Origin of the sequence: Brevundimonas sp. SPF441, from assembly GCF_009661015.1 — a bacterium.
Classification (GTDB): domain Bacteria; phylum Pseudomonadota; class Alphaproteobacteria; order Caulobacterales; family Caulobacteraceae; genus Brevundimonas; species Brevundimonas vesicularis.
This window is the reverse complement of sequence record NZ_WJWX01000001.1, coordinates 222643-280313: the sequence shown is the minus strand read 5'-3', so window position 1 is coordinate 280313 and position 57671 is coordinate 222643. Positions and strand designations below refer to the sequence as shown.

Annotated in this window: 51 protein-coding genes and 1 tRNA gene (2 of these 52 only partly in view); 35 read left to right on the top strand and 17 right to left on the bottom strand. The window is 66.2% G+C overall.

What is annotated here, in order from left to right; all coding sequences use genetic code 11:
• Positions 1–856, bottom strand: partial view of a pyridoxal phosphate-dependent aminotransferase gene (locus GGC30_RS01360; protein WP_153922129.1) — the 5' portion only. 350 nt of this gene lie to the left of the window's left edge; 856 of the gene's 1206 nt are visible here — the first part of the coding sequence; its start codon is at positions 854–856; its stop codon lies beyond the left edge, outside the window.
• A gap of 122 nt (positions 857–978) precedes the next feature.
• On the opposite strand from GGC30_RS01360, the gene GGC30_RS01355 reads away from it, so the two are divergent.
• From GGC30_RS01355 to GGC30_RS01310, 10 genes are all read left to right on the top strand, one after another.
• Positions 979–1692 carry a TVP38/TMEM64 family protein gene (locus tag GGC30_RS01355; protein WP_153922126.1) on the top strand — a complete coding sequence of 238 codons (714 nt, stop codon included), beginning with the start codon at positions 979–981 and terminating at the stop codon, positions 1690–1692.
• Between the two features lie 73 nt (positions 1693–1765).
• Positions 1766–2221 (top strand): hemerythrin domain-containing protein, encoded by a 456-nt coding sequence (locus GGC30_RS01350; protein ID WP_153922123.1) that lies wholly within the window; start codon positions 1766–1768, stop codon positions 2219–2221.
• A gap of 220 nt (positions 2222–2441) precedes the next feature.
• Positions 2442–3482: a rod shape-determining protein gene (locus GGC30_RS01345; RefSeq protein WP_017504801.1), complete on the top strand. Its 1041-nt coding sequence runs from the start codon at positions 2442–2444 to the stop codon at positions 3480–3482.
• A 151-nt stretch (positions 3483–3633) separates the two neighbouring features.
• Positions 3634–4779 (top strand): rod shape-determining protein MreC, encoded by a 1146-nt coding sequence (gene mreC, locus GGC30_RS01340; RefSeq protein WP_370451821.1) that lies wholly within the window; start codon positions 3634–3636, stop codon positions 4777–4779.
• Positions 4776–5294: a hypothetical protein gene (locus GGC30_RS01335; RefSeq protein WP_066551390.1), complete on the top strand. Its 519-nt coding sequence runs from the start codon at positions 4776–4778 to the stop codon at positions 5292–5294. The genes mreC and GGC30_RS01335 overlap by 4 nt, the downstream gene beginning before the upstream one ends.
• Positions 5291–7321, top strand: a complete 2031-nt coding sequence (gene mrdA / locus GGC30_RS01330; RefSeq protein WP_153922118.1) for a penicillin-binding protein 2 — start codon at positions 5291–5293, stop codon at positions 7319–7321. Before GGC30_RS01335 ends, mrdA begins: the two co-directional genes overlap by 4 nt.
• Positions 7318–8472: a rod shape-determining protein RodA gene (rodA, locus tag GGC30_RS01325; protein WP_153922114.1), complete on the top strand. Its 1155-nt coding sequence runs from the start codon at positions 7318–7320 to the stop codon at positions 8470–8472. Before mrdA ends, rodA begins: the two co-directional genes overlap by 4 nt.
• Positions 8473–8729: 257 nt before the next feature.
• Complete coding sequence (locus GGC30_RS01320; RefSeq protein WP_153922111.1) at positions 8730–9911, top strand: acyl-CoA dehydrogenase family protein; 1182 nt, start codon at positions 8730–8732, stop codon at positions 9909–9911.
• A 26-nt stretch (positions 9912–9937) separates the two neighbouring features.
• Positions 9938–10216, top strand: a complete 279-nt coding sequence (locus GGC30_RS01315; RefSeq protein WP_153922108.1) for a hypothetical protein — start codon at positions 9938–9940, stop codon at positions 10214–10216.
• A 4-nt stretch (positions 10217–10220) separates the two neighbouring features.
• A complete protein-coding gene (locus GGC30_RS01310; RefSeq protein WP_153922105.1) occupies positions 10221–11339 on the top strand; it encodes an acyl-CoA dehydrogenase family protein in 1119 nt (372 codons plus the stop codon).
• 202 nt (positions 11340–11541) lie between these two features.
• Here GGC30_RS01310 and GGC30_RS01305 read toward each other — a convergent pair whose 3' ends face one another.
• The 4 genes from GGC30_RS01305 to GGC30_RS01290 form a co-directional block, all read right to left on the bottom strand.
• A complete protein-coding gene (locus GGC30_RS01305) occupies positions 11542–12861 on the bottom strand; it encodes an Hsp70 family protein (RefSeq protein ID WP_153922102.1) in 1320 nt (439 codons plus the stop codon).
• 364 nt (positions 12862–13225) lie between these two features.
• Positions 13226–15313 carry a TonB-dependent receptor gene (locus GGC30_RS01300; protein ID WP_153922099.1) on the bottom strand — a complete coding sequence of 696 codons (2088 nt, stop codon included), beginning with the start codon at positions 15311–15313 and terminating at the stop codon, positions 13226–13228.
• Positions 15314–15443: 130 nt separating this feature from the next.
• Positions 15444–15923 carry a hypothetical protein gene (locus tag GGC30_RS01295; protein WP_153922096.1) on the bottom strand — a complete coding sequence of 160 codons (480 nt, stop codon included), beginning with the start codon at positions 15921–15923 and terminating at the stop codon, positions 15444–15446.
• A gap of 215 nt (positions 15924–16138) precedes the next feature.
• Positions 16139–19114 carry a TonB-dependent receptor gene (locus GGC30_RS01290; protein WP_194943498.1) on the bottom strand — a complete coding sequence of 992 codons (2976 nt, stop codon included), beginning with the start codon at positions 19112–19114 and terminating at the stop codon, positions 16139–16141.
• A gap of 216 nt (positions 19115–19330) precedes the next feature.
• On the opposite strand from GGC30_RS01290, the gene GGC30_RS01285 reads away from it, so the two are divergent.
• Positions 19331–20998 carry an FAD-binding dehydrogenase gene (locus tag GGC30_RS01285; RefSeq protein WP_153922093.1) on the top strand — a complete coding sequence of 556 codons (1668 nt, stop codon included), beginning with the start codon at positions 19331–19333 and terminating at the stop codon, positions 20996–20998.
• A 10-nt stretch (positions 20999–21008) separates the two neighbouring features.
• On the opposite strand, the gene GGC30_RS01280 is transcribed toward GGC30_RS01285, so the two are convergent.
• On the bottom strand, positions 21009–21437 hold the full coding sequence (locus GGC30_RS01280; RefSeq protein ID WP_153922090.1) for a DUF2147 domain-containing protein: 429 nt from the start codon (positions 21435–21437) through the stop codon (positions 21009–21011).
• Positions 21437–22234: a Coq4 family protein gene (locus GGC30_RS01275; RefSeq protein WP_370451820.1), complete on the bottom strand. Its 798-nt coding sequence runs from the start codon at positions 22232–22234 to the stop codon at positions 21437–21439. Before GGC30_RS01275 ends, GGC30_RS01280 begins: the two co-directional genes overlap by 1 nt.
• Positions 22235–22355: 121 nt before the next feature.
• On the opposite strand from GGC30_RS01275, the gene GGC30_RS01270 reads away from it, so the two are divergent.
• The 4 genes from GGC30_RS01270 (at position 22356) to GGC30_RS16715 (ending at position 24103) form a co-directional block, all read left to right on the top strand.
• Positions 22356–22904 (top strand): TetR/AcrR family transcriptional regulator, encoded by a 549-nt coding sequence (locus GGC30_RS01270; protein WP_370451819.1) that lies wholly within the window; start codon positions 22356–22358, stop codon positions 22902–22904.
• Between the two features lie 425 nt (positions 22905–23329).
• Complete coding sequence (locus GGC30_RS01265) at positions 23330–23668, top strand: hypothetical protein (RefSeq protein WP_153922085.1); 339 nt, start codon at positions 23330–23332, stop codon at positions 23666–23668.
• Complete coding sequence (locus GGC30_RS16720; protein ID WP_370451818.1) at positions 23628–23792, top strand: DUF1810 family protein; 165 nt, start codon at positions 23628–23630, stop codon at positions 23790–23792. Before GGC30_RS01265 ends, GGC30_RS16720 begins: the two co-directional genes overlap by 41 nt.
• A 62-nt stretch (positions 23793–23854) precedes the next feature.
• On the top strand, positions 23855–24103 hold the full coding sequence (locus GGC30_RS16715) for a DUF1810 family protein (RefSeq protein WP_370451817.1): 249 nt from the start codon (positions 23855–23857) through the stop codon (positions 24101–24103).
• A 624-nt stretch (positions 24104–24727) separates the two neighbouring features.
• On the opposite strand, the gene GGC30_RS16415 is transcribed toward GGC30_RS16715, so the two are convergent.
• Together GGC30_RS16415 and GGC30_RS16410 are read right to left on the bottom strand one after the other, a co-directional pair.
• On the bottom strand, positions 24728–24976 hold the full coding sequence (locus GGC30_RS16415; RefSeq protein ID WP_255488771.1) for a 2'-5' RNA ligase family protein: 249 nt from the start codon (positions 24974–24976) through the stop codon (positions 24728–24730).
• A 3-nt stretch (positions 24977–24979) separates the two neighbouring features.
• Positions 24980–25216: a 2'-5' RNA ligase family protein gene (locus GGC30_RS16410; protein WP_228763515.1), complete on the bottom strand. Its 237-nt coding sequence runs from the start codon at positions 25214–25216 to the stop codon at positions 24980–24982.
• A 311-nt stretch (positions 25217–25527) separates the two neighbouring features.
• On the opposite strand from GGC30_RS16410, the gene GGC30_RS01250 reads away from it, so the two are divergent.
• The 11 genes from GGC30_RS01250 to GGC30_RS01200 all read left to right on the top strand — a co-directional run bounded on the left by GGC30_RS01250 (position 25528) and on the right by GGC30_RS01200 (position 39059).
• Entirely contained in the window at positions 25528–26634 is a 1107-nt protein-coding gene (locus tag GGC30_RS01250) for a glycosyltransferase (protein WP_153922083.1), read from the top strand.
• Positions 26631–27584, top strand: coding sequence for a glycosyltransferase (locus GGC30_RS01245; protein ID WP_153922080.1), 954 nt, complete (start codon positions 26631–26633; stop codon positions 27582–27584). Before GGC30_RS01250 ends, GGC30_RS01245 begins: the two co-directional genes overlap by 4 nt.
• Before the next feature lie 302 nt (positions 27585–27886).
• Entirely contained in the window at positions 27887–28612 is a 726-nt protein-coding gene (locus GGC30_RS01240) for a glycosyltransferase (RefSeq protein ID WP_228763514.1), read from the top strand.
• 53 nt (positions 28613–28665) lie between these two features.
• Positions 28666–29709 carry an acyl-CoA dehydrogenase family protein gene (locus tag GGC30_RS01235; protein WP_228763513.1) on the top strand — a complete coding sequence of 348 codons (1044 nt, stop codon included), beginning with the start codon at positions 28666–28668 and terminating at the stop codon, positions 29707–29709.
• Positions 29703–30410 (top strand): PIG-L deacetylase family protein, encoded by a 708-nt coding sequence (locus tag GGC30_RS01230; RefSeq protein WP_153922074.1) that lies wholly within the window; start codon positions 29703–29705, stop codon positions 30408–30410. Before GGC30_RS01235 ends, GGC30_RS01230 begins: the two co-directional genes overlap by 7 nt.
• Complete coding sequence (locus tag GGC30_RS01225) at positions 30403–30984, top strand: SAM-dependent methyltransferase (RefSeq protein ID WP_153922071.1); 582 nt, start codon at positions 30403–30405, stop codon at positions 30982–30984. The genes GGC30_RS01230 and GGC30_RS01225 overlap by 8 nt, the downstream gene beginning before the upstream one ends.
• On the top strand, positions 30981–31835 hold the full coding sequence (locus GGC30_RS01220) for a glycosyltransferase family 2 protein (RefSeq protein ID WP_153922068.1): 855 nt from the start codon (positions 30981–30983) through the stop codon (positions 31833–31835). Before GGC30_RS01225 ends, GGC30_RS01220 begins: the two co-directional genes overlap by 4 nt.
• 84 nt (positions 31836–31919) lie before the next feature.
• On the top strand, positions 31920–35219 hold the full coding sequence (locus GGC30_RS01215; protein ID WP_153922065.1) for a helicase-related protein: 3300 nt from the start codon (positions 31920–31922) through the stop codon (positions 35217–35219).
• Between the two features lie 137 nt (positions 35220–35356).
• The gene (locus GGC30_RS01210; RefSeq protein WP_153922062.1) at positions 35357–36715 is read left to right on the top strand and encodes an alpha/beta hydrolase; all 1359 of its coding nucleotides are present in this window, start codon (positions 35357–35359) and stop codon (positions 36713–36715) included.
• Positions 36712–38256: a GMC family oxidoreductase gene (locus GGC30_RS01205; RefSeq protein ID WP_153922059.1), complete on the top strand. Its 1545-nt coding sequence runs from the start codon at positions 36712–36714 to the stop codon at positions 38254–38256. The genes GGC30_RS01210 and GGC30_RS01205 overlap by 4 nt, the downstream gene beginning before the upstream one ends.
• Positions 38256–39059: an SDR family NAD(P)-dependent oxidoreductase gene (locus GGC30_RS01200; RefSeq protein ID WP_153922054.1), complete on the top strand. Its 804-nt coding sequence runs from the start codon at positions 38256–38258 to the stop codon at positions 39057–39059. The genes GGC30_RS01205 and GGC30_RS01200 overlap by 1 nt, the downstream gene beginning before the upstream one ends.
• A gap of 56 nt (positions 39060–39115) precedes the next feature.
• On the opposite strand, the gene GGC30_RS01195 is transcribed toward GGC30_RS01200, so the two are convergent.
• The 4 genes from GGC30_RS01195 to GGC30_RS01180 all read right to left on the bottom strand — a co-directional run bounded on the left by GGC30_RS01195 (position 39116) and on the right by GGC30_RS01180 (position 44191).
• A complete protein-coding gene (locus GGC30_RS01195; RefSeq protein WP_153922051.1) occupies positions 39116–40009 on the bottom strand; it encodes an SDR family oxidoreductase in 894 nt (297 codons plus the stop codon).
• Positions 40002–41849 (bottom strand): glycoside hydrolase family 15 protein, encoded by a 1848-nt coding sequence (locus GGC30_RS01190; RefSeq protein WP_153922048.1) that lies wholly within the window; start codon positions 41847–41849, stop codon positions 40002–40004. The genes GGC30_RS01195 and GGC30_RS01190 overlap by 8 nt, the downstream gene beginning before the upstream one ends.
• Positions 41846–42835, bottom strand: coding sequence for an SDR family oxidoreductase (locus GGC30_RS01185; protein ID WP_153922045.1), 990 nt, complete (start codon positions 42833–42835; stop codon positions 41846–41848). Before GGC30_RS01185 ends, GGC30_RS01190 begins: the two co-directional genes overlap by 4 nt.
• A 1266-nt stretch (positions 42836–44101) precedes the next feature.
• Positions 44102–44191: transfer RNA gene (locus GGC30_RS01180), tRNA-Ser, on the bottom strand.
• 105 nt (positions 44192–44296) lie between these two features.
• On the opposite strand from GGC30_RS01180, the gene GGC30_RS01175 reads away from it, so the two are divergent.
• The 5 genes from GGC30_RS01175 to GGC30_RS01155 are packed head-to-tail and all read left to right on the top strand — an operon-like array spanning position 44297 to position 48389.
• Complete coding sequence (locus tag GGC30_RS01175) at positions 44297–45145, top strand: septal ring lytic transglycosylase RlpA family protein (RefSeq protein ID WP_194943497.1); 849 nt, start codon at positions 44297–44299, stop codon at positions 45143–45145.
• Between the two features lie 49 nt (positions 45146–45194).
• Positions 45195–45827, top strand: coding sequence for a dTMP kinase (gene tmk, locus GGC30_RS01170; protein WP_370451816.1), 633 nt, complete (start codon positions 45195–45197; stop codon positions 45825–45827).
• Positions 45824–46816, top strand: coding sequence for a DNA polymerase III subunit delta' (locus tag GGC30_RS01165; protein ID WP_370451815.1), 993 nt, complete (start codon positions 45824–45826; stop codon positions 46814–46816). Before tmk ends, GGC30_RS01165 begins: the two co-directional genes overlap by 4 nt.
• The gene (locus tag GGC30_RS01160; protein WP_153922040.1) at positions 46816–47598 is read left to right on the top strand and encodes a TatD family hydrolase; all 783 of its coding nucleotides are present in this window, start codon (positions 46816–46818) and stop codon (positions 47596–47598) included. Before GGC30_RS01165 ends, GGC30_RS01160 begins: the two co-directional genes overlap by 1 nt.
• A complete protein-coding gene (locus GGC30_RS01155; protein WP_153922037.1) occupies positions 47595–48389 on the top strand; it encodes an MBL fold metallo-hydrolase in 795 nt (264 codons plus the stop codon). Before GGC30_RS01160 ends, GGC30_RS01155 begins: the two co-directional genes overlap by 4 nt.
• Here GGC30_RS01155 and recG read toward each other — a convergent pair.
• Positions 48386–50473, bottom strand: a complete 2088-nt coding sequence (gene recG / locus GGC30_RS01150) for an ATP-dependent DNA helicase RecG (RefSeq protein ID WP_153922034.1) — start codon at positions 50471–50473, stop codon at positions 48386–48388. The genes GGC30_RS01155 and recG overlap by 4 nt on opposite strands.
• Positions 50474–50619: 146 nt before the next feature.
• On the opposite strand from recG, the gene GGC30_RS01145 reads away from it, so the two are divergent.
• A complete protein-coding gene (locus tag GGC30_RS01145; RefSeq protein WP_370451814.1) occupies positions 50620–50961 on the top strand; it encodes a succinate dehydrogenase assembly factor 2 in 342 nt (113 codons plus the stop codon).
• Entirely contained in the window at positions 50961–54410 is a 3450-nt protein-coding gene (gene mfd, locus GGC30_RS01140; protein ID WP_153922031.1) for a transcription-repair coupling factor, read from the top strand. The genes GGC30_RS01145 and mfd overlap by 1 nt, the downstream gene beginning before the upstream one ends.
• A gap of 6 nt (positions 54411–54416) precedes the next feature.
• On the opposite strand, the gene GGC30_RS01135 is transcribed toward mfd, so the two are convergent.
• Positions 54417–55724, bottom strand: a complete 1308-nt coding sequence (locus GGC30_RS01135; RefSeq protein WP_174085031.1) for a diguanylate cyclase domain-containing protein — start codon at positions 55722–55724, stop codon at positions 54417–54419.
• A 296-nt stretch (positions 55725–56020) separates the two neighbouring features.
• On the opposite strand from GGC30_RS01135, the gene GGC30_RS01130 reads away from it, so the two are divergent.
• Positions 56021–56869, top strand: coding sequence for a YihY/virulence factor BrkB family protein (locus GGC30_RS01130; protein ID WP_370451826.1), 849 nt, complete (start codon positions 56021–56023; stop codon positions 56867–56869).
• On the opposite strand, the gene GGC30_RS01125 is transcribed toward GGC30_RS01130, so the two are convergent.
• Entirely contained in the window at positions 56826–57077 is a 252-nt protein-coding gene (locus tag GGC30_RS01125) for a sulfurtransferase TusA family protein (protein ID WP_370451813.1), read from the bottom strand. The two genes, GGC30_RS01130 and GGC30_RS01125, sit on opposite strands and share 44 nt — an antisense overlap.
• Positions 57074–57562: a CinA family protein gene (locus tag GGC30_RS01120; RefSeq protein WP_194943496.1), complete on the bottom strand. Its 489-nt coding sequence runs from the start codon at positions 57560–57562 to the stop codon at positions 57074–57076. Before GGC30_RS01120 ends, GGC30_RS01125 begins: the two co-directional genes overlap by 4 nt.
• A gap of 40 nt (positions 57563–57602) precedes the next feature.
• Here GGC30_RS01120 and GGC30_RS01115 point away from each other — a divergent pair, with 40 nt between their 5' ends.
• Positions 57603–57671, top strand: the start of a protein-coding gene (locus GGC30_RS01115; RefSeq protein ID WP_153922020.1) for a spermidine synthase. It continues 2220 nt past the right edge of the window; the window shows 69 of its 2289 coding nt (coding positions 1–69); it begins with the start codon at positions 57603–57605; its stop codon lies off the right edge, out of view.

Genomic DNA, 57671 nt, shown 5'->3' with positions numbered 1-57671 from the left:
TCAGCGCCTCGACAGCCGCCCACTGGCTGATGCTGGACGGGTTGGACGTGGTCTGGCTGGCCACCTTGCGCATCAAATCGATCAGCGGCTTGGGGCCGCCGGCGTAGCCGATGCGCCAGCCGGTCATGGCATAGGCCTTGGACACGCCGTTGACCGTCAGGGTGCGGTCGATCAGGTCCGGCGCCACCTGGGCGATGGTGGTGTATTCGAAGTCGCCATAGACGAGGTGCTCGTACATGTCGTCGGTCAGCACCCACACGTGGGGATGGCGACGCAGGACCTCGGCCAAGGCTTCAAGCTCGGCGCGGGTGTAGGCGGCGCCGGTGGGGTTGGACGGGCTGTTCAGGATCAGCCACTTGGTGCGGGGCGTGATCGCGGCTTCCAGCACAGCGGGCAGCAACTTGAAGCCGTCCTTCTCCTCGCCAACCACCGTCACGGGCTCGCCGCCGGCCAGCAGCACCATATCGGGATAGCTGACCCAGTAGGGGGCGGGCACGATGACTTCGTCGCCGGGGTTCAGCGTGGCGACCAGGGCGTTGAAGATGACGGGCTTGCCGCCCGGCGCGACGTGAATGTTGGCGGCCGTATAGTCGAGATCGTTCTCGCGCTTGAACTTGGCGACGATGGCCGCCTTCAGCTCGGGCATGCCGTCGGCGTCGGTGTATTTTGTCTCGCCGCGGTTGATCGCGTCGATCGCCGCCTGTTTGATGTTTTCGGGCGTATCGAAGTCCGGCTCGCCGGCGCCCAGGCCGATCACGTCGCGGCCTTCGGCTTTAAGCTTCCGGGCCTGCGCGGTGACGGCGATGGTGGCCGAGGGCTTGACGCGGGCGAGGGCGGAAGATTGCAGGCTGGACATGAACTATCCCGTGGTTTTGGAAGTTTTTGCCGGGGAGGCGGGGTTGTTTACGCGGCGTCGCCCCTCGGGACAATGCGCTGATGCTCGCTAATGCATAGATGGGATGATAAGCGGCGGCTCTGATGCGCTGGATCATCGATTTTCTGTCGAACATGGAGGCGCGTCGCTGGCGCGCCGTGCTGGCGACGGCCCTGCTGCTGGGCGCGATGATCGCCCTGTTCGCTGTGGGCAAGAGCCAACTGGGGCTGGAGGCCGAGGGGCGGCTGGAAGACTGGCTGGGCGGGTTCCGTCAGGGGCCCTGGGGGCTGGTCGCCGCCATCGTGGTGTTCACGGTCTCGGCCTTTTTCGGCGCGCCGCAGTTCATCCTGATCGCCGCCTGCGTCGTGGCGTTCGGGCCATGGTTCGGCTTTCTATACAGCTGGATCGCGACGGTCGTGTCGGCGGGCGTGACCTACTGGCTGGGACGCGGACCCACGGCGCGGCTGCTGGCGCGGCACGGCGGCAAGACGGTCGGACGGCTGACGCGGTTCGTCGGCAAGAACGCCTTCTACGCCAGCTTCATGATCCGCAACGTGCCGTCGGCGCCGTTCATCGTCGTCAACATGGCGTTCGGGGCGGCGAGGGCGTCGTTCCCGGGCTTTCTGGCGGGGTGCGCGCTGGGCGTATTGCCGAAGACCGCGCTGGTCGCCTTCTTCGGCGGATCCTTCATGACGGCGGTCAGCGGCGACGGGATCTGGACCTCGGCCATACTGGCTGGCGTGGCGCTGGCTTGGCTGGCGCTGATGCTGGTGGTGCGTGAACTGGTGAAGCGGCGCGAGATCGCGCGCGGCGAATGAGGGGATTTGCTTAGCCTGCTATTTAGATTCCGTTCATCCAGAGGTTGCATGGTGTTGCTTTGGAGGCGTCGCCATGGATGTCCGTATTCTGAAGACGCAGCACGGCCGGATCATTCGACTGGCCAGCGCCCTGGGCGGGACCGCCGCCATTATGAAAACGTCGGACGATGCGATCTGCGCCCGTGAGCTGATGCGTGCGCTGAATACGGCTCTGACCGAGCATCTCGCGATCGAGGACGGCGAACTTTATCCCGTACTGATGCGGTCCCAAGATCATTCGGTTCGCGACCTCGCGCAGCACTATGTTGAGGACATGGGGGCTCTGAGCGGCGTTTGGGCGCACTATTTCGAAGAGTGGTCACAGGCCCGCATTCTGAGGGATCGGGAGCGTTTCGCCTCTGTAACCAAGGGGTTGATCGGCGCCTTGGCGCATCGGGTCGCCCGCGAGGAGGACACGCTGTATCCCACGATGGAGGCGGCGGACGCCCTGGCCGTCGTTCCGAAGCGCGACGGCAGGCCGACATCCTGAAGCCGGTGTCCACAGGCGTCGTGCCTCGATAGCCCTCTCCATATGACGACACTGTCATCGGGGCTTGTATTCCCGGTTTCATACGGGCAAACCCGCCGCTAGTAGGCGTGGCGAAGACGATCAGGAACTGTCCGGCGTGGGGATGTCAGGGCAGTTGGGGCGTCGCCAGGTCGACTGAGACATCTAGACGCCCTGCCAGCTAACAACGGTATCGATTCCCATGAGCTTCTCCCTTTTCGGCGCGATCTCCAACGACATCGCGATGGACCTGGGCACCGCCAACACCCTGATCTACATGAAGGGCAAGGGCATCGTCCTGAACGAGCCGTCGGTCGTGGCGCTGAGAAACGTCGGGGGGCGCAAGGTCGTTCACGCCGTGGGGATCGAGGCCAAGCAGATGCTGGGCCGCACGCCGGGCCACATGGAGGCGATCCGCCCCATGCGCGACGGCGTCATCGCCGACTTCGAAGTCGCCGAAGAGATGATCAAGCACTTCATCCGCAAGGTTCATAATCGCAAGGGCTTCGTGAACCCCAAGATCATCGTCTGCGTGCCCTCGGGCGCCACGGCGGTCGAGCGTCGCGCGATCAACGACAGCTGCCTGAACGCCTCGGCGCGCCGCGTGGGCCTGATCGACGAGCCCATGGCCGCCGCGATCGGCGCCGGCCTGCCGATCCACGAGCCGACCGGCTCGATGGTCGTCGACATCGGCGGCGGCACGACGGAAGTCGCCGTCCTGTCGCTGTCGGGCATTGTCTATTCGCGTTCGGTCCGCGTCGGCGGCGACAAGATGGACGACAGCATCATCAGCTACATGCGCCGCAACCATAACCTGCTGATCGGCGAAACGACCGCCGAACGCATCAAGAAGGACATCGGCACCGCCCGCATCCCGGCCGACGGCGAAGGCCTGTCGATCGAGGTCAAGGGCCGCGACCTGATGCAGGGCGTGCCGCGCGAGGTGCGCATTTCGGAGCGTCAGGCGGCGGAAGCCCTGGCCGAGCCGGTCACCCAGATCATCGAGGCCGTGAAGGTCGCGCTGGAAGCCACGCCGCCGGAACTGGCCGCCGACATCGCCGACAAGGGCATCATGCTTACGGGCGGCGGCGCGCTGCTGCGCGGCCTGGACGTCGAGATCCGCGATCACACCGGCCTGCCGGTCTCGGTCGCCGATGATCCGCTGTCGTGCGTAGCCATCGGCTGCGGCCGCGTGCTGGAGCACCCGCGCTGGATGAAGGGCGTTCTCGACTCCGCGCTCTGATCCGTCCGTTGCGGCCAAGTGAAAGCTTGGCTGCAAATCCTTGTCAGGCCTGCGTGATCACGGTTCCATTCCGGCCTTGATTTTGCGATAGGCAGGCTCAGCGGCAGGGGGCGTCCTGCCGATTCCAACCCCTTTGAGTGGAAGGTCGCCCGTGGCGTTTCGCGACGGCCCTTTTGAAAACATCAAGGTGCCGCTGGCGTGGACCGCCGCGGTCGTCGTCGTCGTGGCCGTCATCGGCGCGGTCGTCCTGTTGCTGGGCGATCGGACCACGTCCGAGGGCGGCTCGACCATGGGCGCGGCGCGCGGCGGTTTCGAAGCGGCGGCCGGGCCGGTGGGCGGGGTCTTCGCCGCGCCGGTGCGCTGGGCCGGGGCCGCGCGCGACTACGTCGGCGGCTATTTCTTCGCCATCGGCGAGAACCGCCGCCTGAAAGCCGAGATCGCTGAACTACGCGGCTGGCGTGACGAAGCGATCGCTCAAAAGAACATCAACGGCCGCTATGAGGCCCTGCTGGGTCTGCGCACCGAGCCGCCGGTGCCCATGGCCACGGGACGGGCGATTTCGGAATCGCGCGGTCCCTTCTCCAACGCCAAGCTGATCGACGTCGGCTCGGCCAAGGGCGTGCGGATCGGCAATCCGGTCGTGACGGAACATGGACTGGTTGGTCGGGTGACGGGCGTGACGGGCGGCGTCAGCCGCGTCGTGCTGCTGACGGATGTGGCGTCGCGCACCCCTGTTATGATCGAGCGCACCGATGCGCGCGCCATGCTGACCGGCGACGGCGGCGACAGCCCGCGTCTGGAGTTCATTCGCGGATCGGGTTCCATCAAGGCGGGTGACCGTATTCTGAGTTCGGGGGACGGCGGCGGTCTGCCGCGTGGTCTGCCGATCGGGGTCGCCGCCAAGGGTGTGGACGGCGCCTGGCGGGTCAAGCTGTTCAGCGATCACGGCGCGATCGACTATGTTCGCGTGCTGTTGTTCCAGAGCTTTGGACAACTGGTCAGCCCGAACGCCTTGAATGCGCCGCCGCTCGCAGGCCTGACGACGGCGCCGGAGCCGAGCGCGGCCGAGGTCGGAGCGATCCGTGACGCCGCCGCTCGTCGTGCGGCGGCGCAGCAGGCTCAGGCCGAACGAGCGCGTGCTGCGGCGGCGACGCCAGCGCCAACGCCCGCGCCCGCCGCTGCGCCGACTGCGGCCCGTCCGGCCGTGACGTCTCCGAGGCCTGCGGCTTCGACCCCGTCGCCTGCACCGGTTGCGCCGAGCCCTGCGCCGGCGCCCGCTCCGGGAGGCGCGGCGTGAGACGGCCCGTCGCGGTTCGCGTTGTCGGACCTCTTCAGTGGATCGTCTATCCGGCCCTACTCGTCCTCGCCGCGACGGTCGTTCTGGGAACGCCGCTCCAGCTGTTCGGTCTGCATCTGCCCGAGCCGGTCATTCCGATGATCCTGGCCTTCGCCTGGCCCTTGATCCGGCCGTCGATGCTTGCGCCGGCCGTCTTGTTTCTGATCGGCCTGTTCCTGGATCTCTTCTGGAATACGCCGCTGGGTCTGTGGGCGCTGTGTCTGATGGGCGTTTATGGAACGGTGCTGCTGTCGCGCAATCTGCTGGCGGGGCATGAGGGGATGATCCGCTTCGGGGCCTATGCCGCCTGTACGCTGGGCGCCTTCTTTCTGGCCTATCTGGTGGTGACCATGCGGGCGACGAACGCGCCGGCGATCCTGCCGCTGGTCGGACAGGTCGTGCCGACGCTGCTCCTGTTTCCGATCGCCAACTGGATGCTTGAGCGATTCGACGACGGAGATATTCGGTTCCGATGAGCGGCGAGCCCTCCATCTTCTTTGCCGATGTGAATGAGCGTCAGGGGTCCTTCCTGCGGCGCACCTTCGTGCTGGGCGGGGCGACAGCGCTGGGGATTACCGCGCTGATCGGACGGCTGGGCCAGTTGCAGGTCGTGCAGGCTCAGGAGTATGCGACCCTGTCGTCGCAGAACCAGTTCAACTTTCGCATGGTCCCGCCGCCGCGCGGCCTGATCAAAGACCGCAACGGCGTCGTCATCGCCGGCAATCGCCCCAGCTTCCGTGTGCTGGTGGTGCGCGACGAGACCAAGGATCTGGACCAAACGCTGGACCTTTTGGGACGGCTGCTGCCCGACACGCTGGAGCGCCGTCGCGCGATCATCCGCGACGTCAATGCGGCGTCCAAGTTCAACCCGGTGCCGGTCAAGAGCGACCTGACCTGGGAGGAGTTCGCCAAGGTCAATCAGTACGCCAACGAACTGCCCGGCGTGATGGTCGATATGAACGAGGCGCGGTACTATCCGTTCGGCGGATCGTTCGCTCACGTCATCGGCTATGTGGCCAAGGTGTCGGATCGGGACGTCAAGGCGATCCGGGACAAGGGCGAGCAGCCGCCGGCCCTGCTGTTCAATCCCAGCTTCCGCATCGGCCGCCAGGGCGTGGAAAAGGCTCTGGATACGTCGCTGCGCGGAGAGCCGGGCGGCAATAGGGTCGAGGTCGATGCACGAGGCCGCGTCGTCGCCGAGGACATCGGCGGGTCGCGGCCCGCCGTGCCGGGCAAGGAAGTCATCCTGACGCTGGACGCCGATGTTCAGAACCGGGCTCTGGAAGTGTTTGGCGACGAGTCGGGCGCCTGTGTGGTCATGGATGTGCGAAACGGCGACATCCTGTGCATGATGTCTGCGCCATCGTTCGATCCCAATCTGTTCGTCGGCGGCGTGCCGAGCAAGACCTATCGCGCCCTGGCCGACTATGAGCGCAAACCGCTGCTGGACAAGACGCTGAACGGCACCTTCCCGCCGGGATCGACCTTCAAGCCGACCACGGCGCTGGCTCTGTTGGAAGCCGGCGTCGATCCGAAGCTGACGGTGTTCTGCTCGGGTTCGTATCGGACGGGCAACCGAACGCAGCGATGCTGGGGGCGGCATGGCACCCAGAACATGCACGACGCGATCAAGAACTCTTGCGACGTCTATTTCTACGCCATGTGCAACCGCGCGGGCGTGGACAACATCCGCAAGGCGGGGCTGGCGCTGGGCTTCGAGCACGAGTTCGACATCGGCGTCGGCAACCAGCGCAAAGGCCTGTTGCCGTCCACGGAATGGAAGGCGCGAACCTTCCCGCGCGATCCGGTCTGGCATCCGGGGGAGACGACCTCCGTGGCTATCGGGCAGGGGGCGATCACGGTGAACGCCCTGCAGCTGGCCGTCATGACCTCGCGCCTCGCGAACGGGAAAAAGCAGCTTCAGCCACGCCTGATCAAGTCCATCGGCGGCGTCGAACAGCCCAGCGGAGCCGAGGCCCCGGACCTGCCGTTCGATCCGGCCCACGTGGAATATGTGCGCCAGGGCATGATCGCCGTGGCCAACGATCGATCCGGCACCGCCTACCGCCAGAGCCAGTTGGGCCTGGGCGACATCCAGATGGCCGGCAAGACCGGCACGGCCCAGGTCCGGAATTACGGCTCCGGCTCGCGCAAGAGCAATATCTGGGCGCTGAAGGACCACAACCTGTTCGTGGCGTTCGCGCCGGTGGATGCGCCGCGATATGCGGTCGCCATCATCGTCGAACACGGGGGCAAGGGCGGAGCGACCGCCGGTGCGCCGCGTGCGCGTGAGGTGATGCGCACCGTGCTGCTCAAGGATCCGGACATGCGAGCCCGGATCGAACGGCCGCTGCCGCCCGAACCGACTGGCGACGCCATCGTCGAGGACGGGGTGGTCGGCGCCGCGCCCGAGCCCGATGTGGTGGCCCCGCCGCAACCGAGCCGCCCTGCGCCGTCTGCGACCAGCGGTCCGCGACCCTATCTGTCCGAGCCCGGCCGTTGACCGCCTCGGCCCTGTCACGTCCCGGCGAGCGCGAACGCGTCTCGACCAAGCTGGGCCAGATCGACTGGCGGCTGACGGCCTTGCTGTGCGTGGTGTCCGGCACCGGCGCCCTGATGCTGTATTCGGTCGCCGGCGGATCCTGGTCGCCGTGGGCGATGAAGCACCTGATCCGGTTCGGCATGTGTCTGGCGCTGATGCTGATGCTGTCGCTGATCAGCATCCGCTACTGGTTTGCTCTGGCCTATCCCATCTACGGGATGGCGCTATTCATGCTGGCGCTGGTGGAGACGCCGCTGGGCTATACAGCCTTGGGCGCCACCCGATGGCTGGACCTGGGCTTCACCCGCATCCAGCCGTCCGAGATCATGAAGATCGGCGTCGTGCTGGCCTTGGCGCGCTGGTATCACGGGGCCTCGGCCACGGAGGCGAGTTTCCATTGGAAGCTGATCTTCCCGGTCGGGATCATCGGCTTGCCGTTCCTGCTGGTCGCGCACCAGCCGGACCTGGGATCGGCCATGCTGATCGGTTTGACGGGGGCGGCGATCATGTTCGTCGCCGGGCTGAGCTGGCGGATCATCCTGCCGCTGATCATCGCCGCCGCCGTGCTGGTGCCGCCCTATGTGATGTTCGGCATGCACGACTATCAGCGTCACCGGGTGCTGACCTTCCTGAACCCCGAGGCCGACATGTCGGACAAGGGCTATCAGATCGTGCAGTCCAAGATCGCCATGGGGTCGGGCGGGCCTTTGGGGCGCGGGTTCGGCCTGGGCAGCCAAAGCCAGCTGGAGTTCCTTCCCGAGCGCCAGACCGACTTCATCTTCGCCGCCTTCGCCGAGGAGTTCGGCTTTGTGGGCACCTTCACGCTTCTGGCCTCCTATGCCGCCATCATTCTGATCTCGCTGAGGATCGCGTCGCTGTCGCACAGTCACTTCGGGCGATTGGCGGCCTCGGGCGTGACGGCGACATTCGCGCTCTATGTACTGATCAACGGGGCGATGGTGATGGGGCTGGCGCCGGTCGTGGGCGTGCCGATGCCGCTCTTGTCCTACGGCGGCACCGTCATGCTGACCGTCATGATCGGCTTCGGTCTGGTGATGGCGACGCGGGTTCACCGCTATGCCGAACTGCCCAAGGGTCACGGCCTGATCTGACGCTACGTCAGCTAGAGCGAAATCGGTTGAGTTGGATGCAGTCCAACTCGGTTCAGATTTCGCTCCAGCATCAATCTGGAGCCTGATTCACGGCATCAGCGGAATCGCGAAGCGATTCCACCTCAGCCGATCAGGCTCTAGGTGATCGGCATTCAGGTTTCGCTTTCTAAGGCGGGGATTTCCTGGATAAGGTCAGTCCCAACGATGTCTCGCATCGGTTTCGGCCGGTCAGCGACGCACGCTATGGGAGACGAGGAATGACCGATCTGGAGCAATTCCGCGCCGAGACGCGCGCCTGGCTGGAGGCGAACTGCCCGGCCGAGTGTCGCGGTCCGATGGCCGACGACGAGATGATCTGGGGCGGGCGAAACCCCACCTTCAAGACCCCGGCGCATAAGCTGTGGCTGGAGCGGATGGGGGCACGGGGCTGGACAGCGCCGGAATGGCCCAAGGAATACGGCGGAGGCGGCCTCAGCCGCGAGGAGGCCAAGGTGCTGGCCTCCGAACTGCGCCGCATCAAGGCCCAGCCGGCCCTGGCCAGTTTCGGCGTCTGGATGCTGGGCCCGGCGCTGCTGGCCTTTGGGACCGAAGAGCAGAAAAAGCGCTTCCTGCCAGAGATCGTGCGCGGCGAGATCCGCTGGTGCCAGGGCTATTCCGAGCCGGGCGCTGGGTCCGATCTGGCGTCCATCCAGACGCGGGCGGAAGATCGGGGCGACCATTGGATCGTCAACGGCCAGAAGATCTGGACCTCCTACGCCGACAAGGCCGACTGGATCTTCTGCCTGGTGCGCACGGACCCCGAGGCGCCCAAACATCTGGGCATCAGCTTCGTGCTGTTCGACATGAAGACGCCGGGCGTGACGACGCGGCCGATCACCCTGATTTCGGGCAAGTCGCCCTTCTGCGAGACCTTCTTCGACGACGTGCGGGTGGAGAAGGAAAACCTGGTCGGGACGCTGAACCGGGGCTGGGACGTGGCCAAATATCTGTTGGCGCACGAGCGGACCATGATCGGCGCGATGGGCGAGGTCGGCGGCGGGCGGCCTGTGGGGCAGGTGGCGCTGGACGCCATCGGCGCCGACGACGCGGGGCGGCTGGACGAGCCGATGCTGCGCGCGCGGATCGCGGACCTGGAGATCGACGCCGCCGCCTTCAACCTGGCGATGGAGCGGGTGGGCGATCAGGTGAAGGCTAAACAGGCGCACCCGGCCATCGCCTCCATGCTGAAATACTACGGCTCCGAGCTGAACAAGCGGCGGCACGAACTGCTGATGGCGGCAGGCGGGGCCGAGGCGCTGGAGTGGGAGGGCGAGCGGTCGCATGACGGCAAGTCGGCCCGCGATTGGCTGCGGACCAAGGCCAACTCCATCGAGGGCGGCACCAGCGAGGTTCAGTTGAACATCATCGCCAAACACCTGCTGCAACTGCCGGGAGCGTGAAGGTGACAGGCGTAATAGAACGGCCTTTGCTTTTCGGTATCGCGGTAGTCGGCGTCGTTCTCAGCGGGCTGCTGAGCTTCGTCATGCTGACGCCTATGGGATGGGGCATGTCTTGGAGCGAACTTACACCGACTTGGAGCGCCAAGTTCTTCTTTCTTGCGCCCGGGGTGGCTTTAATCGTCGCCGGGCTGGCAAAATTCTCGCCACGACCGTCACCATCGCAGGAAGTCGCTCTCCTGGCGGCGCCCGCTTATCAGGCGATCTATCTGGCCTTCTCATACTTCGCTGCGCTGTCAGGGGACTGAACCCATGCCTTTGATCCTGACCGAAGAACAGACGATGTTGCAGGATGCCGCCGACGGCTTCCTGAGCGAACGGGCGCCGATCGCCCATCTGAGGAAGCTGCGGGACGAACGCGACGCCGACGGCGTGTCGCGCGACCTGTGGCGGGCCTTTGGCGAGATGGGCTTCGCCGGCGTCATCATTCCCGAGGCGCTGGGCGGCATGGGGCTGGGCGCGGTCGAGGCCGGGGTGATCGCAGAGAGCCTGGGGCGCACCCTGACGCCGTCGCCGTATCTGGGTTCGTCGATCCTGTCGGCCAAGGTGCTGATCGACGGCGGATCGCAGGCGCAGCAGACCTGGCTGCCCAGGATCGCGGCGGGCGAGGCGATATTGGCGCTGGCGGTGGACGAGGGCGCGAAACACGCACCGTCGCGGATCACCACGCGGGCCGAGCGCGCGGGCAACGGTTTCAAGCTGAACGGCGCCAAAGCCTTCGTGCTGGACGGCCATGTGGCGGACGCCCTGATCGTCGTCGCGACGGCTGAGGAGGGGACGACGCTGTTCCTGGTCGATCCGGCGACGGCGGGCGTCGCCGTCGAGCGCACGGTGATGGTGGACGCGCACAATGCGGCGCGGATCACTCTGACGGATGTGGCGGTCGACGCCGATGCGGTGATCGGCGCGGTCGGGGGCGGGGACGCGCTGCTGGACGGCGCGCTGAACCTGGGGCGGGCCTGTGCGGCCTCAAGCCTGACAGGCGCGGGCGATCAGGCGTTCAAGACGACGATGGAGTATCTGCGGACCCGCAAACAGTTCGGCAAGCTGATCGGTGAGTTCCAGGCGCTGCAACACAGGGCCGCACATCTGTTCTCAGAGCTGGAACTGGCGCGCGCGGCGACGATCGGCGCGCAGATCGCCATCGACGAGGGGCGCGAGGGGGCGTCCCTGGCGGCCTCCATTGCCAAGGCCAAGGCGGGCCGCGTCGCCGAACTGGCGGTGCAGGAGGCGGTCCAGATGCACGGCGGCGTCGGCATGACCGACGAATACGACGTCGGCCTGTTCATGAAGCGGGTGCGGGTGCTGAACGAACTGCTGGGCGACGCCGGTTTTCACGCCGAACGGGTGGCGCGGGCGCAGGGGTTCTAGGTCGATGAACTTATAATCCGTCACCCTCGGGCTTGTCCCGAGGGCCTACGGTGGGTTCGAATGCGGTCGTGGACATGCCAGGCGTTTGTTTGAAAACACCTCGCGGTCGAGATCGTTTAACCGTGGGCCCTCGGGACAAGCCCGAGGGTGACGAGCTTTAGAAGTTGGCGGCGATTTTATCCTAGGCGTCTGGTGTTCCGACCTAACCCGCCTTCTCGCTCCACAGGTCCAGATCCGGCTCGCGCCCGATCAGGGCCAGGCCGGCCGCGATGGATTCGAACTCGCCGCCCGTCTCGATCCGATCGGCGCCGAAGCGGTTCTGGAAGAGGGCGCGCACGGCCGGCACGAAGGAGGTGCCGCCGGTCAGGAAGACGCGGTCGATGGCGTCGGGCGCAAGGCCGCTGCGGGCCATCGCCTGATCCACCGCGCCCTCGATGGCGCCCAGTTCCGGCGCGATCCAGCGTTCGAAATCGGCGCGGGCGACCGGCTTTTCGATATGGACGCCGCCGGCCTGGAACAGGAAGGTCGCCTGGTCGTCGGCCGACAGGGCCATCTTCAGCGTGGAGACGGCGCGGTACAGGTCATGGCCGTGATTGTCGTCCAGCACCTCGATCAGACGCTCGATCTTCTCGGGCTCCAGCGCGGTGCGGGCCAGCGCGCGGATGTCGCGCATGTCGCGCGAGGCCCGTAGCAGAGCCAGCTGATCCCAGCGCGCGAAGGCGGAATAATACCGCTGGGGAATAGGCAGTTGTTTGCCGACGGAGCTGTACAGACCGCCCTTGCCCAGTTCGGGCGAGACCAGTTGGTCGATGATCCGGTAGTCGAAGGCGTCGCCCGCCACGCCGACGCCCGAGCGGGCCAGCGGCGTCGAACGCAGGCCGTCGGGCGTATGTTCGAACCGGATGATGGAGAAATCGCTGGTGCCGCCGCCGAAGTCGGCGACCAGGACCGTCGCGTCCGCCTTCAGCTGGCGCGCGAAATAGAAGGCGGCGCCGACCGGCTCGTGCGCATAGCGGATGTCGGTGAAGCCCAGCCGCTCGAACGCCGTCTGATAGCGCGACAGGGCCAGGGTCTCGTCCGGATTGCCGCCCGCAAAGGTGACGGGACGGCCGACGATGACGGCGGGCTGGGTGTTCGCGAGTTCGTCGCCCGCATGGTGCCGCAGGCGCAAGAGGAAGGCGGCCAGCAGATCCTCGAAGGCGTAGCGTTTGTTGTCGATCCGGGTCTCGGTAAAGGCGGCGCTGGCGGCGAAGGTCTTGAACGACTGGATGAAGCGGGTCTCCAGCGGATCCTCGACATAGGCGGCGATGGCCCAGGGGCCGGCCTCGACCACGCGCTCTGGCGGCTGGCCGTCCACGCCCGGATGGGTCTGGAAACTGAGCGCCGAGCGGAAGGTGGTCGTCTGGCCCTCGACCGCGTCGAAGGTCACGAGATGGGCGAGGCCGTCCGCATCGGTCAGGGCCACGACCGTATTGGTCGTGCCGAAATCGATCCCGATCGTCATCGGTTTCGTCGCCGTCATGGCAGGGCTCCAGGCAGGGGAGCCGGGTTCCTAACGTCAGTCGGGGCAATAGCAAGGACTAAGCGAGGGATTGTGGCGGAAGCGGTATCCGATACACTACGTTTCAGCCCGGTCCAGGCCGGTCCAGGCCTGTTCAGAAGCGCCGCGTAGAGACGCTTGTCGGCGGGACCGCGATCGCATGGATGACGTCAGATAGAATCCTGCGGAAAAACGCGTGCGGGTCCTTAGAGGCAGCCCAACCGGACGTGATCATCTCCGTCGGAATACGATCGGCGTTGCCTGATTGCACGATCAGGACATCGCCCTAGGATCCGTTTTGGGGCGAGACCTCAGCCGTTGCTTCGCTTCCGCCGAGCCTCCTACCCTAAAAGTGCCGACTGAGGGTCAGACGAAGGGTGCGACCCAAGGGATCCTGTGCATTGCGGCCGTAGCCAGGCGCAGGCCGGCCGTCCCCGAGCCGCGCTTCAGGTCTGCTGTCGAACAGGTTTTCGACCTCGAACTCCAGACGGAGGCCGTCATGGCGACGACGCGCCCCCTCTTCCGTCGCCTCCGGCGCATCGATCATCGTGCTGATCCGCAGACCGGCCGTGAGAAGGCTCGATAGTCGGAGGTCGTCGGGACCATCGCTTCCAAAGTCACGGCGTATGCGCGCGGGACCTCTCCAGTTCAGGACGGCGTTGACGCCCCATCGCGCATACCGGCCGTCCAGCCGGACGGTCAGCTGGTGAAGGGGAAGGCCGCCGCCGTCGCCCGCCAAAAGGTCGAGGCGGGGGAGAGTGTCGCGGATCGTGAGACTGTCTTCCAGGCGCCAGATGTGGGTGATCCCGACCAGCATCGACCCGCTCCGCAGCGATTCTCCAGGGCTGCCGAGCGGGAGGGTGGCGGAAAAGCCGGAGGACAGGGTCTCGGTGGACAGCCGCGCCAGATTGATGGGGCGCTGATCGAGGCCGATCAGCCGCCCTTCAGCGTCTCTGAAAACATGATCCGGAAAGGCGGCTTCGACCGCCGGCGTCAGCATCGGCAGGGCTCCGATCGCGTTTTCGGTGCGGACCGTCTGAAGATCAAGATTGCCCTGCAGTCCCCAGGCGCCGAACGGACCGGTGGACGCGGACAGCGACACGGTTTGTGCGGTCTGCGTCGCCAGGTCCGGATTGCCGCCCAGCAGGGGCGTGATCTCGACCGCTTGGCCGGAGGTGAAATCATAGACGAGCCGAGGCGCCCCGTACTGCGGCGGGGCTGACCTCTGCTCGCGCGTCGGCGCGTCGGTCGCCTGCGACCACTGGGCCGACAATCTCAATTTGCTGAGCGGGGACCAGGCGAGGCCGGCGTTCAGACCGCCGTTCGCGCCCGCATCGCCCTGACGGTTCAATCGGCCGCCCACATTGACGGCCAAGTCTCCCCAAGGCCCGCTCCGCTCCGATGACCGGGACAGGATCGGCAGGTTCAGATTGGATCCGAGAGCAAGCGTCTGGAGTGTCTGGGCCGGCGTCTCCGGCGCATGCAAGGTCTCGGATGTCGATGCGGTGTAGCGGGCGTCCGCCGTAACCAGGACGGGGCCGGCCGGCAGGTCCATAATACGACGATCCGCAAAGACGGACGCCGAGAACACCCGGGTGCGCGTGGCGAATGTCGTCAATCCCGACTGTCGGGTCTTGGCGACCAGGCCGTCCACGCCCGCGCGCACAGACCAGTCAAGAAGACGACCGCTGACCCCGCCCGCGGCGGTCAGGCTGTTTGCGATCTGGCGGGTCTCGCGCGCCTGGCCCGCGAGGCTCGAGGTGAAGGCGTCGCTCTGTCGCTGGGCCGTGCTGCTGAACGACGTCGCCCAGTCGCCGATGGCGCCGGTCGCGGACACCGAGACCGAAGCGACCTGGACTTCGGGACGCAGGGTGTCGGTCTCGTCGGCCGATGCGCTTCGGCCGGTCGCGGATCGCTCGCTCGCGCGCAGGGCGGTCGTGCGCGAAATCTGGGCGCCGATCTGGAAGGTCTCATTGTCCTCGATACGCGACTGACGCCCCTCTGCGGCGACGGACGAGGTCCCGCCCGCGCTCGGACGGGCCAGCTTCGCCTGAGCGTCGCGACTTTCGAACGCGGGCTGCAGCACGATGTTGACAACGCGACGCGATGGATCGCCGTAGAGGGCGCCGGCCTGGGGCGGAAGGGTCTCCACCCGAACCAGCGCGTCCGGCGGGAAGCCCGTAAAGTTTCGGGCGTCCACGACCGGGCGGCCGTTGACGATGACGACAGGGGACTGCTGCAGGCCGAGACGTTCGCTCAACCGCGCGATCACTTCGCCGATATCATAGGCCCCGAGCGCGTCGATCTCGTCCGGTCCCAGCACCTGCTCCGGCGCGACCCTGGCCGCGCCCCGTCGGCCGAAGACTTCCACCGCGTCCAGCTGTACGGGCGGGGGGAGGGGCGACGGTTCGGCCTGGACGATGATCGGCATCATAGCGGTCAGCCTCGATCCCTGGCGCCGGCGCTGCGAGGACGGGCGCGCCAGGCGAGCGAGACGCGAAAAAGGCCGGGCGTCGCAGACGCCCGGCGAGGCTTTTCAGGGTGAGGGGGCAGGCTTGCCAGGCTTACAGAATCTGCAGACCGGGGATGCGGATCGAACCGCTGCGGATTGTGCAGCTGCGACCGCCGGCGTTGACGGGGGGCAGCACATTGTTGCTGAAGGTCGCGGTGCTGGTGGCGTTGTTCCAGGCGACGACGACCGTGCCGTAGCACGGGTCGTTGGCGACGGTGTTGGCGCCGATCGTCAGGGCGATCGAGGTCGTCGAACCCGGCACCACGGCGGCGCTCCACGACCCGCTGGGAGCGACGGCGAAGCACAGAGCGCTGCCCGGGGAAATGCTGCGGGTCGGGATCGGCGCGCTGGTCGCGCTGAGCGGGCTGGCGGTGATGGAGACGTTGCAGGTCACGACCGTCGTCTGAGACAGGGTGACAGAACCCGATCCCGATACGCTGCCCGAGCTGGGCGAGAAGGATTGAGCGAAGCTGGGGGAAGCGACGGCGACGGAAGCGAGCGCCGCAGCGGCGATGGAAAGCGTCTTGATCATGGTAGTCCTCCCTTGAGCGGGCCTTGATCGGCCCCTTGCGAACCGTGGACTGTCCGACGGTCCGGACGTGCTATTTACAACGCCGTCAACAGTGTTGAGTCAAGACAAAAAACATTATTTTTCAACATGGTAAACGATGAATGGCAGGGCAAACCCGACCGCTCGCGCGATCAGGTTTGCAGGGCTCTTACCGCTCCGAACCGGCCGCGAAGCGGTCAGAAACTCTTGGTGAGACGCACGGCGAAGAGCCGCGGGTCCAGGGTGAAGACGTTGGTGGTCAGGCCGGTGTCGTCGGAATTGGTGAAGGCGTCGACGATGGGCGCGTCGTCGAAGAGATTCTTGACATAGGCCTGCACGGTCAGGCCGCGCTGGCTGTCCTTCAGGGAGACGGAGAGGTTGAGATTGTCCCAGCCCTTCAGCCGGTCATACTCGGTGTTGTAGACCCGGAAATAGCTCTCGGCCTGACGATAGTAATCGCCGCGCACCGTCAGGTCCCAATCGCCCAGGAACCAGGTGTATTGGGCCCCGATATTGGCCGTCCAGTTGGGCGAATTGGGCAGTTCGTTGCCGCCCAGGTCGGCATTGAAGCCCCGGCCGCCGTTCGGCGCCTCGGTCAGAGGGTCATAGGTAAAGCCGTAGAACTGCCAGAAGGGCAGGCTGGAGGCGAGGTCGGGGTTGAAGGTTCCGAACCGCGACGAACCCGCACACAGAGCGCTGAGAGAGAAGACCGCGATTTCCGTCCCGAAGGGGCTGTTCAGAATCTGCTCGGCCAGATCACGCGGCGCGATGCAGTTGGACGGCACCTGAATCCACGGCCGCAGGGTGATCCAGTCGGGATTGCCCTGGGTGCGGTTCATCACATCGATGGAGCCCTCGCCGTCGGCGACCCGCGTCTTCAAGTATCCCAAGTTGGCGTCGATCTGGAAGTTGGCCGTGGGCTTGTAGACGGTCTCGAACTCAAGCCCCCAGATCTTGGCGTCGAAGTTCTCATTCAAGGAGATGCGGTCGACGATCTGCGAAACCTGGTAGTCCTTGTAGTCGTAGTAGAAGGCGGTGGCGTTCAGCCGCAGCTTGCCGTCCAGCAACGTGTTCTTGGTGCCGATCTCGAGGGCGTTGACGTATTCAGGCTCGAAGGTGCTGGCCAGCGGCTGATACTGCACGACCGTCGGGTTCAGATCGAGACGGGGAGGATTGGTGCCGCCGCCCTTGTAGCCGCGCGACAGGGATGCATAGACCAAGGTATCGTTCGTGAATGACAGGTCGGGTGTCCAGTCGAGAACGATGCGTCCGGTCAGCGCCTCCCATTTCTGCTCGATATCCGGCAGCGCATAGTAGCCTCGACGAACATAGCCCCCTGTGGCCAGACCGGGATTGCCTTTCAGGTTGGCCCCGAGCAGAAGTTGGCTGGGATAGGGCGTCGTATCCTTGCGATCCACGGTATAGCGCAGCCCGGTCGTCAGCCGCAGCTCAGGCGTCAGGTCCCAATAGCCCTCGCCGAAGACGGCCCAGGATCGGGTGTGGATGACGTTCTTGCTGCGGAAATAGTTATGCCCCTCCCCATTAATTTCGCTGAGCGGATTGGGGTCCACATAGACGCATTCGAACGGTTGGCTGTCGTCGCACGGTTGGGTGCCAATGCCGCCGTTGGGCAAGAAATCCGTGTTGTAGAAATATTCTGCGATCAGCGAAAAGGTGTTGTTGAAGACGTAGTAATCGTCCTGAGACTTGAAATCGAGATAGTTGGCGCCCAGGCTGAAGTTGAACGATCCCTGGCCCTTCGACTGAAGCCGGATCTCCTGATACCATTGGCGATTATCCGATTGGCTGATGTCCACCGCCAAGATGCGGTCTGAGGGCCCCAGCTGCGGGTCGGTGTAGATCCCGCCCGGCGTCGCCGTGGACGGCGCGGGATTGCCTAGAAAGTCGAAAACGTTGTTGCTGTCGACGAAGGCGGGGTTCGAGACGTAGCGAGCATAGTCTTGGGACGCATAGTAGTCGTCCTTGGCATAGGCGGTCTGAGAGTACAGCGTCAGGGAGTCGCTGAGATCGAACTCCAGATTAACCTGGACCACATCGTTCTCGGCGCGGAACACCGGATCGTAGCTGGTGGCGATCTCGCGCAGGTCGCGGGACTGGACCACGCCTTCATACGGGTCGAAACCCAGCGGGATCAGGTTGATCAGCTCGAAATTGGGGCCGAAGCCGAGGTTCGGTCCGGTGCCGAGCAGCCGAACGGGCCCGAATGATCCGCCGTTCGGCGCGCCGTAGGCGGCATCGCTGTAGAGGGAGCCGGGCAGGCAGCCCTGGCTGAGCTGATCCTGGGTGTAGGGCGTCGTAATCGTCGCCGACCCGAGCTGTGTGGGGCCGGGATCGGTCGTGCACAACTGCTTGCCGGTGCGGGACCGGTTGTCGTCCTCCTCGAAATGCTCCCAGATCGCATTGGCCCGGAACCGCGCCGTGGGTTCCCAGCGCGCCGACAGTCGGGTCGTGAACAGATCACGATCGTTCACATGGGTGTCGTTGAAGCTGTTGAAGTCGAAGCCGTCGCGCTTGGTGAAGGCGAAGGCTCCGCGCATGGCGAAGGTCTCGCCCCACGGAATGTTGACCATGGCCTGGGCGCGTTTGCTGTCGTAGTTGCCGAGCTCTCCGGTCACGAACCCCTCGGACGCGAAGCGCGGCAGTTGGGGGAACATATTCACCACCCCGCCCGTGGCGTTGCGGCCGTACAGGGTGCCCTGCGGCCCGCGCAGCACCTCGACGCGGTCGACGTCCAGATACTCCTGTTCGAACAGCCGGTTTCGGATCAGGGGCGTGTTGTTGAAGCTGACGGCGACCGCCGGGTCGCTGGAAGCCGAAACCGCCTTGGTCCCGATCCCGCGGATCGAGAAGTTGTACATGCTGAAGTTGGCCTTGGAGAAGGTGACGTTCGGCACGGCGCGCAGGAGCTCGGATCCGCCTTCGATCTGACGGGCCTCAAGGGCTTCCGACGAGAGGGCGGTGACGGCGATCGGCACGTCCTGAACCGACTGTTCGCGCTTCTGGGCCGTGACGATGATGTCGTCCACGACCGCGGGGGTGGGATCGGCCTGGGATGTCGGGCTTTGCGCCAGGGCAGGCGCGCCGGCCATGAACAGCGCTGTCGCCGATACGGAGAGCGCGAGGCGCGCGCGAATACAGACCGCTGAAGCCATGAAATCCTCCCGGGGCGCGGCGCCTTGCCGACGCCGTGCGATGTGCGTTTCCTCCCGCCTGATATGTCCGCTCGACGGGGCGGGGCCACCGGCGGTTGTCGTCAGCTTCGCACTACTCACCAGCATGTCAATAGCTATTGACAATGATGTTGGTTGAAGAGCACCCGAGGAGAGGCGTCGTATCGCTGTCGGTCGGGGCCGCGTCAGGGGGACGGGATGGACTATGACGCCGTAATCGTCGGAGCGGGCCTGGCCGGCCTCGTCGCCGCGAATGAACTGGTTCAGGCCGGCCGCCGGGTGGCGCTTCTGGATCAGGAGAACGCCTCGAACCTGGGCGGCCAGGCCTATTGGTCCTTCGGCGGGCTTTTTCTGGTCGACAGCCCCGAACAGCGTCGACTGGGCGTTCGCGACAGCGTCGATCTGGCCTGGTCGGATTGGCAGGCCAGCGCCGGTTGGGACCGGCTCGACGGCGACCTAGGGGCGGATGTCTGGGCGCGTCGTTGGGGGCGGGCCTATGTGGAGTTTGCGGCCGGAGAGAAGCGCGACTGGCTGCGGCGTCACGGCGTGCGCCTGACGCCGATGGTGGGGTGGGCCGAGCGCGGCGACGGCCGCGCCGACGGCCATGGCAACTCCGTGCCCCGATTTCATGTGGCGTGGGGAACGGGAACCGGCGTCAGCGGTCCGTTCGCTCAGCGGGCGTTGACGGCCGAACGGCGCGGCGCGCTCGCCTATTTTCCGCGCTGTCGGGTCGACGCGCTGATCGTCGAGGCGGGACGCGTGACGGGCGTTTCGGGCGCCAGGCTGGCGCTGGACGCGGCGCCGCGCGGGGCGCCGTCCAATCGTGACGCCGTGGGAGCCTTCACTCTGCGCGCGCCTTGCGTTTTGATCGCGACCGGGGGGATTGGAGGCGATCACGACAGGGTGCGGCGCCAGTGGCCCGCGCGACTGGGCGCAGCGCCGCGCCGAATGATCGCCGGCGTCCCGACCTGTGTCGACGGGCGCGGTCTGGACATCGCCGAGCGCGCCGGCGCGCGCCTGGTGAACCAGGATCGCATGTGGCACTACGTCGAGGGCGTCCAGAATTGGGACCCGATCTGGCCCCGGCACGGCATTCGGATCCTGCCGGGCCCGTCATCGCTGTGGCTGGATGCTCTGGGACGGCGTCTGCCGTTTCCCGCCTTGCCTGGCTACGACACCTTGTCGACCCTTCGTCATCTGCGGACGACCTCCGACCTGGCGGCGCACGACCACTCCTGGTTCATCCTGACCCAGGCGATCATCGAAAAGGAGTTTGCGCTCTCGGGATCGGAACAGAACGGCGACATCACGTCGGGCGACTGGCTGCGCGTGCTCCGGACGCGATTGGGCAAGGGCGCGTCGCCCGAGGTCGAAGCCTTCAAGCGCAATGGGGCGGATTTCGTGGTCGCCGGCGATCTCGACGTTCTGGTCGCGGGCATGAATGCGCTGACGCCGACGCCTCTGCTCGATGCGCGCAAGATCCGCCGTGAGGTCGAGATTCGCGACGCCCAGATCGACAATCCCTTCGCCAAGGACCTGCAGATCCAAGGCCTTCACAATGCGCGTCGCTATCTGGGTGATCGATTGGCGCGGGTCGCCAAACCGCACAAGCTTCTAGACCCGAAGGCCGGCCCGCTGATCGCGGTCAAGCTGCACGTTCTCACGCGCAAGAGCCTGGGCGGGATCCAGACCGATCTTGAGAGCCGGGTTTTGAAGGCCGATGGCTCCGTCATGGAAGGGTTGTTCGCGGCCGGCGAAGTCGCCGGGTTCGGCGGGGGTGGCACCCATGGCTACAACGCCCTGGAAGGCAGTTTTCTCGGCGGCTGCATCTTCACCGGCCGAGCCGCGGGTCGCGCCATGGCGTGACGCGCGCGTCCTAGGGCGACCGCGTCCAGATCTGGGTGCGGCACAGCAAGGGCGCGATGCAGCCGCGCACGGAGAGCCGTCCGCCTTCGAGAAGCGTCAGGACGCCCCGTCCCGCGCCTTGCCCGCTCTGCGGGTCATACAGGGGTCCGCCCGTCCAGGTCGTGGGGCCGCCCGTGAACCCCTCTAGGACGCTCAGCCCGCGCAGCGGACGCGTCCTCAGGGCGGGGTTGGGATTGCGGACATCCGTTTGATTTGGATCGCGCCGTAACGGCGCCGCATCGACGATCCGGCCGCAGAGACCGGCGCCGCATCTTTGGATTTCGACGATTCCGTCCTGGGCGGCGGTGCGCCATCGGCCCAGCAGGGGGCTGTCCTGCGCCGACGCAGGGCCGGCGACCGCCATCAGGACCGCGATCACGGCGACGCCGCGGCGGGGCATCAGGCTGCGACCAGAAGCGTATTGCGAACCTCGACCGGAATTCGATCGTAGAGCGTTGGGCTGGCGAGACCGAGCCGCGCACGCGCCTCGTACAGAGGTTCGGCCATCAAGGCCTCATAGTCCAAGGCCGGCAACCATGCGGCCCGGCGGCCCCGCCTCCAGGCCTCTAGAATGGCGCGGGCGCAGGGATGGCCGGTGCGGGCTCGGGCGGCCTCCACGGCGACCCCTGCTGCGATCAATCCAAATCCGGCGCTGCGCGTCTGGGGCAGGGAGAAGGCGACCACGCAGGCTTCGCCCAAGGCGTCGGTGCGATAGCCGGTCAGGATGTGCCACAGATCATGCACGTCGCGCAGCCGACGCGCGTACCAGGCGTACGGATGGGCGACTTCGATGTCCGTGTCGGCGACCTTCTGGCTCTCGCCCGCCAGGCCGTAGGCCGACAGATTGCGTTCATCGATGAAGTCCAGGTACGCCCGCCCCACAGAGCCTGACGGCAGGGATTCCAGCCAGTCGCGGTCGTGGAGCCGATCCGCGAACTCCGTCATCAGAAAGGCCTGGCGAGCGCCCTCGGCCTCTTCCAATAGGCGATGGTAACCCCGCCTGACTGAGCCTCCGGCAAGGGCGTTCATGATCTCGAACACCTGGGCGGTGTCTTCCTTATCGGCGATCAGACGGCGCAGCGCGCGCAGCGCCCTAAGCGGCTGGATGCGACGAGCCTGAAGACGTCCGGCCGTCCGCCCCGGCTTTGACGGGCGCGTCGTCGCCAGACCGTGGTCGATCATTAGTTCCGCAGTCACTTGCTCTCTCCCCACGGTGCGCTTAACCAATCGACTATCTACATGGATGTAACTAACACTGATGTCAATAGAGCGCGTTCGTCGGCGCCGACGCACCCCTGATGAGGCCCGGCTTGAAGCCTTGGCGGCCGCGCGCGTAAGGCTTCTGCACGGAGGGCCGGATTCGGTCACCCTCAAGGCTGTCGCGGACGATCTCGGCGTGACCCACGCCAATCTCATCCATCATTTCGGATCGGCCGAGGGGCTTCAGTCGGCGCTGATGGGCTCGATGGTGGCCGACCTGTCGAACGCGCTCGACACCGCGATCGCGCGCCTGCGGACAGACGACGGCGCGCCGCTCGAGTTGATCAACGCCGTCTTCGACGCGTTCGCGGACGGGGGAGCCGGAAAACTGGCGGCCTGGATCGTACTCAAGGGCGATCTCACCCACCTCGAGCCGGTAAGAGCCGCGGTCAACGGGCTCGTTCGCGCCATTGCGGAAAAGTTGGGCGATCCCTCCAAGCCTTCGCGCGATCAACTCTCGTCCGCTGTGCTTTTCATTGCGATGAGCGCCTTCGGCGACGCTCTGATCGGCGGGCCCCTTCGAGACATGCTCGGTCAGGAGGACAATGCGAGCCGAAAAGTCGTCGCGAGTCTGCTGCCCTATTTTGTGCTGAAAACTGACCTCTGAACGCGTCGGGCGCTGATCGGACTCCGAAAGAAGGGGGATTACCTGAGGCGGCGCGTTTCGATCGGCTGCTGCGGGATTCCAATGCTTAGGGCCGATGCTGGCGGACCACTCCGTCCACGGCCCGATAGTCGGCCACGTCATGCAGCGCGCGAAGGGCCAAACGCCGGCGAATTGCCGACGGTCGAGGACGTCCAAGCCGAACGGCAGAATGCCGTGGGGCGAACGCCGGAAGGCTTCAATGCGGGCGAGCTCGGAACGCAGGGTCTCTAAAACGTACGGGGGGACATAATCTCCTGAGCGGGGCGGAGGAGTTGATGGTCCGCATTTGTTCCATATCGAAGGTGTTTGAAGTCAACGCGCCACAATGTGGACCTGCAGATCGGCCTATAGGCGGCGCCATCTCGCCGGTCGGGCGTTGTCCGTCCATGCCTGCGCCGCCTCCTTATCCCACCACGCCCGACGGCCGATATTTCGTCGTGCGCGGGCGGCTGTGGCGTTGCCCCAATCCCGGTTTGGGGGCCACAACGCGAGATCGGCTCGTCCACGACCTGATGACGGCGCGGCGTTCTGTCCGTTCAGCCCTGGCTGTAGCAGATCAGCACGCGCTGGCGACGGCGCGTCAGGACGTCGACAAGGCCAAGATAGCCCTGGGTGAGCGCGGTCCGGTCTGGTGGGACGACGGCGCGCCGGATCTCAATCGACGCATGGCGCGCAATACACCCTATGCGGACTGGCTCGCCGCGCTGGATGGCGAAGGCGCATGACCGCCGACCTCAACGGTTCGTGACGGCGCAGGACGGGATGTTCGACGGCGCCATGGCCGAGCTCGCTGCCGGCCGCAAGACGAGTCACTGGATATGTTCGTTTTTCCTCAGGCGCGATCTCTGAGCCGGTCGTCCATGGCGTGCTTCTAAGGGATCGTCTCTCTGGCCGAGGCTTTAGCTTATCTCGTGCATCCCATCCTAGGCAATCGGCTCCGGCGCGCCGCCCGAGCGGCAACCACCGCGCCCGGGACGTTGCTGCATGAGGTCTTCGGATCGCCGGACGACCTTAAATTTGTATCATCTATGACGCTGTTCGCGGCCGTCGCCGAAGATTCGGCCCTCTTTGAGGTCGTCCTCGCAAGCTGGCGTCTGATGCCGGACCCCTTGAAGCTGCGTCTCGTAGCGTGCGCCCGGACCGGCGCTGCTCGCCTTTGAGGCTGTCAGCACCGTAAGCCATTTCGACAGGCACTTGAACCGAAACAGCCGTCTAGCTGGTTGGAAGGGACGATTGATTGTGCCGTATCACCCGTCGGCCCTGTTGCTCCAGACGGCGGTAGGTCGTTGTGCAGACCGTGGCGTAATGTCCCTGGGCGTTCGAGACCAACACGCCATAGGCGACGATCCATCCCTCCTGCGGACGTTGGACCTATTGGTCCCTTGAAGACGACGTCTGTCTATTGGAGTGTCGGCTGATTGCTGCGACAGCAGCGTAGTCGAATAACACGTAGGGGGCGTCCGACAGAACCATCAGCGCTTCGAGCGCGATGATCTCGCGGTTATGGTCAGGCTCGTGGTCCACAAACCCTGTTCCGACCCCACAGGCGTGCGTTATCCATGATAGCTCTTCGTGGTCAACGTGGTTGCGGCCCGGACGTCGGGGGAGAGGAGACGGTCACTGTTCTTTCGACGCCGAAAGGATCGGCTAGTTTTATGGCGTAGGTCTTGACCCCTCTTTGAATCAACCACGAGCGCCGGTCGGTTGGTCCTGCCCAATCGCACTCACCGCCCGCTGGGGGATCCACGTCAGCCGCCGTCGAAGCCGAAGTCTTCGACGGCTTCCTACGGCCCGCCGTGGTAACGCCAGAACTGCAAACCCTCGGCCAGGATGTCGAAGGGCTCGAACCCCGGCATCAGTTGGTCCAGCAGCGCCTTCGCATGCACCAAATCAACCTTGTTCTGGACAGTGATGTGCGGCCGGAAGCCGGCCTGATCCTGGCGCGTCAGCCAGGGCGAGAAGGCCAGCGCCAACTCGGCTCTCAAAGCGTCGAGCCCCCCAGCCTCGAGCCGATAGGCGACGCCGCGTCCCAGACATCATGGTGCGCGCACGCCGAGGATCAAGGGGCGTCGGCCGGCGCAGGCGGCCCATAGCTTCTGCCGGATGAGCGGCTCCTGATCGCCGGGAAGGGCGTGGAACAGAGTCAGATGGGCGGGGATCTGGTTGAGATGAGGCGGAAAATGTCTCCGGCGCAGGGCCTCGAAGTACGCAAAGGCCCTTGCGTCAAGCGCAGCGGTGACGATGAGCGGCAGGAAGGACGATATGGCGTCCATCCTGGCGCCATGCGCTCCCGCTCGCTAGCGCGCCGAAGCGAAGACGACGAAGCGTTCGCCGTGCGGGTGTCTCGCAACGAAGATCATCGGGCATAGGTGATCCGGCTATGGACGATTCGGTCTCGCTGCGAGGCGTCTCTTTCGGCTCTGGCCCACGCTCACGGCTTAGGAGTGATTCAGCTCAGCGCCGATGTGGCCAGAAGCGCGAAACCGCACATAGGAACGAATGGCCTCGGGGTAGCTTTGATCTACAGGCGTTATGCCATGGACCGATCCGAGGGGGGTCGGGTTGTCGATCTTGGCGGTATTGGATGCGCATCGGCGTCATCGCACATCTCAAATATCCGATCGCAGAACCCTTCGCCGGCGGGCTGGAGATGCATACCCATCTGCTCTGTCGCCAACTGCGGCTGAACGGTCATGACGTCACTCTGTTTGCAGCGACCCTGTCCGACCCGGAGTTAGGCTTGGAGGCGATCTGCGACCAGACGGAAATCGCCAAGGTCGGGACGGCGGAGGCGGGCGACGTCGCCTTCTTCCGAGAGCATCACGCCTATCTGTCGTTGATGAGTCGGCTTCGACGCAGTGCGTTCGACGTCATCCACAACAACAGCCTGCACTATCTGCCGGTCTCGATGGCCGAGACCTTGCCGATGCCGATGGTCACCACGCTCCACACGCCGCCATTTTGCTGGTTGGAAAGCGGTATCCGCGAAGCGAGCGCGCCCTTCGCGCGGTTTGTCGGCGTTTCCGAGGCGATGCGGGGACAATGGAGCGCAGTGCGGCCGATCGATCAGGTCATTCTGAACGGGATCGACCTGGAGCGCTTTCCGTGGCGTGCGCGTCACGACGACCCTGGGCATTTGATCTGGTATGGGCGGATCGTGCCCGAGAAGGGTCTGCATCTGGCGCTGGACGCGGCGGCATTGGCGGGTGTCGCCCTGCGGTTCGCGGGCCCGATCCTGGATCAAGCCTATTTCGATGCCGAGATCGCTCCGAGGTTGACGCGCGAAACCACCTATCTCGGCCACCTCGATCACGAAACGCTGTCGAAGGAGATCGGGCAGGCGGCCGCCTTCGTCTGCACGCCGCGCTGGGACGAACCCTACGGGTTGGTGGTGGCCGAAGCGCTGGCGTGCGGCACGCCCGTCGCCGCCTTCGCGCGGGGCGCCATTCCCGAGATTCTGACACCCGACTGCGGCGCACTGGCGCGCCCGGACGATGTGCAGGATCTGGCGCGCGCAATCGCTCGGGCGGTCGGCTTGTCTCGGTCGGCCTGCCGCGCGCGCGCCGAGGCGGCCTGCGATGTGCGCCGGATGATCACCGCCTACGAAGGGCTCTACGGCGAGATGATTCAGGCGGCTGCGGCAGGGCAGATGCAGGCCAATGACGCGCTGGAAGATCGGTTGATCGCATGATGGGCGAACCTGCCTTCTGCGTTTGCGTGCCCGTGCGGAATGAGGAACGGCGTCTTCCTGTGCTTCTGGCCGCCCTGGCCGCACAGAATCTTCCAGGTAGGATTTCGATCGCGCTCTGCATCAATAACTCCACGGACGGTTCGCTCCCTCAGGCGCAGGCAGCGGCCGATCGGTGGAAGGATCGACTGGACATCGTCGTCGATCTGCAGACCTTCCCAGAGCATCGCGCGCATGCCGGCGCGGCGCGGCGCGCGGCCATGTCCGTCGGTCTCGAGCGTCTCGCAGATCAACCCAATGGCGTTCTGATCTCGACGGACGCCGACACGCGGCCACCGCCGAACTGGCTGTCCGCCAATCTCGCAGCCATCGCGGATGGAGCCGATCTGGTGGGCGGACGGCTGGTGCTGGATGAAGCGGAACCGATCTCGGCGGATGTCGCGGCTCTGCGGCGACTATGGGACGCCTACTGGCGTGAAGTTCGCATGATTGAGGACGAGATCGACCCTTCGCCGCACGATCCGGCGCCTCGGCATGGCGATCACACTGGAGCCAGCCTCGCCATCACGGCGGCGGCCTATCAGTCAGCAGGCGGGGTGCCGGAACAGCCGACGGGCGAGGATCGGGCGCTTGTGATCGCCGCTCAAGCGCAGGGGGCCAGGCTTGTGCATCCCTTGGCGGTGTGGACCCGAGTGTCGGCACGAACTACGGGCCGCGCCGCCGGGGGGATGGCGGAGGACATGAGCCGCTTGTTCGATCATGCGCGGAACGGCGGTCCGATCATGGCGCCGGACCTTTCGCATTGGCGGCAGCGGGCGAGGTGGCGCCGGGGTCAGCGTCACGACGCGGCGAGCGCCAGGCGGCTGTCGGCATTGGAAACCCAGTTGCCCGCCATGCCGCTCGATATGGATTTACGAGAATGGGCCGACGGCGTTGAGAGAGCCGCAGCGTGAGGGCTTCGATCGGCTACTATGTCCATCATCAGGGCGACGGCCACCGGCAGCGCGCTCTGGAAATCGGCGCCGCTGCGCCCGAGAGATTTGTCCTGCTCGGAACGGGACTGAGAGGGCGAACCGAAGACATCGCCTGCGTGGATCTGGAGGATGACAGGCCCCACGAGGGAGACCGCTTCTCCGGCCGTGACGAGGCGCCTATCCGGCCCGAGGCGCTGCATTACGCCCCCTATCACCATGCGGGCGTCCGGGCGCGGACCGCCCGGTTCGCCCAGTGGATCAGCGACGCCAGGCCGGCCTTGATGGTGATCGATGTGTCGGTCGAAATGGCGATGCTGGCCCGGCTGTGTGCGACGCCTGTGGTCTATGTCCGCCTCGTGGGCGATCGATCGGATCCGGCGCATCTGGACGCCTTCCGCGGCGCAGAAGCCTTGCTTGCGCCCTTCCATAAGCGGCTGGATGGGGCGAGGACTAAAGAGGTACGGGACAAGACGCACTACTTCGCCCCCCGGCGCAAATCAGGATTGAAGCGTGGATCAGGCGTCCTGGTCGTTCATGGGCGAGGTGGCGATCCGCTGGATGGCGCCAAGCTGGCGGCGGCTGCGGAGGCAACGCCCGGGAAGATGTGGACCGGTGTCGGGCCGATCGAGCCTCCGCCGGTCATGCCGCCGAACCTGAAGCTGGCAGGCTGGATCGACGCCATCGGCGATGAGATCGACAAGGCGGAGATCGTCGTCGGAGGCGCGGGAGACGGCTTGCTGAACGCGGTGATTTCGGCCGACAAGCCCTTTGTCTGTCTTCCCGAGCCTCGCGCCTACAACGAGCAGATCGCGAAGGCCGAACGGTTAGCGGTGCTTGGCGCCTCGATCGTCCTGGCGCAGTGGCCGCAGGCGCAGCAATGGCCGAGCATCCTTAGGTCAGCACTCTCACTGTCGCCCGCTGATCGGCAGCAGATCAGCGGGCAGGGACTCGGCGCCGCCGGACCCTGGCTTGTCGATCTCGCATCAGAGCTTGAGGCACGCCGATGACAGCTCTGGAAAGAACGCCGACCGCGTCATCGCCTCTTGAACTTGAGGTCAGGTTGGCGGCGCTGGGTGCGCGCTACGACGCTGCGCCGCGATATCCCGCCGACAGTCTGACGCTGCTCGCCTCGGAGGGTTGGGGGCGGCGGTTCGCTCCGGTCCAAAGCGGCGGAACGGCCTATGACGAACCAATCCATCAGGCCTTGGCCTTGATGGACGCCCTACGCAGTGTGGGACGGTCGGATCTCAGCGTCGGCCGATTGTTCGAAGGACACGTCAACGCCCTGGCGCTGTTCGACTGGTACGCGGACCCGGGCCAGAAGGCTTGGCTCGGTAAGGTCCTTGCGCAGGGCGGCTGGTTCGGCGTCTGGGCGACGGAGCCGCCGCCCGGCGTTCGTCTGGTCGGCGACCGGCTGCAGGGCGCCAAGATGTTCGCGACCGGCGCAGGCGGTCTGGAATATGCGATCATCACCGCCCAGCCGGAACAGGGCGAACGCCAGCTGATCGTCGTGCCGGCGAACGACCCGAAGAGAGCTGATCTGAGCGGGTGGCGCGTCCGCGGCATGCGCGCGACGACCAGCGGGCGCTATGAGGTGACCGGGTTGACGGTCGATATCGATCAGCGGCTCGGACGTCCCGGAGACTATGATCGCGAACCGCGTTTCACGGCCGGGGCGTGGCGGTTCACGGCGGTGCAGCTGGGCGGCGTCGAAGGCCTGGTCATGGCGATGCGCGACGCGCTGTCCGACGCCGCCCGCGCCGATCCCATCCAGCGCGCGCGCTTCGCCGATGCGGTCGTTGCGATGCGGACGGCCTGGCTCTGGGTCCGCGAAGCCGCGATCCGCGCGGCGTCCGAAGCGCCGGACGCCGGGGATTTCGCCCGCGCCACGCGCGGCGTCGTCGAACGTAGCGCCCTGGATGTCATGGAAGTGGCGGCGCGGTCGGTCGGGACGCGCAGCGCCTTCGACGGCGAGCGCATCGACAAGATCACCCGCGATCTCAGCCTCTATCTTCGGCAGGCCGGGCCTGACTATGCGAAGGACCAAGCGGCCAAGACCTGGCTGGATCGCGATCTCTGGGGCGAGGGCGACGCCCTATGGTGAGCGAGAAAACCGGCCGGCTAGCGAGCCTGGCGCTGGAGCGTTCGCCTTGGCGATCCGCGCGGTGGCTGGTCATTGCTCCGCATGCCGACGACGAGACGCTGGGCGCCGGCGCCTTGATCCGTCAGGCGGCCGAGGCTGGGCGGTTGGCGGGCATCGTGATCCTCACCGACGGCGCGGGTTCGCACGATCATTCGGACGCGGCCGCCCGTGCGAGGCTTATCCGGACCCGACGCCTGGAGGCGGGACGCGCCGTTCGACGGTTGGCGGGGGATGCGGCTGCGCCGCCGGTGTTTCTGGATTGGCCCGATGCCCAGCCCGCTTCTCCTGGCAGCATGGCGTTCGATGCGACCGCGCGTCGTCTTGCGGCTTTGTGTCGCGAGCGGCGCGTCGACGCGATCGCCGTGACGGGTCCCGACGATCCCCATTGCGATCACCAGGCGGCGGCACAGCTTGCCAACCACGCAGCCAGTATGGCCCGCCGGCCTCTCGCCGTTTTCGATTATGTCGTGTGGGGGGCGGCTCCGTCCGGGGCGAAGCTGCGGATTACGACGCGACCTCTAAGGGCCGGCCTGAGGGCCTACGCCTTGTCGGCCCATCAGAGCCAATTGACACCGATGTTCGGACCGGGGTTTCGGCTCGAGACGCAGAGGGGGCTGCGGGCCGCCTCGGACACCCTGTATCGGCGCGACGCCTATGGCTGAACGCTCGCTTCCCGCCGCCTATTTCGAAGGCATCTTCGCCGAGGACGCCGATCCGTGGGATCTGGCCTCCAGCCCCTATGAGGCCGCCAAATTCGATCGCACCATCGCCGCCCTGTCGGAGCGGCGAGCGGCTTTTGCGCTCGAGGTCGGTTGTGCGGGCGGCGTCCTGACCGAGCGGCTGAGCGCAGTCTGCGATCGTCTGTTGGCGATCGAGGTCAGCCCGACCGCCCTGGAGCGGGCGCGTCAGCGTCTGTCGGGGCGGCGGAAAGTCCGGTTCGCGGCCGCGGCCTTCCCTCGGGACTGTCCGGTTCTGGACGGGCTGGATCTCGTCGTCCTGTCCGAAGTCGCCTACTACTGGAGCGACGTCGATCTGGACCTGGCGGCGCAACGCATCGCTGATGGCTTGGTCGATGGCGGACGCGTTCTTCTGGTGCACTGGACCGGCGAGACCGACTATCCCCAGACCGCCGACGACGCCGTCGAGCGCCTCTGGCTCGGATTATCGAACCTCATGCAAGTGGAGCTCGCCGAACGGCATCCGAACTATCGGCTGGATTTGTGGAGCCGGCGATGACGAGGCTGTCCGCTCTGACGCTGGTTCGCAACCGGCAGGCGCATCTGGACCGATTGGTCGAGGGATTGATGCTCAGCGCCTCGCCGCCCGACGAACTGATCGTCGTCGACATGAGCGATGCGCCCGTAAGGCTGCCGCCGGTGGGTTTTCCGGTCCGCGTCGAACGTCTGGCGGGCGACGCCCTGCCTCTGGCCGCCGCCCGAAATCTGGCGGCCGTTTCGGCCTCAAGTGATAACCTGCTATTTCTCGACGTGGACTGCATCGTGTCGTCGTCAGTTTGCGGCCGGATGCAGGCCCTGCTCGCCGAGCATGACGCCGTCGTCTGTCCAGAGGTGCTCTATCTACCCGCCGGAGCCGTTCGGCCGGGCCCCCTGTCAGAAACCGATCTGAGAGCGGCCGGCCGGCCCCATCCCGTGCGCCCCTTTCCGCAGGAAGGCGAAAGCCTGGAGCGCAATCCCGGCCTGTTCTGGTCCTTGGCTTTCGCGCTCCGTCGCTCGACCTTCCGTCGCATCGGCGGGTTCGACGAGACCTATGTCGGCTACGGCGCCGAAGACACGGACCTGGGTTTTCGCATCACGCGAGAGGGCCTGCCGCTCATCTTCGCCGGCGGCGCACCGGTCTTCCACCAGCACCATGAGGGCTATGATCCGCCCCTGCAGCATTTTCGCGCGCTGATCGCCAACGCCAAACGCTTTCACGCCGCTTGGTCGGTCTGGCCGATGGACGGTTGGCTGAGGGAGATGGTGGATATCGGGCTGATCGACTGGTCGTCGGACGGATTGACCATTCGGCGCGACCCCACGCTGGCCGAAATCGCCGCCGCACGAAAAGATCCTGCAAATCCCTTCTAGGGCGGTTCCGTCGCGCTGGCGGCTGAAATGACTGGGGGTACGAAAGCGGGCGCAACCCCCGGCCGGCCTTGGGGTTGAGCCAGGATGAAATCGTTACCCGCCGAGACCGATCTTTCCGCCACGGGCCAACAGGTCCTCGTTGGAGGGCCAGCGCCCGAGCAGGACGACGGCAAGCGTTGGAAAATGCCGGCGGCGGCCGTCGCGGCCGGACTTGCCGAGATGAAGACAAAGCGCTCGCAGGTCGTGGTGTTCATCGCCACCAGCGAACGTCGCGCCGATGAGATTGCGGCGGCGCTCTCGCCGATGGTGAAGGACGCCGAAGTGTTGGTCTTGCCGCCTTGGGACTGCCTGCCCTACGACCGCGCCGCGCCTTCGCGAGAAAGCATGGGGCGGCGGATGGCCGTCTTGGGCGCCTTGGACGAAGCCGGCGCAAGGCCCGTGTTCCTGGTCGCCTCGCCCGATGCGATCGTGCAGCGGACGCCGTCGCGCGAACGGATCAAGGCCCGCTTGTCGCTAGCGGCGGGCGAAGCGCTGGATCGCGAAGCCTTGGAGTCGTTTCTGAAAGATACGGGCTATGCGGCGGATGAGCGGGTCGATGAACCTGGCGAGTACGCTCTGCTTGGCGCGGTGGTCGACGTCTTCCCGCCCGCGCCTGCCACGCCTTATCGCATCGCCCTGGACGAGGCGGACCGGATCACTGAGATCCACGCCTTCGATCCAGTATCGCAACGCCGGGGCGCCGAGATCCAGACGATCTGTCTGACCCCTGCGGCTGAGTGGAGCGACCGGTCACCCGAGGATGACGATCGTCAGGAGACCGGACCGTCGATCAATGCTGAGACCTCGACGACCCTGTTTGATTTCCTCGACAAGCCGATGATCCTGACCGACGTGGGCGTGGAAGATCGGTTCGAACGCATTCGCGCGCATGTGGCCGAAGCCTATGACACCCGCCTGCGGTTCAGCGAGGGCGCGCGTCCTTCGAAACCCGACAGCCTCTATTTGACGGAAAAGGACGTTCGGCAGGCGTTGAAAGGCGCCAAACCCCTGAGCGTCGAGGGTTGGGCGCCGACCCCGGCCTTCGCATTCGAGAAATCGCCAGGGCGGGCCCTTAAACAATTTGTCGCCGAGCGGCGCGAGGCGGGCGATCGCATCGTCCTGACGGGATTGCCCCATGAGCACAGGATCATCCTGCGCCTGCTGCGTCGCCACGATGTCGATGCGCCCGTGGCGCTCGAGAGCTGGAGCGCCATCGCGCCACTGCAGCCCGGGCAGATCGCCGTCGTAACCGCCGATCTGGATACAGGTTTCCGGCAATCGGCGACCGGTCTTATCGTCCTGACGCCTTCGGACATCTTCGGCGGCCGGATCGCGCGAGCATCCGGCGACACGAACAATGCGTTCGGAGAGACAGAACTGCGGTTGGACGATGTGGTCATCCATGAAGACCACGGACTGGGCGTCCTGAAGGCTTTGGAGCGGGTCGCTGCCGATGGCGTGGAGCGCGACGTTCTGCGCATCGAGTATCATGGCGGAGGAACCATTCTCGCGCCGATCGAGGAGTTCGGCAAAATCTGGCGCTACGGCTCGGAGCCGGACGCGGTGTCGCTGGATCGGCTGAATACGCAGGGATGGCTGAAGCGTCGCGCCAAGGTCAGCGCGCAGATCGATGAGGCCGCAGCCGCACTGTCCGCCCGGGCCGAAGCGCGTGCAGCGCTGAGGACCGAGCCGATCACAGCCCCGCGTCAGGCGCTCGCCCGGTTCGCCGCCGGGTTCGCCTTTCCCGAAACAGCCGATCAGGCGCGCGCCATTGAGGCGGTCCTGTCCGACCTGGGATCCGGCAAGCCCATGAACCGGCTCGTCTGCGGTGATGTCGGTTTCGGCAAGACCGAGGTCGCCCTGCGCGCTGCGGCGGCCGTGGCCCTTGCGGGTAAACAGGTCATCGTCGTCGCCCCGACCACCGTCCTGGCGCGCCAGCATTTCGAGGTCTTCACGAGACGGTTCAAGGACACGGACATTCAAATCGGCCACCTGTCGCGCGCCGCAGACAGCGCGGAGGCGCGGGCGGTCAAGGCAGGTCTGGCGGACGGCTCCATGCGCGTCGTGGTGGGTACGCAGGCACTGGCGTCTGAGGGGTTGGCGTTTTCCGACCTCGGGCTTGTCATCATCGATGAGGAGCACCGCTTCGGCGCGCAGATGAAATCTGCCTTGGCAGAGAAGGCGCCGCATCTGCTGTCGATGTCGGCCACGCCCATTCCAAGAACCTTGCAAAGCGCCATGGTCGGCATTCAGGACGTCAGCCTGATCGCCAGTCCGCCTGCGCGACGTCGGCCAATCCGAACCTTCATGACCCCGTTCGACGCTGGGGCGGTTCGCCTGTCGCTGATGCGCGAGAAGGCGCGGGGCGGGCAGAGTTTCGTGGTCGTACCGCGTATCGAGGATATGGAACCCTTGGCGGAACGCCTGAAGACCCTGACGCCTGAGCTGTCGGTGGTCTCGGCGCACGGCGACATGTCCCCGTCCGCGATCGACGAGGTCATGAGCCGGTTCTCCGAAGGCGAGGGGGACGTGCTTTTGGCCACGAACATCATCGAGACCGGCCTGGATGTGCCGCGCGCCAATACGATGTTGATCTGGCGGCCGGACCGGTTCGGCCTGGCGCAGTTGCATCAGCTGCGCGGGCGTGTCGGCCGGGGGCGGCGACAGGGCTTCACCTATCTGCTTTCCGATCCCGAAGCGCCGATGGCGGCGGCCACGGAAGCGCGCTTGCAGACGCTGGAGGCTCTGGACCGACTGGGGGCGGGTTTCGCGATCAGCGGGCGCGATCTGGACCTGCGCGGCGGCGGCGATCTGGTGGGCGAGGAACAGGCCGGACATGTCAGGCTGATCGGCTCGGCCCTTTATCAGGCCGTCCTGGCTCGGGCGCTCGCGGCTGCAAAAGGCGATCCCGATCCAGACCAAGCCTCTCCCAGTCTGAACGTCGGCGCGACAGGGCATCTGCCGGCGGACTACATCCCCGACGAAACCGTGCGCATCAATCTTTATGCCCGGTTGGCGCGCGCCACGACGGCGGAAGATGTCGACGTCTTGCGAGACGAAGCCGAAGATCGGTTCGGCTCTTTGCCAGACCCCGCAGAGGACCTGTTCACCGGCCGTCGCCTTGCGGCGCTCGCCCGTGATGCCGGCGTCACGGAAATCGTGTCGGGACCGAAGGCGACGGCGTTGCGGATCGCGGCGGCGCGTCGGCCCGGCATGGAAGCGTCCTTTCCGTTGCGCGATGATCGACGCTGGTCCGAGGATCGCATGATCGTCGACGCCGCCAACGATCAACCGCACGACACGGCCTTCATCGAGAAGCTTCTGACCGAATTGGCGGCGGCCTGAGGGCAGGGCGGGTTTGCGCCGGTTTCAACGTCTGGAGTCTGTTTTGTTGGGAGCAATTCCGCCGCTGGCGCGCTGATCGACGACCGCCGACCCATCACGGCGGAGCCTCGCGTCTTCGCTTTCTAAAAAGCCCCTGCATGCTCACAGACACCCGCCTTACTGTCGTCTTCCTTCATTCCCTGGGCTCGAGCCGCCACGATTGGGACGCGGTGATCGACCGGCTTGCCGATGAGGTGGTGACCGTCGCGATCGATCTTCCAGGGTTCGGGGACAGGGCGGGGGAAGGCTATGGCGATGTCCAAGCCGTGCTCGACGACCTGAGCCGCCGCCTTACCGATCTTCATCTCCCCCGCTGGATCCTTGTCGGCCACAGCATGGGCGGCAAGTTTGCGACCTTGATCGCTGCGCGGGCGCGTGACGGGGCGGCGGGCCTGAGCGGGTTGCTGGGCGTGGTGCTGGTCGCCGGATCGCCACCCTCGCCGGAGCCGATGGACGAGAGCAGGCGTGCGGATATGCTGACCTGGTTCGACGATCCGACCAGGATCGAGGATCGGGGGCGCCAGTTCATCGACGCCAATACCGCCGCCGGTCTGCCGCAAGCCGCCTTCGATCAGGCGCTGGCCGATTTCACCCGAACCAGCCCCCAAGCCTGGCGCGGATGGCTGGCCGAAGGATCGCGCGAGGACTGGTCCGATCAAGTCGGCGTCCTGCCTTTCCCTGCCCTGATCATCGCCGGCGCAGAGGATGGCGATTTGGACGACGCGGCGCAGCGGCGTGTCAACGCCCCCCGCTATCGCGCGTCTGACGTGGTGGTCGTGCCGGATGCGGCGCATCTGATCCCTCAGGAACAGCCGGACCGTCTCGTCGGCCTGCTTCTGGAATTCATCGAGAAGGTCGGTTCATCCGCTCTGCCTCCACCCTTTGTGGATCTGATGGCGTCCGAGCGCGTGTCGGATCGCACCCGACGCGCGATGCTGGATCGTCATTTCGGTCCGGCGCCAGCCGAAGGCGGCGTCCTGAACCCGACCCAGCGCGCCGTCCTGTCGGCGATGATCGCGCGCATTCTGTCTGATGCAGGCGATCCGGATGATCTGACGCGGCGTCTGGATGTGGGGCTCGCCAGCGGACAGGGCGACGGGTGGCGGTTCGCCGACCTTCCCTCTGATGCCGAGGCTTGGCGACGCGGGCTGGATGAGATCGCCGCCATGGCGCCGGAGTTCGCAACTCTGACGCCTAAGCGCCAGGACGACATCCTGCGCACCATCTCACAGGGCGAATGGCCCGAACCGCGTCGGCTTTCGGCAGACGCCATGAGGCTCTGGTTCGAGGACGTAGTATCCGAAGCTGCGCGCCTGTGGATGTCGCTGCCGGCCACCTGGGCTCAGATCGGTTACGACGGCTTCGCCACGGGCGGCGAAGGCCGGTTTCAGGGCTACGATCAGACGGCGGCGGACCACACCGAACCTTGGCGTCTGCCGATGGAGGGCGTGGGTTGAGCGCGCCTGCAAGGACGGCCGGCGAAACCGATGTCGTCATCATCGGCAGCGGGGCCGGCGGGGCTCCGATCGCGGCCAGGCTGGCGAAGGCCGGGCTGTCGGTCACGGTGTTGGAGGCGGGGCGGGCCTTCGATCCGGCGGAGCATACGCCCGACGAAACGACGGCAGACCTTTATTGGATGGAGGAGCGCCTGAGTGGAGGGCGCGACCCGACCGCCTTTGGGGCCAACAACTCCGGCCAGGGCGTCGGCGGCTCGCTGCTGCACTGGGGCGCCTTCTGCCCACGACCCGATCCCCGTGATCTGACGCTGGCCTCGGAGACGGGACGCGGGCGGGACTGGCCGTTCGGCTGGAACGAACTGAAATCCTATGTCGAGACCGTAGAGACGGTGATCGGGGTCTCAGGCCCGGCCGACTATCCGTGGGGCGGGCGAAAGTTCGCCTATCCGCCTGTCCCGCGCAACGCCCCGGCGGATGCGATGGCCCGCGGCGCAAGGGCGATCGGGCTGACCGTTACGGATGCGCCGGCAGCCGTGCTGTCCCGCGATCGCGAGGCGGGGACAACGCCCTACCGCATGGCCTGCGTCAACTGCGGCGCCTGCCACCAGGGATGTAGAACCGGCGCCAAGGGCGGCGCGGACAACAGCTTTCTGCCGATGGCCGCAGCCAATGGCGCCACAATCATCGCCAACGCTCGGGCCATAGGCGTGGAGCGTGACGCCAGCGGGCGGATCAAGTCGGTGATCTATCGTCGCGACGGGCAGGATCATCGACTGAACTGTCGAGCGCTGTTCCTCTGCGCGGGCGGTGTCGAGACGCCGCGGCTGCTACTGAACTGGGGATTAGGCAACGCCGGCGGTGAGGTCGGCCGCAACTTCATGACCCATGTGGCGACCCAGGTCTGGGGCCGGTTCGACGCCGACATGTCGATGAACCGCGGCTATCCGTCTTCCCTGATCAGCGAAGACATGGTGCGTCCGTCGGACGCGAACTTCGCCGGCGGCTATCTAATCCAAAGCCTTGGCGTCATGCCGGTCACCCTGGCGGGCGGGTTCGCGCGCGGCGCCGGCCTCTATGGCGCGCCGCTGGTCGATACGCTGCGCAACTATCGCCGGCTCGCCGGGATCGGCATCAATGGAGAGTGTCTGCCGGACGACGACAACCGCCTGACCCTGTCCGATGAGGTCGACGCCGTCGGGCTGCGCAAGGCGCGGATCGACTTCAGCTATGGCGAGAACGAGCGGCGTCTGGACGCCCATGCCCGGCGCATCATGGCGGAGATTTGGACCGCCGCCGGCGCCGAGGACATCTTCGCGGTGGCCCGGTCGGCGCACACCATCGGCGGCTGCCGGATGGGAGACAAGGCGGACGGGGCGGTCGTCGATGGCGACGGGTGCAGCGTCGAAATCGACAATCTGTACGTCTGCGACAACTCCGTCTTCCCCAGCGCGCTTTCGGCCAACCCGGCCTTGACCCTCATGGCCGTCGCTCTGCGCACGGCCGATCGCTTCCTCGAACGTCAACGAACAGGAGATTTGTGATGGACCTCGGGATCAAGGGGCGGATCGCCCTCATTTCCGGCGCCGATTCCGGCATGGGCAAGGAGACGGCGCGGCTGCTGCTGGAAGCCGGCGTACGGGTCGCCTTGACCGACAAGCCGGACGGCACGCTGGATGAAGCCGTCCAGGAGCTTTCCGCCTTGGGCGAATGCATCGGCGTGACCGGCGACGTGACCAAGGCCGACGATGTCGAAGGCCTGTGGTCGGAGGTCCGAGACCGCATGGGCGATCCGGATATCTATGTGAACGCAGCAGGCGTGACCGGCGCGACCGGCGATTTCCTGGATGTCGATGACGCCGGTTGGCTGGAGACGCTTGACATCAATCTGATGGGCGCGGTGCGGATGTGCCGCCAGGCCATCCCGGCCATGCGCCGCTCGGGCTGGGGCCGTATCGTCCTGTTCGCGTCGGAAGATGCGGTCCAGCCCTATGTCGATGAACTGGCCTATTGCACCTCGAAGGCCGGTATTCTCAGTCTGGCGAAGGGTCTGTCCAAGGCCTACGGCTGCGACAATGTGCTGGTGAACACGGTCTCGCCCGCCTTCATCGCCACCCCGATGACCGACGCCATGATGAAGAAGCGCGCCGAGGAACGCGGCGAAACCTTCGAGGAGACGATCAAGAGCTTCCTGAAGGAAGAGCGGCCCGGCATGACGCTGGATCGCAGGGGCAAGCCGGAGGAGGTGGCGGCGGCCGTCGCCTTCCTGTGTTCGGAGCGCGCCAGCTTCATCAATGGCGCGGGCATCCGGGTGGATTCCGGCTCGGTCGCCACCATCGCCGGCTAGTCGTCCGGGCGAAAGAGAGACCGGCGGCGGGACGATCCCGCCGCCGGTGTTTCTTGTCAGGCGACGCCCATGCCGCCGGTGACGCCGATGACTTCGCCCGTGATGTAGCTGCCTTCTTGAGAGGCCAGCAGCACATAGACCGGGGCGATCTCGACAGGCTGGCCCGGACGACCCAGCGGCACCTGCTCGCCGAACTTCATCACGGCTTCCTGCGGCTGTCCGCCAGACGACTGCAGCGGCGTCCAGAAGGGGCCGGGCGCCACGACATTGGCGCGTATGCCCTTTTCGATCAGCTGCTTGGACAGGGCCTTCGTATAGGCGACGATCCCGGCCTTGGTGGTGGCGTAGTCCAGCAGGATGGCCGAAGGCTCATAGGCCTGGATCGAGGCGGTGGTGATGACCGAGGCGCCCGCCGGCATATGCGGGACGGCCGCCTGGGCGATCCAGTGCATGGCATAGAGGTTGGTCTTCAAGGTCTTGTCGAAGTCTTCCGACGTCACCTGAGAGATGTCCTCGCGATACTGTTGGCGGCCGGCGTTGATGACCAGGATGTCCAGTCCGCCCAGCGCGGACACGGCCTGTTCGACCATCTGCCGGCACCAGTTTTCATCGGTGATGTCGCCGGCCAGATCGATGGCCTTTCGCCCTTCAGCCTCGATCAGCGCGATGACTTCGGCGGCGTCCTTGCGCTCGGACGGCAGATAGGAGAGGGCCACATCGGCGCCTTCCCGGGCATAGGCGATGGCGGCCGCGCGGCCGATGCCGCTGTCCGCGCCGGTGATCAGGGCCTTACGTCCTTTCAGCTTGCCGGAACCCTGATAGCTGTCCTCGCCATGATCGGGTTTGGGGTCCATCTCGCGCGCTTCGCCGGGCACAGGCTGCGGTTGGCGCGGGAACGGCGGCTTTGGATATTGCTCGCGCGGATCCTGAAGGGTCAGTCGATCAGTCATGGAACGTCTCCGTTTCGGGCTGGGGGGAAGTGGTCTGCGCCTTGCCGACTGCGGTCAGGGCGGTCAGATGCGCGAGGTGGCTGAGCCCCTGCGGCATGTTGCCGAGGTAGGCGCCGGTGTCCGGGTCGATCATCTCGGTCAGCATGCCCCAGCGGCCGCTGAGGGCTTCGCGTAGGCCGTCGATGCGGGCGCGCGCCTTGTCCGATTCGCCTAGCGTCGCCCAGGCTTCGGCGATCCAGAAGGAACAGGCGATGAAGCACCCTTCCTCGGCTTGCATGCCGGAATAGCGATAGTGGAAAACGCCAGCGCCGAGATGGCGATCCAGCGCCTCAAGGGTTGCGCGCAGTCGATCCTCGCCATCGAACCGGAACCGCACGGCCAGGGCCAGGGCGGCGTCCAGCTTGTCGCTGCCTGGATACATGACGAAGGCCTGAAGGCTTTCGGACCAACAATGCGTCTCGACCCAGTCGAAAATCCGGTCGCGTTCCCGCCGCCAGCGATCCCGGCACGTCGTCGGCAGTTGTCCGGCGTCCGCCAGTTCGACGGCGCGGGCCAGGGCCTGCCAGCAGCTGATCTTGGACATGGTGTAGTGCTGCTCGTCTTCCAGCTCCCACATGCCCGCGTCCGGCTGTCGCCAAGCGTCGGCGCACTGATCCGCCAGTTCGGACAACTGCTGGGCGCTGGCGCTGTCGAGGATGTTGCCGCAGCCGACGAAACGTGAGGCGGTCTCAAAGATGTCGCCGAACACGCCGTGCTGCGCCTGGTCGGCGGCACGGTTTCCGGTGACCACAGGACGCGAGCCTTTATAGCCCGGCATGTCCCAGTGCGTTTCCGGCGGCACGAGTGCGCCGTCCAGGCTGTAGCAGACCTTGGCGCCATGGCGCTTCAGCTGCATCAGCAGCCAGCTGAAAGCGGCCTTGGCCTCCGCCTGCGCGCCGGCCGCCAAAAAGGCTTCGATCGTATAGCCGGCGTCGCGCAGCCAGGCGTAGCGATAGTCCCAGTTTTTGTCGCCGCCCAGACGCTCGGGCAGGGACGTCGTGGCCGCCGCGGCGATGGCGCCCGACGGGGAGTACAGCAGCAACTTCAACGCCAGGGCGCTGCGGATGAAGTCGTCGCGATACAGGCCGGGGCAGTTCAGGCGCGCCGCCCAATCCCGCCATTCCTGATCCGACAGGTCGATGCGGGCGTCGATCTCTTCAATGGAGGGTACGACCAGCGGTTCGTCGCGTCCGGCGACGATGGCCACCGTGCGCCGCTCGCCTGCGCCGACAACAATGGTTCCGACAATGCCCTCATCGGACCATTCGCATGAGATGCGCGGATCGTGGACGAACAGGCCGAGCACCCGCTCGACATGGAAGACCGTGTGTTCGCCGATCTTCGAATGATACGGATTTGCCGTATCGCCCCGACGCCCGAGACGCATGTGCAGTGCGAAGGTCACTTCGCCCTCCAGGCCATCGATACGGCGGGCCAGTTCGCACCAAGGCAAACGACCGGCCGTGCCGCTGTTCAGGCTCTCGGTCAGGCGCGCGCGCCCGGTGGCGGTCGTGAAATCCGTCTCCAGCACATTGCTGTCGGGACGATAGCGGCGGGTCGCCGTGAAGGCCTCGGTCGGCGTGATCGAAAACCGGCCGCCCTCCGGATCCAGCAGGCGGTCGAAAAGCGGTGGCGCATCGATCGCCGGCACGCACCACCAGTCAATGCCGCCATCCAGCGCTGAAAGCGCCACCGTCCGGCCCTCGCCCAGAACGCCATAGTCTTCGAGGGCGACGTAGCCATCCGGACGGAGCGCTTGCGACGAGCGCGCCGGATGGGGCGTGAAGGTCGTCTCTGTCATCGTTTGGACGATCCGATCGCATAGCCGGCCGTCACTGCAAGGCCCGCAAGGACGCCGACCGCAGCGACCTTGAGCGCCGCGATCTGGCCGCTGGACACGAAACCGATCAACGGTCTGATCACCCGTTCGGTGTCCGGGCCGTCGATCGCCGCCGGGCCTTCCTCAGGGCGGTCGAGATTGCCGAGACGCGGCAGTTGCGGGTCGCCCTGCTGCGCTGTGATCATCCTGGCGGCCTGCCGATCCGCCAGCGCTGGCATGAACTGTTGCGCCAGCCCCATCAGCCATGTCGTGCGACCCACGAAGACCTTGCGGCTGGGCCGCTGCACGGCCGACCAGACGGCGTCTGCACACAGGCGGGGATCGAACAGGGGATCTGGAATGACCTGCGCCCGGTCTGTCCGGTTGCGTGACCACAAAGGCTGGGGCGTGTTGACGGCCGGCAGATAGACGGTGGTCAGGGTGACGTTGGAGGCTGCGGCGATCAGCTCGGCCCGAATGGCCTCGGTGAACCCGTCGACGGCCGCCTTGGCGCCGCAGTAGGCGGCCTGCAGCGGGGCAGGGCGCAGCGCCAATCCCGAGGAAATCTGGATCACCGCCCCTTTGTCCGCCGGTCGCATGGCCCGAAGCGCCGTTCGCGTTCCGTAGACCTGAGACAGATAGGTCGTCTCGACGACGCGGCGGTAATCGGCGTCGGTCAGATCTTCATCGCGTCCGATGACCGTCGACATGGCGTTGTTGACCCAGACATCGATGCCGCCGAAAGCGTCCATGACATCGCGGCCCGCCTGCTCGACGAAGGCCGGATCGGACACATCACCCTCCATGCCGATCACTCGGTCGCCCGAACGATTCAGCTGTTCGACGGCGTTGAAAAGCCGCTCAGCCTGTCTGGCGATAACCACGACCTGCCATCCGGCTTGGGCGAACCGCTCGGCGATCGCGAGACCGATGCCGGCGCTAGCGCCTGTGACGACGATGACCGGCATGGCGATCCTTCTGACGTTGGAATGGAGCGGCGCTCGGCGCGATCAGGGAGTGCTGGGACAACGGAGCACTTCTGGGATGGTTGCCACGGGCGGCAAAACCGATCCCGGAATCGCGGCACACCCGGCGTCGCAGTCACGACGGCTCCAGACTGCGATTTAACTCTGCTTCCTTCGACGAAAGGTCATCGGCGCGCCATCGCATGTTCAGCGGGGGCGCCGAAGATGACGTTCGCGGGATGACTTGGGCCAGAGGGGGATCGCGGCGACGCTAGCATCGGGCGGCCTACCGAACGCGGAAAGCGGATTTTCGAGAAGCCGACTTCAGACCTGCGAAACAAGCTCAAATGGACAATGCGCTTTCTCCGGTACCGCGCGCACGGCGTTCAGTCTTTCCCCTAAGAGACTGATATCTAAGCATCAGCATTGACGTCCCCTGTCAGGGCCTAGGTGCTTTCCAACGCGGCGGCAAGGCCCTTTCGCCTCGACTCGTGATCGATCTCAAGACGCGCGTCTCGGTCTCGAAGGCTGCTTGGCGACGGTCGAGGTCGGCGGGTGCAAGCTGATGGGACTCATCCTGGTCAGCGAGCGCCGCCGGCGGGCGTTCGATCATGGCGCGCTTGGCTTTAGAGTGGGCCGGGCCTTTTTCCGCCCTCTCCTTGCCGAGCTTGCCCAAGTAGATGACAAGCCCGCAGGTGATTTCGCATGGCGCAGCGAGCGCCGCCTTATGGTCAGGCCCGTCGCCCAGACTAGTGGCGAACAAATCCTGCTTCTACCCCCACGCTTTAGGCACCTTGTGCCAGGAACTGGCGACCCCCCGATGGTCGCATTGAGCGCTCCGCGATCAATCACTGGTGGAGCCAGGAAGGCCAGTTGTGATAGACAGACGCTCAAGCCTGGAGGCGGGTGCGGTCAGCGGGTCGATATCACCACAGGACACCGCCGTGAGCGTTAAACCCGATCTCGCCCGCAACCGTCGTCCTCTCGACGTCGCGGCCATGCTGCTTTAGAGTTGGGTTCCCAACTGTGACGCCCCCGACAATCACATTCTTCTCGCGACGACTTAGGTCGATCTGATGATAATACGGATTAACTGGCGAGCGGTCTTTGCGCGTCTCGGCGACCTAAACCCCCGCCTTATCCAACTAAAATATTCTGCGCGAGCTGGCCGCGCGGCCTATGTGTGGAACGCGCAGCAATCGGTCACCAAATAGGTGGGGTGAGTGGCAAATGGCATTTTATTTAATGAAACCAATGTAAACGCGGAATTGGCGGAAGCGGTGGGATTCGAACCCACGGACGGCTCTCACCGTCGCTGGTTTTCAAGACCAGTGCCTTAAACCACTCGGCCACACTTCCTTGCCGCCGCAGCGGAGGCGGACGCCATAGCAGGCGAACGGGTCATTAACCAAAGCGGAAATGTCTTCGGTCATCCTGTTTTCGTATTTTTTGCGAGGCGGGTCGATGACGTTTGGATTGGGAGTGCGCGGCGCGCTGATCCTGGGGCTGTTTTCGCTGCTGGCCGCCTGTTCCACCGTCGGCGGCGCGGGCGTGCGCGGGGCGGTCGCCGGGCGTGGCGAGGACCGTCCGCCGGTCGTCAAGGACCCTGCGCCGATCGTGTCGGGAACGATGCGGCCCTATCAGGTGCGCGGGCGCTGGTACACGCCCAAGGAACAGCCGGATTACGAAGAGGTCGGGATGGCGTCCTGGTACGGCGACGCCTTCAACGGGCGGCCGACCTCGACCGGCGAGCGGTTCGACATGCATGCCCTGACGGCGGCCCACAAGACCCTGCCTCTGCCCGGTCTGGTCGAGGTGACGAACCTGGAGAACGGGCGGCGGCTGGTGGTGCGGATCAATGACCGCGGGCCGTTCGTGGACAGCCGGATCATCGACCTGTCGCGCGAGGCGGCGAGCGAACTGGGGATGCTGTCGCAGGGCGTGGGACGGGTGAGGGTGCGCTACCTCGGCCGGGCGCCGCAGCAGGGCGGGGGCACGCTGTTGCGGGCGTCAGCGCCGACGCCGCGAGGCGCGGTTCCGGCCAACACGCCCGTCAGCACGCCCGTTATCGCCCCCGCGCCGGCCGTGGTTGCGGAGGTGACGACCTTCTGGGTCCAGGCGGGCAGTTTCTCGAACCAGGTCGAGGCCGGGCGAATCGCTGACAGCCTGAGCGGCTGGGTGCGGGCCGATCGGGGCGCGGGGCGGTTCAATGTGGTGGTGGGGCCGTGGGACAGCGCCAATGCCGCCGAGGCGGCGCGTCAGTCGGTCGTGGCGCGAGGTTATGCGGGCGCCCTGTTGATATCCGGCAGCTGATCGCGCGGGCGGGCTTGCGCCGGGCGGCGTCGGCGCGCCATGAAGGCGCGTGACCCGTGGACAATTCATAAGCTTCGAAGGCGGCGAGGGCGCCGGCAAATCGACCCAGGTCGGGCGGCTGGTCGCCCGGCTGCAGGCGACGCTGGGCGAGCGCAAGGTCGTGCGCACGCGTGAACCGGGCGGCTCCAGGGGCGCGGAGGTGATCCGCAATCTGGTGGTGGCCACGGACGCGGAGCCGTGGTCGGCCATGACCGAGACCTTGCTGATGTACGCCTCGCGGTCGGACCATCTGGAGCGGACCATCCGTCCGGCGCTGGCGGCCGGCGACTGGGTGGTGTGCGACCGGTTCGCCGATTCCAGCCGGGCCTATCAGGGCGCAGGCGGCGGCGTGGCCCAAAGCTTCATCGAACAGATTGACGCGGGCGTGGTCGGGGACGACCAGCCGGACCTGACGCTGGTGTTCGACCTGCCGGTCGAGGTCGGGCTGGAGCGAGCGTTCGGGCGCGGCCTGTTCGAGACGCGGTTCGAATCCAAGGGTCTGGAGTTCCATCAGCGGCTGCGCGAGGGCTTTCTGAGGATCGTCGAGGCCAATCCGCAGCGTTGCGTGCTGATCGACGCGGTCGGATTGCTGGACGAGGTCGAGGCGCGGGTCTGGCAGGCGGTTCAGGATCGGCTGCTGTGAGCGACGATCACCCCCGCGACCGGTTCGACCTGGTTCCCGATGCGGCGGCGGAGACGGCGTTTCTGGACGCCTGGGAGCGGGGGCGGCTGCACCACGCCTGGCTGCTGTGCGGGGTCGAGGGGACGGGCAAGGCGACCTTCGCCTATCGGGCGGCGCGACGGCTGCTGGGCGCGGCGGCCGATCCGGCGTCCGGGCCGCTGGGCGCGCGGCGCGATGATCCGGTCAGCCGGCTGATCTCGGCCCAGTCGCATCCGGATCTTCTGGTGCTGGAACGCTTGGTCGAAGGGGGCAAGACCAAGAAGTCGATCTCGGTCGATCAGTCGCGCGAATTGCCGGAGTTCTTTTCAAAGAGCCCGTCGCAAGCCCAGTTTCGGGTGGCGATCATCGATGCGGCAGATGACCTGAATCTCAATGCCGCCAACGCCTTGCTGAAGGTTCTTGAGGAGCCGCCCGAGCGTGGTGTGCTGTTTCTGGTCACCCATGCGCCGGGGCGGTTGCTGGCGACGATCCGGTCGCGGTGCCGGCGGCTGAGCTTTCCGATCTGGGCGCCGGATCGGCTGGAGACCCTTGTGCGCAACCGGACGGGCGCAGAGCGTGAGGACGCCGAACATGCGGCGATCATGGCGGGCGGATCGCCCGGCGCGGCCCTGGCCCTGGCGTCGGGCGCGACGTTTGAGATGGACCAGCTGGCGCGGCGCTGGGTCGAGGGCGAAGTGGACCGGGCCGAAGCTCTGGCCATCGCCGACCGGTTCCGCGGCGCCGAGGGGCAGGAGCGGTTCGAGACCCTGATGGACCGGCTGATCGCGGCGGTGCGGATGCGCGCCTTGCAGAGCGCGCCGGGCGCAGGCAATCGATGGGCCGAACTATGGGAGCGGTTGCAGCCGTTGCCGGAACGGGCGGCGGGACTGAACCTGGACAAGGCCGATGTGCTTGCCGGCGCGCTGGCGGACCTGAAGCGGGTTCAGGCCCAGCAGGAGCGGATGGGCTGATGCTGATCGACAGCCATGTGAACCTGCACGCACCCCAGTTCGATGAGGACCGTGACGCCGTGATCGCGCGCGCGAGGGAGGCGGGCGTCGGGCTGATGGTCGAGATCTCCGACAAGCTTACGACCTTCGAGGCGACGCACGGCATCGCCATGGCCAATGACGACATCTGGTGCACGGTCGGGGTCCATCCGCACGAGGCCAGGGATGCGGCGGACCTGACGACGGCGACCCTGATCGAACTGGCCCAGCGGCCCAAGGTGGTCGGGATCGGCGAATGCGGTCTGGACTTCCACTACGATCTCAGCCCTCGCGAGGTGCAGGCGGCGGTGTTCCGGCAGCATGTGGCGGCGGCGCGCGAGACCGGTCTGCCGCTGGTGATCCATACGCGTGAGGCGGACGACGTAATGGCGTCGATCCTGCGCGAGGAATATGCCGCGGGGCCGTTCAAGATGTTGATGCACTGCTATACGAGTGGCGCGGAACTGGCGAAAACTGCTGCTGAAATGGGAGCCTGGTTTTCGGTTTCCGGCATCGCGACCTTCAAGGCGGCCGAGAACGTGCGGGCGGTGATCCGCGACATGCCGGGCGACCGGATCATCGTCGAGACCGACTGCCCCTATCTGGCGCCCATTCCGCATCGCGGACGGCGCAACGAGCCGGCCTACATCCGCCATGTGCTGGACAAGCTGGGCGAAATCCGAGGCTGGAGCGCCGAGGAGGCGGACCGCATCACGACCGAGGCCTTCTTCGGCCTCTTTGACCGGATACCCAGGCCTGCATGAGTTTCGAAGTCGTCATTCTGGGCAGCGGGTCGTCGGGCGGGGTGCCGCGCGGAGACGGCGACTGGGGCGCGTGTGACCCGGCCGAGCCCAAGAACCGGCGAACGCGCTGTTCGATGCTGGCGAGGAAGACCGGGCCGGAGGGGGTGACCAACGTCCTGATCGACACGTCGCCGGACCTGCGCGAACAGATGCTGGCCAGCGGTACGAAGCATGTGGATGCGGTCCTCTACACCCACGATCATGCGGACCAGACCCACGGCATCGACGACCTGCGCACCTTCGCTGCGCGGGCGAGAAAGCGCATTCCGGCGTGGATGGATGCGGCTACCCACGGCTCGCTGACGCATCGGTTCGACTACATCTTCGAGAGCAAGTTCGGTTATCCGCCGCTGCTGGACGGACGGATCATTCCGCAGCACGGCGTAGCCTGGTCCGTCGAGGGCGCAGGCGGCGCGATCCCGGTGACGACTTTCGACCAGGCGCACGGGCCGATCCGCTCTGTCGGCTATCGGTTGGGCGACGTGGCCTATTCCAGCGATGTGTCCGATCTGGACGAGGCGGCCTTGGCGGCGGTGGCTGGCTGTAAGCTCTGGATCGTGGATGCGCTGCGTTATGCGCCGCATCCGACACATGCTCATCTGGACCAGGCCCTGGCGTGGATCGCCGCCGCAGACGTGGAGCGCGCGGTGCTGACGAATCTGCATATCGACATGGATTACAAGGCGTTGTCGGCGCTTGTTCCCGAAAACGTCGAGGTCGGATTCGATGGCTGGAGCCGAGTGATCGGCTAGCTCGCGCCGACCTTGTGGTTTTTCCAGTCGAACAGCTCTTCCAGCACCTGCACCGCCTGGCCGCGTTCCGACGTCAGATCAGGATCGCGGTTCATGATGAGCCGCGCATCATCAGCGGCGGCCAGCATCAGGCCGCGGTGGCGGATCGGGTCGGCGAAGCGGTAGGCGGGAAAGCCGCTCTGTTTCAGGCCCACGGGATCGCCGCCGCCGCGCAGGCGGAAGTCGTCCTCCGCGATGACGAAACCGTCCTCGGTGCGACGCAGGGTTTCGAGCCGCTCTTTCGCCGTCTCGCCCAAGGCGCCGTCCTGACCACCATATAGCAGGATGCAGGAACTGGCCTTGGCGCCGCGACCGACGCGGCCGCGCAACTGGTGCAACTGGGCCAGGCCGAAGCGGTCGGCGTGTTCGATCACCATGATCGAGGCGTTGGGCACGTCCACGCCGACTTCGACCACCGTGGTGGCGACGAGAACTGGCAGGCGGCCGTCGGCGAAGTCGGCCATGACGGCCTCGCGCTCGGCGCCCGGCATCTGACCGTGGGCCAGGCCGACCTCCACGCCCAACAGGCGTCGCAGATCGTCGGCGCGATCGACGGCGGCCGCCAGGTCGATGGCCTCGGATTCCTCAACCAGAGGACAGATCCAATAGGCCTGGGCGCCGCTTTCGACGGCGGTCTTCAGGCGAGCGGCGACCTCTCCGATGCGGGCCAAGGGCAGGACGGCGGTGGTGACGGGGGTGCGGCCGGGCGGCTTTTCCAGCAGGCGGCTGACCTCTAGCTCTCCGTACTGCGTCAGCTCCAGCGTGCGGGGGATGGGGGTAGCCGACATGGTCAGCAGGTGCACGGCGCCGAGACGCGGGTCGCCCTTGGCTTGCAGCCGCTGACGTTCGTTCACGCCGAACCGGTGCTGTTCGTCGATAACGGCTAGGGCCAGGCAGTCGAAGCGGACGGCGTCCTGGAACAGGGCATGGGTGCCGATGGCGACCTGGGCCTGACCCGAGGCCAGGGCTGCCAGTTTCTCGCGCCGTTGCGCCGGGGTGTCGCGGCCGGTGAGCAGGATGGCGGCGACGCCGGCTGCGTCCAGCATGGGGCCGAGCTTCTCGTAATGCTGGCGCGCCAGGATTTCGGTCGGGGCCATGAGCGCGGACTGGAAACCGCTGGCAGCGGTGTCGGCCAGAGCGAGGGCGGCGACGGCGGTCTTGCCCGAGCCGACATCGCCTTGCAGCAATCGGCCCATCTGCTGGCCCGACGCCAGATCACGACGAATTTCGGTGACGGCCTGGGCCTGGGCGTTGGTCAGCTGGAAGGGCAGGGCCTGGAGCAGGTGTTCGGGCGCTGCGCCGGGAGCGATAACGGGGGCGGGCCGGATCTCGCGGGCGCGGCGACGACGGGCCAGAGCCAACTGGTGGGCCAGGAACTCGTCATAGGCCAGGCGCTGGCGGGCGGGGGCGTCGGGCGACAGGTCCATCTCGCTTGTAGGGGCGTGCAGAGCGTCCAGAGCGGCGCGCCAACCCAGCCAATTCTGCTTCTTGAGCCAGGCGGGATCCTGCCATTCCGGAAGGTCGGGCGCGGCGGGCAGGGCGGCCTGAACCAGTTTACGCAACTGGCGCGAGCTGAGGCCCTGCGTGGCCGGATAGATGGGCTCGGACGCCGGAATGTCGGCGGCCTTGTCTTGCGAGACGATGTCCGGATGGACGATCTGGACCTCGCCGTTGAACCTTTCGACCTTTCCCGCGACCAACCGCGTCTCGCCGCGCGGCAACAGCCGGTCGATGTGCTGGGGCGAGCCGCCGAACCAGACCAGATGCACGAAGCCCGTGGGATCGCTGGCCCGGACTTTCAGAGGCGCGCCGGGACGGCTGGGCGTGAAGAGGCGGTCGATGGTCACGGTGAAGACGCCGACCTCGCCATCGACGGCGGTGGCGGCCTCGGCGGGGCGGCGCATGATGACGCCGGACGGGCTGAGGAACAGCAGATCGCGGACCAGCGGGCCCGCCACCTTTTGCACCAGAGGCAGGACGCGAGGGCCCACGCCCTTAAGGGTCGAGACCTCGGCGAAGAGGGGGAAGAGAATCTGCGGACGCATCGCCGTGAACATAGCGTGACCATGACGGGTGGCGAAGTGCGTTCAGGAACGCTATCTGCGCTTCTCACATTCCTGATGCGCTATCGCTCTCCGCGCGGCGGATCGCTGCATGAGCGCATCGGCATTTCTAACGGGCAAGGATTCTTGTGGCCGAAATCGACGCGCGTCCCGACAGCGAAATGACCCCTGAGCAGATGACGCCTGAGCGCAGGCAGCGGCTGGGACGCATTCAGTTCCGCGCTTGGCGGCGGGGCTTTCGCGAGGCCGATATGGTGCTGGGGCCGTTTTCCGATCAGGTCGCGCCGACCCTGACCGATGCGGAACTGGACCAGTTCGAGCGGCTGATCGACGAGGAAGATCAGTGGCTTTACGGCTGGATCATCGAGCGTGATCCGACGCCCCCCGAGTTCGAGACGCCGGTGATGGCCAAGGTGCGCGCCTTCATGCGCGCCTACGTCGCGGCCGAAGTCGGCAAGGGAATCGGCTGATGGACGCCAAGGTCGAACATCGGATTGACGCCGATCTGGGCGGCGCGCCCGAGGGGCTGGACGCGCTGATCGTCGCCGAACGGGTCAAGGCCGGCGGCGGCGTCGGCCTGTTCGTCGCACGCGACTTTCAGAGGTCGGGCAGTTTCGTTCAGGCGTTTCAGTTCTTCTCGAAAGACATTGAAGTTCTGGATTATCCGGCGTGGGACTGTCTGCCCTATGACCGACTGAGCCCCACGGCGGGAATCGCGGCGCAGCGCATGGCGACGCTGACGCGACTGGCGATGCGCAAGCCCGGCGATGCGCCGGTTCTGGTCGTGACGACGGTGTCGGCGGCCATGCAACGCACCCCGCCCAAGTCGGTCACGACACAGGCCGGGTTCGAAACCAAGGTCGGACGCGATCTCGATATCCAGGCGCTGGAGCGCTATTTCGCCGCCAACGGCTATGTCCGGGCCTCGACCGTGTCGGAGCGCGGCGAGTTCGCGGTGCGCGGCGGGGTCGTCGATGTCTATCCGCCCGGCTTCGAGGAGCCGGTCCGGCTGGACATGTTCGGATCCGAGCTGGAATCGATCCGCACCTTCGATCCCGAAACGCAGCGGTCGACCGGCCAGATGACGTCCGTGTCCCTCGCGCCGGTGTCGGAAGCGCTGCTGGATGCGGCCGCCATCTCGCGCTTTCGCACGGGTTATCTGAACCTGTTCGGCGCGCCGGGGGACGACCCGCTGTATGCGACGATCAGCGAGGGCGCGCGGCGTCAGGGCATGGAGCAGTGGCTGCCGCTGTTCTATGAGACGCTGGACAGCCTGTTCGACTATCTGTCGAACGACGCGGCGATCTTCCTCGACAATCAGGTCGAGACGGCCCGCGCCGAGCGATGGGATCTGGTCGCGGACGCCTACGACGCGCGCGCCGAGGCGGCCAGGGCCAAAGGACAAGCCAGCGCCAATCGCGCCTTGCCGCCAAAGCGGCTCTATCTGGACGCCGGAGACTGGAACCAGGCGCTGGCGGGTCGCGCCGTGCGTCGTTTCACGCCCTTCTCCACGGGAGGCGAGGATGCCGGCGGACGGTTGGGCAGAACCTTCGCCGCCGAGCGGGCGCAGGACAGCGTCAATCTGTTCGAGGCGGTGGCGGCCCACGCGGCGGCGCTGAAGGCCGAGGGCAAGCGGGTGCTGTTCGCCTCCTGGACCGAAGGGTCGTCGGAGCGGCTGGCGACCATGCTTGCCGATCATGGGCTGGATCACATCGTCGCCGTGCGCGACTGGGCCGACGTTCAGGCGGCGCCGAAGGACCTCTATCTTCGCGGCATCCTGCCGGTCGAGCATGGCTTTGTCACCGACGCCGTGGCGGTCATTTCCGAGACCGACATCCTGGGCGACCGTTTGGCGCGGCCGCGCAAGAAGCGCCGCGCCTCCAACTTCCTGGCGGAGGCGTCGGCCCTGACGACGGGCGATCTGGTGGTTCACCTGGATCACGGTATCGGCCGGTATGAAGGGCTCAAGACGCTGGAAATCCAGCAGGCCCCGCACGACTGCCTGGAACTGTTCTACGCCGGTGAGAGCAAACTTTATCTGCCGGTTGAAAACATTGACCTTCTGACCCGATACGGCTCGGACTCCGAGGGCGTCCAACTGGACAAACTGGGCGGCGCAGGCTGGCAGGCCAGAAAGGCCAAGGCCAAGGAACGTCTGCGCGCCATGGCCGAGGGGCTGATCGCTCTGGCCGCCAAACGGGCGCTGCGCGAGACCGATGCGGTCAGGCCGCCGCCGGGTCTGTTCGCCGAGTTCTGCGCGCGCTTCCCTTACGAGGAAACCGACGATCAGCTGAACGCCATCGGCGATGTGCTTGAGGATTTGGGCAAGGGCACGCCGATGGATCGCCTGATCTGCGGCGACGTCGGCTTCGGCAAGACCGAGGTGGCGCTGAGGGCCGCCTTCGTCGTGGCCATGACGGGGCAGCAGGTGGCGATCGTTGCGCCGACGACCCTGCTGGCGCGCCAGCACTACAAGACCTTCACCGAACGCTTCGCCGGCTGGCCGGTCAAGGTGCGTCAGTTGTCGCGGATGGTGGGGTCCAAGGAGGCGGCGGAGACGCGCGCGGGGCTGAAGGACGGCTCGGTCGAGATCGTCGTCGGCACACATGCGGTGCTGAGCGAACAGGTGGGCTTCCGCGACCTGGGCCTGGTCATCGTCGACGAGGAGCAGCACTTCGGCGTCAAGCACAAGGAGAAGCTGAAGACGCTGCGCGCCGACGTGCATCTCTTGACCCTGACCGCCACGCCGATCCCGCGCACGCTTCAGATGGCGCTGTCGGGTATCCGCGAAATGTCGATCATCGCCACCCCGCCGGTCGATCGTCTGGCGGTGCGGACCTACGTCACGCCGTGGGATCCGGTGCTGGTGCGCGAGGCCCTGCTGCGCGAGAAATATCGCGGGGGTCAGGCCTACTACGTCGCGCCGCGTCTGAAGGACCTGCCCGCCATCGAGAAGTTCCTGCGCGAACAGGTTCCCGAGGTGAAGTTCGTCGTCGGTCATGGCCAGATGAGCGCGACCCAGTTGGAAGAGGTGATGAGCGCCTTCTACGACGGGGAATATGACGTCCTGGTCTCCACCACGATCGTTGAGAGCGGGCTAGATATCCCGACGGCCAATACCCTGATCGTGCACCGCGCCGACATGTTCGGCCTGGCGCAACTGTATCAGATCCGGGGTCGGGTCGGCCGGTCCAAGGCCCGCGCCTTCGCCTATCTGACCACCGATGCAGTCAAGCCGATGACCCTGTCGGCCGAGCGGCGGTTGCAGGTTCTGCAGTCGCTCGACAATCTGGGCGCCGGCTTCCAGCTGGCCAGCCACGATCTGGACCAGCGCGGCGGCGGGAATCTGCTGGGCGACGAACAGTCGGGCCACATCCGCGAGGTCGGCGTCGAACTGTACCAGCAGATGCTGGAAGACGCCGTGGCGGAGTTGCGCGAGAAGGGCGAGGGACAGGCCGTGGATCGTGGTTGGTCGCCGTCCATCAACGTCGGGGCTTCTGTCTTAATTCCAGAAGATTATGTGCCGGACCTAAACGTGCGTCTGAGCCTCTATCGCCGTCTTTCCGACGCCGAACAGGCCGAGGATCGTGAAGCCTTGGCCGCCGAACTTATCGACCGTTTCGGGCCCTTGCCGGATGAGGCGCAGCAACTGCTGAAGATCGTTGGCATCAAGTCGAACTGCCGCAAGGCCTGCATCGAGAAGATCGACATCGGGCCTCGCGGCGCGGTGCTGACGTTGCGCGACAACAGCTTCCCCAATCCGGCGGGACTTGTCGGGCTGATCCAGAAGAACCACGCCTTCTGGAAGATCAGGCCGGATCAGAAGATCGTCGTTTCAGGCGATTGGCCGACGGCGGAAGAGCGATTGAAGGTGGCCGAACGGATCACCGCCGATCTGGCGCGGGTGGCGGGGGCGTAAAGCCCCTCAGCGCGTCTTTTCGAACAGGTCGGCCGAAGCGCGTTCCAAAAGGGCGGCGGCGCTTTCGTCGGGACGCATTTCGGCGGCGCCGACGTCGAACTCGGCGACGAACGGCGACCGGTCCGGGCCGGCGTCGAAGGCGGTGCAGCCGATCACGGCGGCGATTCGCTCTGCGGCCAGACGCGCCGGTTCAGCGTGGGTCGCGGGCAGGGCCAGGGCGAAGACCTCCTTGGCCAAGCGGGCAGGGGTGTCCTCGACACGGACGAGGCGCGAAACCATGGCCCCGATCTGCGGCATGGCGCGATCCAGCCAACCGCCCTGACGCGCCCAGGTGACGGATTCGGTTTCGCGCACCCTCAGGACGCAGACGGAAAGCGGGCGCTTGCGCGCGCGCGAGGCCTCGGCGACACGGCCTAGGTGGCTTGCGAAAAGTTCGGGCGTGAACAGGCCCGTTTCCGGGTCCATCACGTCCAGGCTGCGGACCGAGTCCAACGTCTTTCGGATGCCCAGATGGATGCGGTGCGCGCCGGCCAGGGCCAGGATCCGCTCGGCCGTTTCGCCCTCGGGCGTGTCGGCGGAGGCGACGTCTGCGAACCCGCGATTGAACAGTTCAGCCAGGCTGATCTCGTTCCTGCCGCGCAGATAGAGCATCAGCGGGATGTGATAGAGGCGCGTGTTGCGCTTCATGCCCGCCGCGATGGACAGGGCCGGCGCATGGTCTTCGGCGCCCCACAGAACGGCGGCGTCAAACGGGCTTTCGTGCAGATAGTCGAAGGCGGTGTAGGGCGTCGGCGCCGCGACCACCTCGACCCCGGCCGCGGTGAGGGCGTTCGACAGGGCGAGAAAGCGCCGGTCGGCGACGCCGGCGGCCAGAACACGCAAGGGACCATCGTCGTCTGTCCGCTTATCTAGACCCACCCCGCGCGTGGCGAAGGTGGTGACGCGCAGTCGATACTCTTCCTCGGCGATGGCGGCTCGGCCCAGCTGTTCCAGACGCAAAGCGGCCTGGGCCGGATGCGGCGGCGTGGACATGGTCAGATCCGCACCCTTCACCGAATCAGGGCGGGCGCCGATGACCACGATGGGCAGGCGACGCGGCTCGGCGGCGGCGCGAAGGCGTGACGCCACGTCGGCGTCGAAGGTGTTGATGTCGATGACGGCGGCTTCGAGCGGAAAGTCCTGAAGCGTCATCTCAGCGGAGACGACGTCACGGGCGGTCACCGTCGTCCAGCCCAGTGCATCAAGACCCGCAGCGAGCGGCCCGATCCGGCCATCGTCAGCCGCCAGGATCAATACGCGCGCGTCGAAAGCCAAGCCGATCGCCTCCAAAAGTCGCCGCGCCAATAGCCGGCCGGAAACGCGCGGACCATAGCGACGAGGGTGTTAAGGATGCAATGTCGTCCGCCAAAGGGATGCGGCCGGATCGCGAATGATCGTCCTCACGCGGATGAGACTTTCGCCGCAGACGAATTCCGCTAGGTTCCGCCGCTTGTGCAATGGTTGTGGGGACCGATTTGAGTGAGCAACTGACACGGTCGGTCCTGAAAGCGCCCGGGTTCTGGGGCGGGCTGGCCGTGCGAGCGTTCACCCGCAGCTGGGGGCGTGACGTCATGCTCTATACGGGCGGCGTGTCCTTCTTCGCCCTGTTGGCCGTGTTCCCGGCGATCGCCATCCTGATCGGCTTCTACAAGCTGGGTCTGTCGATCAGCGAGGTCAGCGCCCAGGCGACCGCGCTATCGGACCTGTTGCCCAAGGCGGCGCAGACCATTTTTCAGGGCGAAATAACGCGTTTGAGCAATGCGTCGGCGCGGACGGTTTCCGCTCAGAGCGCCTTCGCCCTGTTCGTCGGCGCCTATGCCGCGCATCGAGGTTTCAAGGCCTTGTTGGCGGGATTGAACCTGATCCATGACGAGACCGAGCCGCACGGCTTCTTCAAGTTCAATCTGCTGGCCTTCTTTGTGGCCATCTTCGCCTTTGCGCTGTTCACCGTGGTGTCGGGCGCGGTCGTGACCGTGCGCATCATGGCGCATGCCTCGTCGTCGGCCGCCGGCCTGCCCGGGCGAAGCGGCATGGCGCCGCTTGACGCCTTCCTGCCCGCCATCGGCTTGGTCATCGGGCTGACGCTGCTTTACCGCTACGCCATGAGCCACAGGACGCCGGTCGCCTGGCTGCCCGCGACAGCGGGCGGTCTGGTGGCGACGCTGATGTCCGTCGTGTCGTCTTGGCTATGCGCCATCTATGTCGAGCAGATTGCGCCGCTGGGGGCCACCTATGGATCGGTCGGCGCCGTGGTGGTGCTGCTGATCTGGCTGTCGTGGAACGTCAACGCCATCTTCTACGGCGGCGCCTTCGCCACCGAGATGGAACTGGCGGCCAAGGCGCGCGCGATCTCCGACACGCCGCCGGCCGATGTCGTCAATCTGTCGGAGCGTCGGGCCGGGCGCCGGTCTCGATCGTAAAACGAAGAAAGCCTTCGGCCTCCTCGATACCAAGCACGCGGCCGCCTTTTTGAGACATCAGAAACGGCACATCGATCCGGGCCATCGGATCGGTGGCCAGCAGCACGATCCGCGTGCCGGGCGAGGCCGTTTCCATCGCCTTCATCAGCTTCAGGCTGGGAACAGGGCAGTGGTGACCCCTGGCGTCGATGACGACAGGGTCGCTCACGCGAGCCGATCCGCCAGCAGTTCCAGCGCCACACGAACGCTGGCTTGGCGAATGTCGTCGCGGCCGAGGTCGCCGAACCGCTCGACACGGTGAACGACGCCTTGTGGGCCTGACGCCGCGAAGTGGACTAGACCCACGGGTTTATCGACCGATCCGCCGCCCGGTCCGGCCACGCCTGTTACGGATACCGACACAGAAGCGCGCGAGTGCGCCACGGCGCCCTCGGCCATGGCCACCGCGACGGCTTGCGACACGGCGCCGTGGGCGGACAGGCTTTCCAGCGACACGCCCAGCATCTGGGCCTTAGCCTCGTTGCTGTAGGTGACGAAGCCGCGATCCAGGACCGCTGACGAACCGGGGATGGCCGTAACTGCAGCGGACACCAAACCGCCCGTGCAGCTTTCGGCCGTCGCCAGCATCAGGCCGCGCGCGCTGGCTGTTGCGACAATCTGTTGCGCCAGGTGCGCGATATCTTGGGAAAACATGGTCTTTTCATAGGCCGCGAACCCCGCTCTAACCAGAGCCATGACCGACGCTGTCGATCCGTTACGCCCCGCCGCCCCGACATCGGATCGCATCGCGCCGATCCTGTTC

Excerpts from the sequence above, each read along its gene's own strand:
- GGC30_RS01200 (WP_153922054.1), top strand. The coding sequence starts at position 38,256 with ATGGACCTCGGGATCAAGGGGCGGATCGCCCTCATTTCCGGCGCCGAT.
- GGC30_RS01215 (WP_153922065.1), top strand. The coding sequence starts at position 31,920 with ATGAAATCGTTACCCGCCGAGACCGATCTTTCCGCCACGGGCCAACAG.
- GGC30_RS01305 (WP_153922102.1), bottom strand. The coding sequence starts at position 12,861 with ATGACGGCGACGAAACCGATGACGATCGGGATCGATTTCGGCACGACC.
- GGC30_RS01130 (WP_370451826.1), top strand. The coding sequence starts at position 56,021 with ATGCTCTATACGGGCGGCGTGTCCTTCTTCGCCCTGTTGGCCGTGTTC.
- GGC30_RS16410 (WP_228763515.1), bottom strand. The coding sequence starts at position 25,216 with ATGGACGCCATATCGTCCTTCCTGCCGCTCATCGTCACCGCTGCGCTT.
- GGC30_RS01280 (WP_153922090.1), bottom strand. The coding sequence starts at position 21,437 with ATGCCCCGCCGCGGCGTCGCCGTGATCGCGGTCCTGATGGCGGTCGCC.
- GGC30_RS01285 (WP_153922093.1), top strand. The coding sequence starts at position 19,331 with ATGGACTATGACGCCGTAATCGTCGGAGCGGGCCTGGCCGGCCTCGTC.
- GGC30_RS01350 (WP_153922123.1), top strand. The coding sequence starts at position 1,766 with ATGGATGTCCGTATTCTGAAGACGCAGCACGGCCGGATCATTCGACTG.
- GGC30_RS01295 (WP_153922096.1), bottom strand. The coding sequence starts at position 15,923 with ATGATCAAGACGCTTTCCATCGCCGCTGCGGCGCTCGCTTCCGTCGCC.
- GGC30_RS01195 (WP_153922051.1), bottom strand. The coding sequence starts at position 40,009 with ATGACTGATCGACTGACCCTTCAGGATCCGCGCGAGCAATATCCAAAG.
- GGC30_RS01160 (WP_153922040.1), top strand. The coding sequence starts at position 46,816 with ATGCTGATCGACAGCCATGTGAACCTGCACGCACCCCAGTTCGATGAG.
- GGC30_RS01355 (WP_153922126.1), top strand. The coding sequence starts at position 979 with ATGCGCTGGATCATCGATTTTCTGTCGAACATGGAGGCGCGTCGCTGG.
- GGC30_RS01190 (WP_153922048.1), bottom strand. The coding sequence starts at position 41,849 with ATGACAGAGACGACCTTCACGCCCCATCCGGCGCGCTCGTCGCAAGCG.
- GGC30_RS01225 (WP_153922071.1), top strand. The coding sequence starts at position 30,403 with ATGGCTGAACGCTCGCTTCCCGCCGCCTATTTCGAAGGCATCTTCGCC.
- GGC30_RS01345 (WP_017504801.1), top strand. The coding sequence starts at position 2,442 with ATGAGCTTCTCCCTTTTCGGCGCGATCTCCAACGACATCGCGATGGAC.
- GGC30_RS01250 (WP_153922083.1), top strand. The coding sequence starts at position 25,528 with ATGCGCATCGGCGTCATCGCACATCTCAAATATCCGATCGCAGAACCC.
- mrdA (WP_153922118.1), top strand. The coding sequence starts at position 5,291 with ATGAGCGGCGAGCCCTCCATCTTCTTTGCCGATGTGAATGAGCGTCAG.
- GGC30_RS01240 (WP_228763514.1), top strand. The coding sequence starts at position 27,887 with ATGGTGATCGATGTGTCGGTCGAAATGGCGATGCTGGCCCGGCTGTGT.
- recG (WP_153922034.1), bottom strand. The coding sequence starts at position 50,473 with ATGCGTCCGCAGATTCTCTTCCCCCTCTTCGCCGAGGTCTCGACCCTT.
- mfd (WP_153922031.1), top strand. The coding sequence starts at position 50,961 with ATGGACGCCAAGGTCGAACATCGGATTGACGCCGATCTGGGCGGCGCG.
- GGC30_RS01310 (WP_153922105.1), top strand. The coding sequence starts at position 10,221 with ATGCCTTTGATCCTGACCGAAGAACAGACGATGTTGCAGGATGCCGCC.
- GGC30_RS01220 (WP_153922068.1), top strand. The coding sequence starts at position 30,981 with ATGACGAGGCTGTCCGCTCTGACGCTGGTTCGCAACCGGCAGGCGCAT.
- GGC30_RS01300 (WP_153922099.1), bottom strand. The coding sequence starts at position 15,313 with ATGATGCCGATCATCGTCCAGGCCGAACCGTCGCCCCTCCCCCCGCCC.
- GGC30_RS01175 (WP_194943497.1), top strand. The coding sequence starts at position 44,297 with ATGACGTTTGGATTGGGAGTGCGCGGCGCGCTGATCCTGGGGCTGTTT.
- GGC30_RS01265 (WP_153922085.1), top strand. The coding sequence starts at position 23,330 with ATGCCTGCGCCGCCTCCTTATCCCACCACGCCCGACGGCCGATATTTC.
- GGC30_RS01155 (WP_153922037.1), top strand. The coding sequence starts at position 47,595 with ATGAGTTTCGAAGTCGTCATTCTGGGCAGCGGGTCGTCGGGCGGGGTG.
- GGC30_RS01245 (WP_153922080.1), top strand. The coding sequence starts at position 26,631 with ATGATGGGCGAACCTGCCTTCTGCGTTTGCGTGCCCGTGCGGAATGAG.
- GGC30_RS01290 (WP_194943498.1), bottom strand. The coding sequence starts at position 19,114 with ATGGCTTCAGCGGTCTGTATTCGCGCGCGCCTCGCGCTCTCCGTATCG.
- GGC30_RS16720 (WP_370451818.1), top strand. The coding sequence starts at position 23,628 with ATGCGGACTGGCTCGCCGCGCTGGATGGCGAAGGCGCATGACCGCCGA.
- GGC30_RS01120 (WP_194943496.1), bottom strand. The coding sequence starts at position 57,562 with ATGTTTTCCCAAGATATCGCGCACCTGGCGCAACAGATTGTCGCAACA.
- GGC30_RS01230 (WP_153922074.1), top strand. The coding sequence starts at position 29,703 with ATGGTGAGCGAGAAAACCGGCCGGCTAGCGAGCCTGGCGCTGGAGCGT.
- GGC30_RS01185 (WP_153922045.1), bottom strand. The coding sequence starts at position 42,835 with ATGCCGGTCATCGTCGTCACAGGCGCTAGCGCCGGCATCGGTCTCGCG.
- GGC30_RS01210 (WP_153922062.1), top strand. The coding sequence starts at position 35,357 with ATGCTCACAGACACCCGCCTTACTGTCGTCTTCCTTCATTCCCTGGGC.
- GGC30_RS01320 (WP_153922111.1), top strand. The coding sequence starts at position 8,730 with ATGACCGATCTGGAGCAATTCCGCGCCGAGACGCGCGCCTGGCTGGAG.